Origin of the sequence: Dechloromonas denitrificans, from assembly GCF_020510665.1 — a bacterium.
In the GTDB taxonomy this organism is placed as follows: Bacteria; Pseudomonadota; Gammaproteobacteria; order Burkholderiales; family Rhodocyclaceae; genus Azonexus; species Azonexus denitrificans_B.
In genome coordinates this window covers 3301590-3357598 of sequence record NZ_CP075187.1, presented here as the reverse complement: position 1 = coordinate 3357598, position 56009 = coordinate 3301590, and the positions used below count along the sequence as shown (strand labels likewise).

The following is a 56009-nucleotide window of genomic DNA, read 5'->3' as shown; positions in this document are numbered from 1 at the left end:
AGCAGGACCAGACCGACGGCAACGATGGCGTACAGCCCGATGTAATTGAGCAGCGTGACATGAAACTCGGGCAGCAGCAGCGGACTGATGCCGAGCAGCGCGACGAAAAGGGCGATCGGCAGATGGCGCATCATTCTTCCTCCTCCTCGACGTGGGTTGAGGTCAGCGAGCGCCAGAGCAGCACCGGGATGATCAGCGTAAATACGATGACTTCCTTGAAGGCGCTGGCGTAGAAGGAGGAATACGATTCAAGCAGGCCGACCAGAATGGCACCGAGCGCGGCAATCGGGTACGAAGCCAGGCCGCCGATGATCGCCCCGACAAAGCCCTTGAGGCCGATCAGGAAGCCGGAGTCGTAATAAATGGTCGTGATCGGCGCGATCAGGATGCCGGAGAAGACACCGATTGCAGCGGCCAACGTGAAACATAGCTTGCCGGCGAGGATGGGCGGAATACCCATCAGGCGGGCGCCGGTCCGGTTCATCGCCGTGGCGCGCAGCGCCTTGCCGTAAATCGTCCGTTCGAAGAAGAAATAGAGGCCGATGATCAATACGGCGGAGGCGACGACAACAAGGATGGTCTGGCCTTGCAGCGGCGCGCCGGCCAGCTCGAAGCTGAGGTCGGTGAAGGCCGGCGTGCGCGAACCTTCTGCGCCGAAGAAGAGCAGGCCCAGGCCGATCATGGCGACGTGCACGGCAACCGACACAATCAGCAGGACCAGCACCGAGGCACCCGCCAGCGGCTGATAGGCGACGCGGTAGATCATCGGGCCGAGCGGCACGACCAGCAGCATCGAAACGACCACCTGAATCCAGAGCGGCAGTTCGGTCGGTGGTATGGCGAACAATCCCGCCGCGCACAACAAGGGCACGCCGATGTTGGCAATCAGCAGCGGTGGCAGTTTGCGGTAGCGGCCTTCACGAACCAGTGCGATGCCATCCAGCAAGGCGACAAGGCAGCCAAGAACGAGCAGCAGCCAGACGGTGCCCGGCACCTTGCCAGCCTGCAGGCTGGCCAGCGTCAGTGCGCCGTAGGCAACGAACTCGCCCTGTGGAATGAAGATGATGCGGGTGACCGTGAAGACCAGCACCAGGGCCAGAGCCAGCAGCGCATAGATGGCACCATTGGTGATGCCATCCTGGCCGAGAAGAAGGAGGATTTGAAGGTCCATGCTACCGGAGAGTGTGAGACCGCAGCGCCGACCAGTGGCTCGTACCCGGCTGGCGGGTGAGCCCTGGTGGCGGCAGATTGTTACTTACTTGATGAGTTTCCAGGCGTTGTTTTCAATCGTGACCATGACGCGGGCGCGCTGGTCAAAACCCTGGTGATCGTTTGCGGACGTGTTGAAGATGCCGTGGGCGCCGGCCAGGTTCTTGCTGTTTTCCAGTGCATCGCGCAGTGCCTTGCGGAATTCCTTGGTGCCCGGCTGTGCTTTCTTCAATGCAAGCGGAATGGCGCTTTGCAGCAGCACGCCGGCATCCCAGGCGTGGCCGCCGAAGGAACTGACGCTGCCTTTGCCATGCACGGCTTCGTACTTGGCAACGTATTCCATGGCCGATTTTTTGACCGGATTGTCATTCGGCAACTGGGCGGCCACAACCATCGGGCCGACCGGCAGGAAGGCGCCTTCGACATCCTTGCCACCGACGCGCAGGAAGTCGTTGTTGGCGACGCCGTGGGTCTGGTAGATCAGGCCCTTGTAGCCTTTTTCCTTGAGCGCCTTCTGGGGCAACGCAGCCGGTGTGCCGGCGCCGCCGACCAGCACGGCATCCGGCTTGGCCGCCATGATCTTGAGGATCTGGCCGGTCACCGAGGTGTCGTTGCGCTGGAAGCGCTCGCTGGCAACGACCTTGAGCTTGCGGGCTTCGGCAATCTTGGCGAATTCCTTGAACCAGCCTTCGCCGTAGGCATCGGCAAAACCGATGAAGGCGACGGTCTGGACATTTTTGTCGGTCATGTGCTGAACCAGCGCGGTGGCCATGTGGGCATCGTTCTGGGCCGTCTTGAACACCCACTGGCGCTTGGCATCCATCGGTTCGACGACGATCGCCGAGCCAGCCATCGAAATCAGCGGCGTTTCGTTGTCGACCGCGACATCCATCATGGCCAGCGAATTTGGCGTGGTGGTCGAGCCGATCACGACATCGACCTTGTTCTCACCGATCAGTTTCTTGATGTTCTTGGTCGCGGCAGTTGGGTCGGTCGCATCGTCGAGCACGATGTAATTGACCTTCTGGCCACCGATGGTCGTCGGCAGCAGCGCGATGGTGTTCTTTTCCGGAATGCCGAGCGAGGCGGCCGGGCCTGTCGCCGAGAGTGAAACACCGACATTGATGTCGGCCAGAGCCATGGTGGACAGTGCGGTCAGAACAGCCAGCGTCAGTTTCTTGTACATCTATGTCTCCCAGGAAAAAGGCGGAAAAAACGGAGTCTACCACGCAGCGCCACCCGATCAGGCAATGCTGCGTACAGCGGAACGGTTGCTTCTTGCGTCAGGTGGAGAAGCCGGCCAGTTTCGGGGCGATCAGCGCGCCAGCTTCCAGTTGCCATCCTGAATGGTGACCATCACGCGGGCTCGCTGGTCCAGACCCAGATGGTCGTTCGGCGTCATGTTGTAAACGCCATGCGAAGCCGCCAGATTCTTTGTCGCTTCGATGGCATCGCGCAGGGCCAGACGAAACTCCCGGTTGCCGGGCTGGGCTTTCTTCAATGCGGCAGGGAGTGCCTCGGCCAGCAACTGCCCGGCATCCCAGGCATAGCCGCCGAAAGCGTTGACGCTGCCTTTGCCGTGAACGGCTTCGTATTTGCCGACATACTCTGCGGCCGATTTTTTGACGGGATTGTCGGCCGGCAGTTGGGCTGCAACCAGGACCGGCCCGGTGGGCAGTGCGGTTCCCTCACAATCCTTGCCGCAAATCCGGAGGAAATCATTATTGGCGACACCGTGGGTCTGGTAGATCAATCCCTTGTAGCCTTTTTCCTTGAGCGATTTTTGCGGCAGGGCTGCAGGCGTGCCGGCGCCGCCGATCAGGATGGCATCCGGTTTGGCAGCCAGCATTTTCAATACCTGCCCGGTTACCGTGGTATCGGTCCGGTTGAAACGTTCATTGGCGACGAGCTTGAGTTTGCGGACGTCGGCAAGTTTCGAGAACTCATTCCACCAGCCTTCGCCATAGGCATCGGAAAATCCGATGTAGGCAACGGTTTTGACGTTGCGATTGGTCATGTGCTCGACAATCGCAGTCGACATCTGGGCGTCGTTTTGCGGTGTCTTGAAGACCCATTTTCGCTTGTCGTCCATGGGTTCAACAATGCGTGCCGAGGCGGCCAGGGCGATCATCGGTGTTTCGTTTTCGGCAACGATGTCAATCATGGCCAATGAATTGGGCGTTGTGGTTGAGCCGATCAGCAGATCAATCTTGCTTTCGCTGATCAGTTTGCGGGCGTTTTTGACCGCAGTGGTCGTATCCGATGCGTCATCGAGCACGATGTAGTTGATTTTCTGGCCGGCAATGGTCCGGGGCAACAGATCGATCGTGTTTTTCTCCGGGATGCCCAGCGAGGCCGCCGGGCCGGTGGCCGAGAGCGTGACACCGACATTGACCTCGGCACAGGATGCAAAGGAAAGAGCCCCGAGCAGGGCGGCAAGCATGGTCTTTTTCATTGTTGTTTCCCCTGGGTGAATCGATTGCCAAATAGTGAAAAGCTATGCCCAAGCCGTCGTTTCTGCAAGCCATCAGGTCAACCTGGCGTGATAAAGTCAGCGTTTTGAGCAAAAACGGGTTCTGCCAATGTTTTCTGGAATCATCGCGGCGGTTGGCCGCATTACTTCCCTGACACCGCGCGAAGCGGGTTTTCGCCTGCACATCGACGCCGGCAGCCTGGGGCTGGATGACGTCGCGCTGGGCGATTCGATTGCCTGCAACGGCGTTTGCCTGACCGTGGTTGCCAACGAAGGCAATACTTTCGCGGTCGACGTCTCGCCGGAGACTTTTTCCTGTACGGTCGGTCTCGATGCGCCTGGTGAAATCAACATGGAGAAGGCGCTGCGCCTGGCTGACCGTCTGGGCGGCCATCTGGTTTCAGGTCACGTCGATGGTGTGGGTGAAGTTCTGCGCTTCGACCCGGTCGGCGACAATCGCCTGCTCGAAATTCGTGCGCCGCATGAACTGGCAAAATATATTGCGCGCAAAGGGTCGATTACGATCAACGGGACGAGCCTGACAACCAATGAAGTAGCGGGTGACGTTTTCACCATCAACCTGATTCCCCACACGCTGGAAAGCACGACACTGAAGCATCTGGTGCCGGGCAGCCGGGTCAATCTGGAAATCGATCTGATCGCCCGTTACGTCGAGCGCATGCTGAGCGGCGCTGCTTAAAAGTCAGACTACGCCATCCAGTCGGTTTGGCTGGATGGTTTGCCTGATCGGTATTGGTTTATCGGTCGTGTCCGACGGATAAACCAATACCGATATTGGTAGAAGCGGTCATCTGTATTTCTTCGACCCATTTCGTCCCATACCCTGCACAATAAAAGAGCGCACGGCTCTGCGGCAATTTGTCGCATCGGCAGGAAGCTTCCTGTCATTTAGAATCCCGGCTCGCCAAGATGTTGTTTTTTATAACATTTTGATCTGGGTCAATATCAGGGAGAACTGTGATTTCTGTTGCGCTACCGCCGCTGGATCGCTTCGAGGCACAGCCCTCGCTGGGCGAGCGCCTGGCAACTGCCGGCCTCGTTATTACCCTGCATTTACTGCTGGTTTACGCAGCTCTTTATCTGTCGGTAAAAAATGAGTTGATCCAGTTGCCGGCGACGATCAGCGCCCGGTTGTTACCGCAACTTGAAGAAAAGAAGATTGAGCCGGCGAAACCCTTGCCGCCCCCGCCCAAGCCGATACCTCAGTTGCGCCGCCCGCCGGAGATCAAACCGCAGCCGGTGCTGGCGGTCGATAACCCGCAGGCTAGCGCGAGCAGTTTCGTCGTGCCGGTACAGCCCCCGGCTCCACCGGCACAGCCGGTCATCGCTCCTCCGGCACCGGTTGCTGCGTTGATTGCCGCTCGCTTCGATGCCGATTACCTGCACAACCCGAAGCCGGTTTACCCCAGCATTTCCCGACGCAATGGCGAGGAGGGCAAGGTCTTGTTGAAAGTTCGGGTCAGCGCCCAGGGAAATGCGCTCGATGTGATGGTTTCCAGGTCGAGCGGCTTTGCCCGCCTCGATGGTGCGGCAACTGATGCCGTGGTGCGCTGGCGTTTCGTGCCGGCGCGGCGCGGCGATGAGGCTGTTGAATCTTCGGTGATCGTCCCGATCACCTTTGCGCTTGATTGAAGAAAGTCGAAGAAAGGTAAAGCATGGAATCGCAAATGGGCATTGCCCACTTTTGGAGCCAGGGCGATCTGGTGACGCATGTTACGGCTGTCATCCTAGCCCTGCTTTCGCTGGCCTCATGGTCGGTTATCCTCAGCAAGCTGATGTCGGCCTGGCGTGCGTCGCGCTCCCAGGAACGGGCACTGAGCAGTTTCTGGAGTGCCAATTCGCTGCCCGAGGCGCTCGAGGCCTTGCGGCGCGATGATCCTTCGGGAATTTTTGCCGGCCTGGCCCTGACCGGTGCGCATTCGGCACAGGCGCACCAGCAGAATGCGGCGCGCGGCATCGGAGCCGGCGTCAATGCCAGTGAGTTTGTGACCCGGTCGATGCGTTCGCACATCGTCAATACGCAGGCACGAATCGAACGCGGCCTGACTTTTCTCGCTTCGGTCGGGTCGACCGCGCCATTCATTGGTCTGTTCGGTACAGTCTGGGGGATTTATCACGCACTGGTCGGTTTGTCCGGGGCAACCCAGGTGGTGCTCGACAAGGTCGCTGGCCCGGTTGGCGAGGCGCTGATCATGACTGCCGCTGGCCTCTTCGTAGCCATCCCGGCCGTGCTCGCCTACAACGCCTTTACGCGCGCCAATCGGCTGATTGCGGTGCAACTGGATGGTTTCGCCCATGATCTGCATGCCTACCTGACGACCGGCGTACGGGTCGGTGGCAACGTCAATCTGGTCGACATCGGCGCCGTGCGTGCCAATCGGCAGGGTTGATCATGGCCTTTGGTAGCTTTGATGAAGGTGGCAGCGGCCAGCCAATGGCCGAAATCAACACGACACCACTGGTCGATGTGATGCTGGTGCTGCTGGTGATTTTCATCATCACCGCGCCGCTTTTTCACCAGGCGGTGCCGATCGACCTGCCGCAGGTTTCAGCCACCAAACTGGATGAAAAGCCGGAGGTTATCCAGTTGGCAATCGATGTCGACGGCAATATTTTCTGGAATGGCGAAGCTATTCACCGTGATGCCCTGGCTGGCCGTTTTGCCGACGTCAGCGTCCGTCAGCCGGAATTGCACCTGCGCGCTGACCGCAAGGTGGCTTACGAAAATGTCGCCGACGTGATGGCGGCGGCGCAACGCGCCAATATCGTGAAGATCGCCTTCCTGACACAGCCGAATCCCTGATTGATTGACGAGAAAAAGATGAAAAAAATGCGTATCAAGCCCCTGGCGTGGGCGATTGCCGCCCTCGCCGCATCTGGCCAGCTAATCGCCGCTGAAGAGGAGAGTGCCAAGGAGCTGTCGGAAATGACGGTACGCCAGAGCCGGCCGAGCGCTGTTGTGCACAATCCCTCTCCGCAGGCCGAGGTGACCGGGGAGCAGGCGCGCAACATGAACGTCGTCAATACTGAAGACGTCGTCAAATACATGCCCAGCCTGCAGATTCGCAAACGTTACATCGGCGACCGCAACGCAATCATCGCAGCGCGTACTACCGGCACCGTGCAGAGCGCCCGCTCGCTGGTCTATGCCGATGGTCTGTTGCTCTCCAACCTGCTCGGCAACAGCTACGCCTACCCGGCACGCTGGAACCTGGTTGGCAGCGAGGAGATTGACACGGTCAACGTGTTGTACGGGCCATTTTCCGCCCTGCTGCCGGGCAATTCGGCGGGGGCGACGATCCTGATGACGACGCGGCGGCCTGAGGATGTCGAAGCGCATGCCCGCGTCCAGTTCTTCTCACAGCCCTACAAGTTGTACGGCACCGACATGACCGCTTACGGCCATCAGGAGCAGGCTAGTGGTGGTTTCCGGGTTGGTGGCTTGAGTGTTTCGCTGATGGCCAACCATCTTGATAGCCGTGGCCAGCCAATGAGTTTTGCAGCGGCAACCAAGGCAACCAGTGGTGCCGGTAGCGTCGCCTATTCTGGCCACACCGTAGACCAGGACCCTTCAGGGGGGCAACGGGTGATCGTCGGGGCGACCAATATCGACCACACCATCCAGGATGTCGGCAAAATCCGGCTTGCTTACGATTTTGCACCGGAAACTCGCTTGGCTTTTACTTTCGGAGAGTGGCATAACAATTCGACGAATAGGGCTGAAAGCTATTTAAAAGATGCCAATGGCCAAACCGCGTATTCTGCAACGGGAACCAGTGCCATCCTGGTCAATGGGCAGCGCTACACCGTGGCTGCCTCGACTTTTGCTCCGAATCGTAGCGAAACGGTCAACCGCCTGTTCGGCCTGACTTTCGATAGTCGGCTAAGTAACGACTGGCGCCTGGAGAGCGCTTTCTCGCTCTACCAGACCCCGACCGACAGCTTGCGGACAGCCGCATCGCCGACCCTGAGCAACGGGACGGTGGCCTTGTCGGATGGTACTGGTTGGAATAACGCCGACCTGCGTCTGATCTGGAAGCCGGATGGCGGCAAGGTAGGCCATACCGTGACGGCTGGTCTGCATCACGATGCCTATACGTACGACTACAAAAAATACAATGCCGGTAACTGGCTGTCCGAAGACAGCAAGACGGCTCTGACCGATCGCAACTACGGGCGGACGCAAACCCAGGCGATTTATCTCCAGGATGAATGGAAATTTGCCCCACGCTTCACATTGACCGCAGGCGTCCGCCAGGAACAATGGCAGGCCAGCAAGGGTGAGATTTACACCAGTGCACTGGGTCAGAACAATTTCCGCGAACGTGAAGAGAGCGGTACTTCGCCCAAGCTTTCGCTGGCTTGGCAGGCAACGCCTGACTGGATGCTGCGTGGCTCGTTTGGCAAGGCTTTCCGTTTCCCGACGGTGACCGAGTTGTACCAGACGGAAAAAACCAGTACGACAACCCGGATCAGCGACCCCAACCTGAAGCCTGAGCAGGTTTTTGCCAAGGATCTGACGGCTGAGGGAGCGCTTGGGCGCGGTACGTTGCGTTTCTCGCTATTCGAAGAAATCGTGCATGACGCGCTGTACAGCTTCACCGACTACGCGTTGACGACGCGCAATCAAAATATCGACAAGTTGCGCGTGCGCGGCGCCGAAGTTGCCTACGTTGCGCCGGAAGTGTTGCGTGGCCTCGATCTGACGGCCAGCATGACTTATGCGCGCTCACGGGTGTTGGAAAACCATCTTTATCCGGCCAGCGTCGGCAAGTGGGTGATCCGGGTACCCGACTGGCGCGCCTCGCTGCTCGCCGTCTATCGGTTCAACGACCAGTGGACAGGCATGCTCGGCTATAAATATAGCGGCAAGCAATACAACAACCCGGATAATTCCGATGAATGGGCGAACACCTATGGCGGCAACAGTACCTTCTCGACCTTCGACACCAAGATTTCCTACCGTTTCGCCAAGGGCATGACGGCCGGCTTTGGTATCGACAACCTGACCAACGAGAAGTATTACGCCTTCCATCCTTATCCACAGCGTACCTTCCATGGCGAGATTCGCATTGATTACTAAGCGTCTGACCTTACTGGCACTCGGCCTGTGGCTGATTGCCTCGACTGCGGTTGCGGCCGATACCATGCCTGGCATGGCCAAGGCTCCCCGGCTCGAGCTTGGCAGCTCGGCCATCTTTGCCCCGGATGGCACGCTGCTGGTTGCCGCCAAGCAGGGCGAGCACATCATGCTTTATCGCAGTCAGGACCAAGGCCAGAGCTGGTCGGCGCCTGCTGCGGTCAACGCCCTGCCGGAGGCGATTTCGGCTGATGGCGAGAACCGGCCCAAGTTGGCATTCAGTGCCGATGGCGGTTTGCTCGTCTCATGGACGCGCCCGCTCGGCAAGCCGTACAGCGGAGCGATTCGCTTGGCTCGTGCCGATGATGGCAGGAATTTCTCGCCGCCGCTGACGGTGCATAAAGATCCGGCTGAAATTACCCATCGCTTCGAATCCTTGCTGACGACACCGGATAACAAGGTCATCCTGGCCTGGATCGACAAGCGCGATCTGGAAGCGGCCAAGACCAGCAAGGCAGCTTATCGTGGTGCGGCCATCTATAGCGCCGTATCGAACGATGGTGGCCGCAGTTTTCAACCTGAGCGCAAGCTGGCCGACCATTCCTGTGAGTGTTGCCGGATTGCTTCGGCCCTGGATCGTGACGGTACGCCACTCTTCATGTGGCGCCATGTCTTTGCCCCGAATGAGCGCGACCACGCATTGCTCCGGTTTACGGCGGAAGGTGCGAGCCAGCGTGTGCAACGCGCCACTTTCGATCGCTGGAAAGTCGATGGTTGTCCGCATCACGGGCCTTCACTGACGGTTGATGCTGCCGGTCTGCGTCATGCTGTCTGGTTCAACCAGAAAGACGGTGCCGGGCGGGTTTTCTACGGTCGACTGCTGCCGGGGGATGAAATTCGCGTTGAAGGTCAGCGTGTCATCGGCGGGCTGCGGGCGGCGCACGCCGATCTCGCGGCGGCTGGCGGCAAGTTGCTGATTGCCTGGAAGGAATTCGATGGCGAACGGACGCAGTTGCGCGGCCTGGTGTCGACCGATGGCGGAGAAAAATTCAGCGAACTGGCTCTGGCCTCGACTGATGGAGCTTCCGATCAGGTTCGTGTCATTCGCCAGCAGGAGAAACTCTATGTTTTCTGGCGTACCGAGAAGGAAGGCTTCCGCCTGTTCCCGCTGCCATGATCCGTCGCCTGATTTCGTTACTGATGCTGGCCCTGGCGGCCGGTACGCTACAGGCCGCCGAGTTCGTGCTGCTTGATCGTGATACGGCGCGCCAGTTGCTTGACCCGGGGCGTTACCGGCAACCTGCCGTGGTGACGCTGTGGTCGTCCGACTGCAGTCACTGCAAAAAGAACCTGCAACTGCTGTCGACGCTGGTCAAGAACAACAAACGTTTGCGTGTCATTACCATCGCCGCCGAGCCGGCCACGGCAGAGCATGCGCCGTTGCTTGATCGTTATGCCTTGCCCGGCCCCCGCTACGCCTACGGCAGCGATAGTCCTGAGGCCATTGCTTATGCCATTGATCCGAACTGGGCCGGCGAATTGCCGCGCACGTTTATGTTCGATGGCAAAGGAGGCAAGGAGAAAAAGTCGGGCGTCGTTTCACAACTGATGCTGGAAAAGGCGACAGGGTTGAGTTTCTAGTTTTTCAAAAGAATTCGACACGATTCCGTCCGGCCTGCTTGGCGCGATACATCGCCTGGTCGGCCAGGCGGATCAGTTGATCGGCATCCGCCGCATCTGGCGGGTAAAGCGCGACACCGATACTGCCGGATACGGTGACTTGGACATCATCCGCCAGTTGGCAGGGCATGCCGATGCTGTCCAGTGTCCGGGCCAGGATTTCACGGGCCATGGTGCTGGTGTGGACCTCGGCCAGCAAAATCACGAACTCGTCGCCACCCAGTCGGCAAACCGTGTCGACATCCCGCAGCGTGGCCTTGATACGTTGCGCAATTTCAATCAGGACGGCATCGCCAGCCTTGTGGCCGTAGGTATCGTTGACCGGTTTGAAGTCGTCAAGATCAAGGTAGCAAACGGCGAGCAACTGGTTGCGCCGGCGCGCCTGTGCCAGCGCCAGGGTCAGGCGGTCGGTCAGCAAGGTCCGGTTGGGTAGCGCGGTCAACGGGTCGTAATAGGCCAATTCCTCTAGCTGACGCTGGTTTTCGCGCAGGCTGGTGATGTCTCGCAAAGAGGTGACGGCGGCCGTGATCTGGCCGTTGTCGGCATCGACGATGGCTGATGCGTTGATCGTCAGCCACTGAATGCTGTCGCGGCCGTGGGGCTGCAGGCCGACGATCTGGTCATGTTGCGATTCGCCGCTCTGCAAGGCGCGCATGACCGGGAAATTGTCCGGCGGCATCAGCGTGCCATCGGGGCGGAGAACATTGCCCCCGGCCCAGGGATGAATCAGGTTGCCGACGAGATGCTCCTTGCTGGCGCCGAGGATAGTTTGCGCTGCCTGATTGCAACTGATGATCCGGTAGTCTAGTCCCACCACAAGAACGCCCTCGGCCAGTACCGAGACGATCGAGCGATTGAATTCGTGGGCTTGCCGCAAAGCCTGTTCGGCATACCAGCGCTCGGTCTGCTCGCGGAAAGTCCAGACCCGGCCGATCGGTCGTCCATCAAGAATCTGCGGATTGGAACTGCGTTCGATGACCCGGCCATCCTTGAGATGAATGACGCTGTGGGAGAAAGCCATTGGCTCACCGGCCAGGCGTGTTACTTCCAGCCCAAAATCGGCCGGTGCCGTCGTTTGTTCGCCGATGAAGGTAAAGAGCGTCGCACTCTGCTTTTCACTAATCAACTCGAAGGGCATGCGCCAGAGATCGACCAATCGGCGGTTGGTGCTGGTGATGCGGCCATTCAGGTCGGCAACCAGAATACCGTCGGCCGATCCCTCCATGGTTGCCTCGAAGCGGGAGAGAGATTCCTGCTGGTTGCGCAGCGCTTGCTGACGTTCGGTGACGTCGGTGATCAGGAAAAGGATTTCGTCGCCCATCCTGGTCGCCAGGACATCGAGCGTCAAAGCCCGGCCATCCCGGCATTGGATACAAAACTCGGAGGGCCCGAGCGGCTCGCTCTGCTCGGGGGGCATATCGATCAGGGCCAGCCAGAGTGCCTGTGCGCGCTGGCGCTGAAACTGGTCGGGTAAAACTACAGCCCACCAATCGTTGATTTGTCGGGTGTCGCTGTCGAGCAAACCAAACATCGCAATCGCGCTGCGATTGATGAACCGGTTCTGGCCATCCACTCCGAAAAGCATGATCCCAGCGGGCTGGTATTTAAGTATTTTGATCCAGTGGGCTTCGCGCAGGCGCAAACTCTCCTGCGCCTGAAGACTCGGTTTGAGCAGCGCTTTTTGCAGAGGGATGCGGAGTACGGCGCCAAGCAGCCCACCGAGCAGCAGGCTGGATAAGAGTCGGAATATGAAGGTACTTTCCGGTCCGGGCTCTTGGGGTGCAAACCATGGGTAGCTGGCCAATCCGCAGGTCAGTGCCGGCAACAAGGCAATCGCCAGCGCCAGCGCATTGCTCAGGCGACCGATCTGGCGTACGAGTTGCATGTCTTGGCTCGAATTCAATTGAAAGTGACCTGGCGTGGATGGTTCGAAGCGGTGAGCATCGGAGCCGACGGCGGAGGAAAAGTTTCTGGAGATCGCTGCTCAGTAGCCGAATTTGTGATTTTAGTGTGTCTTTGGGCGTGTGAGGCACGTTGAAAAGGTGTTAATGCCAAAAGAAAAGGGCCCGGATAACCGGGCCCTGGAATTTGGTGGAGGCGGGGGGGATCGAACCCCCGTCCGCAAGTCCTACACAGGCAGATCTACATACTTATTCCGGTCAATTGGTTTTAACCCTGGTGCGCCGGCCGAACAGGCTCACTTCAGGCGATCCACTTGATTTTCGAGGATGGCTACGCGGCATCGCCAACCCTTATCCGATGTAAGTGACACTGCGTCCAGTTGCCTGGTCCGGCCCATCGGAGAGCCGGTGCAGCGCCAGCCGCGTTAAGCGGCCAGTGCGAATTGTTCGTCGTTGGCGTTTGTAAAGTTTCCAGATGGATTTACGAGGTGACTGGCCCTCGGTATGCACTGTTCTGATTCGCAACCCACGTCGAAGCCAGGTCGCCCCCATTTTTTACGGCAACCATGAGACACTGTTGCCGCTCAACAAGTTCCGGATTTTACGCTATCGCGCCGGTTCCGTCACGAAGTCAGAACTTGATGTTCAGGCCGGTATAGAACGAGCGGCCCATGCCGGGGACGGCAATGCCCAGAGGAATGCTGTTGATACCCATGGTTGTTCCCTGACCGGTGTAAGCACCACCGGTTGGCAGGTAGTAAAACTTGTCAAACAAGTTTTCGACACCAAAGTCGATCCGAACATTCTTCTCGGTGTAGCTGGCTCGCAGGTGAGTCAGGCTGTAGCCGGAGGTTTGTATTTCATTGCGCACGGTGGAAACATCATGCTTGCCTTGGACCGAAACGAATTCGACGGCATTGTTCCAGCCACCGGCTTGTTGGGTCAGTGCCAGCTTCAGGTTGAGCGGCATGATGTTGTACAGATTGTTGCCGGTATCCCGGTTTTCACCCTTGCTGTAGTTGAGCAGTCCTTTCAGCCCGAATTCGCCAACTGCTGTTTTGGCCAGTGGCATGCGACCGGATAGATCGAGACCGTAGAGACGGGCCGATTGGTTGGCGTATTGCAGGCGAACAAAGTTGCTGGTTGATGGATTAGGCGTTGCTGTCGGGCAGCCACCCATGCCGGCACTGCTGCAGCGTACGGCGTCGATGTAGTTATCAACGTAGGTGAAATATGGTGTTGCCTTGAACTCCCAGCTGCGGTCGGCGGCATGCAGGTCGAAGGTGGCGGAGGCAGTGTAGGCGGTTTCCGGCTTCAGATCGGGATTGCCGACATAACCGTTACCGTCGCCGACGAAGTTGTTCATGATCGCCATCATGCTGGCTGTCGACCATGTGTAGCGCTCGTACAGATTGGGCGAGCGAACCTTGCGGGCCAGGCCGAATTCGATATCGGTGAGCTTGCTTGGCGTGTAGCGGGCGAGTGCGGTCAAATCGAGATTGTCGTCGCCTTTGCTGCGGCTGCCGTTATTGAAATTTACGGCGTCAGTGGTCTGGTTCATCATCCCGCCTGTGCCGGAAAGGGGGGCGGTAGCCAGATTGTAGCCGTGGACGGTGTCAGTGCTGGTGCTGACACGTTCGTAACGGGCGCCTAGCTGGGTCGTCCATTGGGTGTTCAGGCGGGATTCCCATTCGCCGAAGATGCCTGTACGGTCGCGCTGGCCGTTGTTGATATTCTGGAAGGCATAGGGCGCCATGCCGCCAGTACCAGAGGCCGGCCACCAATCGTTTAGTGTGTAATGCTGATAGAGAGCACCGATGCGCAGCAGGTCGTTGGCCGTTAGGTCGATGTCGGCTTTGAGATTGATGCCGGTAGTTTTGCCGGTCGAGTACATGGGCATGCCATTGACTGCAGTGCCGTAGGCTAGTTGCTTGTCTGCACCGAAGTTCATGTAGTGGTCGACGTCTTCGTAGTAGGCTCGTGCTTCGAACAGACCCCAGTCGTATTGGCCGAGGTAGCGGAGACTAATGCGCTTTTGCTCATTGCCCAGCATGTCCATGCGTTGGTTGGGATAGAGCTGTTTTGGAACATCCTGGTAACCGATCTTGGTTTCCAGCAAGTGGTTGCCGGTCCGGTAGGCTAGGCCGAGCAGGTGCGTCCAACTCTCGTAGGCCGATGAACCTACTTCATCCAGTCCGAGTGAATGACCCGGCCGGCCGGTCGCGTTGGTGGCAGGAGTCTTGAAATTGGCACCGGCTTTGTAATTGTCTGCCTGTGAGTAAGCGCCGGTATAGCTGACGCTGAAATTTTCGTTAGCCAGCGTGGCACCGATATTGCCACCAAGTGCACTGTTGTTGCTGCGGTAGAAAGCGCCAATTTCACCCTTGGTGAGCAGGCCCTGCCCAGGAGCGGCAAATTGTGGGGCGGCGGTTTCGGCGACGATGCTGCCACCAATACTGTCACCACCAACGCTGACGGGCGTGATTCCCGCATAAACCTTGATCTTGCTGACAGCACTTGGGTCAAGATAGGAAAGTGGGGGATTCATGTGATTGGGGCAGGTGGCGATTAAGTCCATGCCATCAACGCTGATGCGCAAGCGGTCATCGGCCAAGCCGTGAATCGATGGAAGGCTGGAAACACCGCCTGCACCGTATAGGCTGATGCCGGGTACATCCTGTAATAATGCGGCAGTGTCGCGTGTCACGGCATTTTTAGCGGCAATGTCTGCAGCGCCAATCTGGCGTGGGGTGGTTGCTTCAGGCATTCGCCCAGCATTGACGACCACTTCATTCAAGGTGCTTTGTGCATAGACCAGTGGTACGGAAAAAATGACTGCCATGGCGGCAACCAGCGGACGTAAACGTGAAACCATTGTGCTCTCCCTGTTTATCTTGATCTTTGAACGGGGGGAGATTCTCCGCTTTCGTGATGGCATGCGGAATGCGACAAATTGTCGCGCACCAGTGCAGTGCATGCCAAAAAACGGTTTTGGCGGGTTTGCTGCGGTCGACCGCAGCAGGTCAAAGATTCAGCCGGCGGGGCTGTGGGCCTTGAGTACACGAAGCATTTCATCCGCCTTGAAGGGCTTGCTGATGAAATCATCCATGCCGGCCCGCATGCATTGTTCGCGGTCGGCAGCCAGCACGTTGGCGGTCAGGGCAATGATCGGCAGGCGTGGCAGCGACTCGTTGGCTTCCCTGGCACGGATCAGTTGCGTGGCCTCAATGCCATCCATATTCGGCATTTGCAGATCCATCAAGACGAGATCGAAGGTTTGGCTGTTTACGGCGGCAACCGCCTGCAGCCCATCTTCGGCCAGTGTGACGAGACAGCCCTGTTTGCCGAGCAGCATGGTGGCGAGTTTTTGGTTGACCGGCGTATCTTCGACCAGCAGGATGCGTCGCCCGTTCAGGCTGGGGCCGGCCTCTCGCGAAGGGCTGGCGGCTGTGGCCGTTGTCGTGGCCGGCATAGCTGCGCGCAGATAGTCGATGCTGAACCTGAAATGGCTGCCTTGCCCCGGCTGGCTGTCTACCGAGAGCGTGCCATCCATCATTTCAATCAGGCGCATGACGATCGACAGGCCGAGGCCGGTGCCGCCGTACTTCCGGGTCGTCGAGCTTTCGGCTTGCGAAAAGGGCGAGAAGATCATTTCCTGCTTGTCGCTGGGAATGCCGATGCCGGTATCGCTGACGATGAAATTGAGCCGAACTTTCTCGGCCACCGGGCCGGGTGCGGCTGATAACTCGATGTGTACGCCACCCTGCTCGGTGAATTTCAGGGCATTCGAGATCAGATTGGTCAGAATCTGGCGCAGACGGACCGGATCGCCGATGACTTCGCGGGGAACGCTCTCCGCGGCGTGCCAGCTGAGCTTCAGCTTCTTGTCGCTGGCTTGTAACGAGTAAATGCCGAGGACGCTGTCGAGCAAATCCGGCAAGGAGATCGGGATATGTTCCAAGCTGAGCTGGCCGGCATCGATCTTGGAAAAATCGAGTACGTCATTGAGAACGCGCAGCAGGCTTTCACCCGATACCTTGACCCAGGTGAGATATTCGCGTTGTTCCGCGGTCAACTCAGTGGCCAGGGCCAAATCGGTCATGCCGAGAATGCCATTCATCGGTGTCCGGATTTCATGGCTCATGGTGGCCAGGAAACGGGTCTTGGCCTGGGCGCCAGCTTCGGCCGCCTTGGCCAGTTCGGTTTCCTTGTCGCGGGCTTCGGTCAGTTCCCTGATCCGCTCGGCGATGGCGCGCGACATGGCATTGAATGCCCGGCCAAGATGCCCGATGTCGTCATCGCCTTCAGGGACCGGTGGCGGCGTCAGATTGCCGGCAGCAACTGCTTCGCTGGCCTCGGTCAGCGTACTCAGGTGGCGCGTCATCAGGTAGCCGATCAGGCCGATCAGCCCGGCCGAAAATAAGATTTCGAGCAGCGCGATGCCGACGCCTTGCTGGAACAGTTGCGCATGTGCCTGAAGGATCTGCGAAAGATCGAGTCCGACATGCAGCGTTCCCATTTTCTGGCCATAGGCCGTGACCGGCACCTGAATGTCGTAACGTGGATTGCCATCCTTGGCGGCAAAAAGCTGGAAGCTGGGGTCCGGTGCAGGTAATTCCGTATTTTTCGCCCAGCCGCTGCTGGCGATGCGGCGCCCGGTTTTGTCGGTCACGGCCAGATAGCTGATACCGCTGGCCGCCTTGCTTTCCTCCAGTACGGCCTGGACGGTGGCGTAGTCGTGCTGGGCGAGTGGTGCGACGATGGCGGCAATCAGCACCGGAGCAATTTGCTCGGCATGGCGTTGTGCCTGCATCCCCATATTGTCGGCCAGCAGCCGCAGGCTGTTGGCGACGAGCACGGTCAACATCAGCGCTTCGACCAGAATGGCCACGACCAGAAGACGACCACGCACCGAGCGCGGCAGGAATGAACGTCTCATCGGGCCTTGATCAACTGACGGGTCTCGACGGCGTAGGGTTCCATCGCTTCAAGCTCCTTGGGGCGGAGCTTGCGGTAAGCCTCAAGCTTATTCTGGCTGAGGTATCTTTTTCCGGCCGGCGAGTTGGCGAAATTGCTCAGGGCCAGATCGAATTTGCCAAGCTGATGGCTCCAGCGTTTGTTGAGCATGTACACCCGGCCAAGCAGCGAATCGCTTTCGGCCAGGATGCGCAAATCGGCCTGTTGCTCGGCCGGCAGTTTCTGAAAATTGGCCAGCGAGGTGAAGGCCAGGCTGGCATCGCCGGCCAGCACTTGCTGGCTGATGCTGTCGGCCGCTGAGACATAGCGCATGTTGGTTTCCTGGACGCCGTTGATTTTCATCCAGTGCTGTCCCCACAAGGTCACCAGAGAGGACGGTGAGAGTCCGAGGACCGTTGCGCCCTTCAGATCTGCCGGGCTGCGAAAAGGGCTGTCGCGTGCAACCAGCGCAACGGCCTTGAAATCGGCCTTGTAGGTTGCCAGGGGCAGGTAGCCGGCGTCGGTCTGGTAAAGACGGGCCTGGTGGCCTGTCGTGATTGCCAGGTCGTAATCCTGATTCAGGGCGCGCCGGCCGAACTCGGTAAAGTCCGGCGCAGTCTGGACTTCGACGGGCATGCCAAGGTCGCGCTCAAGCTGCTGGCGCAATGGCTGATACATTTCCAGAATGACCCGGGCGCTGGTGTGGGGCGCAACCCCCAGCCTGAAAACCGGCGACTCGGCCGTTGCGCCCCATGCAAAGAACAAGGCCCCAATGGCGAACAAGCGGATGATTGCGGTTTTCAGCATCGCTTTCTCAGGCGTTCAGCTTATCGAGTGCCTCGCGCAGTTTTCCCGGTTCATCGAGGCGCAGCATCCGGCGGACCGTGGGGGCGAGTTCGCTGACATCGGCCTTGAGTACGCGATTCTTCACTTCAAGAATCTGCGATGGGTGCATCGAGAAAATGCGCAGGCCCATGCCGAGCAGCAGGCGGGTGAATTGCGGATCACCGGCGACTTCACCGCAAACGGAGACCGGAATGTTGACCTTTTCCGCCATCGACAGCGTGTGGGCCAGGAGCATCAGCACGGCAGGATGCAGCGGGTCGTAAAGATTGGCGACCTGTTCGTCGGAACGGTCGATGGCCAGTGTGTACTGGATCAGGTCATTGGTGCCGATCGACAGGAAGTCGAGACGACGCAGGAACAGGCCGACGGCCAGCGCGGCGGCTGGAATCTCGATCATCCCGCCAACCTGGATGTTTTCGTCGAAAGCGACCTTTTCGCCACGCAGGCTGGATTTGGCCTGCTCCAGTGCGGCCAGCGTCTGGTCGATTTCATGGGCGTGCGCCAGCATCGGGATGAGCAACTTGATCGGGCCGTATTTCGAGGCGCGCAGGATGGCACGCAGCTGGATCTGGAACATGCGCGGCTCGGCCAGCGACAGGCGGATGGCGCGCCGACCGAGGGCCGGGTTGGTATGAACACGATCGTTGGTGTTGTTGCCGGGGCGCAGATCCTTGTCGTTGCCGAGGTCGAAGGTGCGGATGGTGACCGGCCGACCGGCCATGCCCTTGACCACCTTTTTGTAGGCTTCGTATTGCTCGCGCTCGTCGGGCATGTCGCCGCGGTCGAGGAAGAGGAATTCGGTACGGAACAGGCCGACCCCTTCGGCACCAGCCTCCAGCGCAATCGGCACGTCGCCGGGCAATTCGATATTGGCAAAAAGTTGCACGTCGACCGCGTCAATCGTCTGCGATCTGGCCGTCTTCAGGCGCTTGAGCTTGGAGCGTTCCAGTTCGATCTGGTTCTTGCGGAGCTGGTATTCCTCCAGCACGCGCGGGTCCGGATTGACGATGACGACGCCGCGCGTGCCATCGACGATGATCTGCTCGCCATCGCGGATCAGCGAACGCGCTGTTTCAAGGCCGACAATCGACGGAATCGCCATGCTGCGGGCGAGAATGGCTGTGTGCGAAGTCGAGCCGCCGACATCGGTGATGAAGGAGGCGAAGCGATGGTCCTTGAAGGCGATGACGTCGGCCGGTGACAGGTCGTGGGCGACGACAATCAGCATCTCTTCCTTGACGCCCTTGGCCGTTTTCATCACCGCCCGGCCGGGGTGGCCAAGCAGTTCCTTGATGACGCGCTCAACGACCTGGACGACGTCGAACTTGCGTTCGCGCAGGTAGGGGTCGTCGAATTGCTCGAATTGCCCGACCAGATGCTCCATCTGCTGGACCAGCGCCCATTCGGCATTGCAGCGCCGCTCGCGGATGATCTCGCGCGGCTTGTCGACCAGTTCAGGGTCTTCGAGGAACATGGTGTGGATGTCGATGAAGGCGGCAAGCTCGGCCGGGGCGTGCTCGGTCGTTTCCTTCATCAGTTCGAGCTCGCCCTTGACGGACTTGATGGCCGCCTCGAAGCGGGTGATTTCCTTGTCGACCATGCGCGGAGCTATGGTCAGGTGCGACACTTCCAGCGTCGCATGCGACATCAGCATGGCCCGCCCGATGGCGATGCCGCTGGAGACACCGAGACCGTGCAGGGTGAAGCTCATGGTCGCTTACTCCCCTTCGCCGAAATAATCGGCGATCAGCGCAAGCAGCGCATCCATCGCCTCCGCCTCATCCGGACCGTCGGTTTCGACAGTCACTTTCGAGCCCTTGCCAGCCGCCAGCATCATCACCCCCATGATGCTTTTGGCGTTGATCCGGCGTGTGCCTTTGGCCATCCAGACTTCGCATTTGTATTTGCCGGCCAGTTGGGTCAGCTTGGCCGAGGCGCGGGCGTGCAGGCCCAGCTTGTTGATGATCTCTGTTTCTCTGGTCTGCATGTCTAGTGATCCTGCATATTGAAAACGCCATCGCGGCCGCCGCCGATGGCTCGGGTGAGCAAGGTTTCCATGCCCTTCTCGCGGTAGGTCAAGGCGCGCAGCAGCATCGGCAGATTAACGCCGGCAATGCCTTCGATGCGTCCCGGTTCCAGCAGCTTCAGGGCGAGATTGGCCGGACTGGCGCCAAAAATGTCGGTCAGGACGACCGCACCTTCGCCGGTATCAACCAGGGCGAGCATTTGCCGGGCCAGCGGCAGGAGGTCGAGCGGGTCATCCTGAGCGGCCACGCCCAACTGGTTGAGCTGGATTGGCCGCTTGTTGAGCACGTGGCAGGCGTTCTGGACGAGGGCCTCGCCATAGCTGCCATGGGTGATGAGTAGAATTCCGATCATGCGTCGGATTCTACCGCCCTTTCAGCGTCGGCTGGCGATCAGGATACCGCCGACAACCAGGCCGGCTCCGGCCACCTGGGCGAAGGAAATTTGCTCGTCGAGCAGCCACCAGCCAAAGCCGATGGTGAGCAATGGTCCGATCATCGTGATCAGCGAGGCATGACCGGCGCCGAGTCGCTTGATTGCCGCCGTTTGGGCGAATACCGGGATGATCGTGGCGAACAAGGCCATCGCCAGTCCCCAGCCATACACCGGCAGCGGCTGAATGAAAGCGCTGAGCGGGTGTGACAGGGCGAAGTGTACCAAGGTGACGGCTGACGACATCAGCGTGGCGATGGCGGCAAAGCGCATGGCGCCGATCCGCGTGATCATCGGAGCGCTGCCCGAGAGATAGATGGCGTAGGAAACGCTGGAGCCGAAGACAAGGGCGCCGCCGAGCCAGACATTGCGGGCATCGCCGAAATCGAGATCGTGCATGAAGGCAAAACCGATGCCGCAATAGCAGAAGACGATGGCAATTGCCTCGCGGCGGGTGAAGGGTTTGCCCTGGAAGAAAACGCCGATCAGAATGGTCAGGGTTGGGTAGGTGAACAGGATCAGGCGCTCCAGCCCGGCCGAAATGTACTGCAGTCCCCAGAAATCGAGGATGCTTGCGCCGTAATAGCCGCAACAGCCGAGCAGGAAAAGTCGGCCCCAGTCCTGGCGCGACAACTGGGCGCCGCTGCGTTGCTCGGCCAGGCCGACCCAGAGAAAAACCGGCAGCGCAAAACCCATGCGCAGCGCCAGCAGGGTGACGGCATCGACGCCATACGGGTAGGCCAGTTTGACGAAGATGGCCTTCATCGAAAAACCGAGTGCGGCAAGCAGGGCCAGGGCGGCACCGGTGGCAGGACTATTTCGCCAGGCGTTCGATTTTTTCAAAGTCATGTTCGTCGAGTTGGAGTGGATTGCCCATTGAATACGTCACCAGGCGGCTTGGCAATTGGTAATATTCAAAGCAAGCATTCGTTCTGGACGAAACCATGTATTACGACCTTCCGGATTTGCGGCTGGTTGCCGCGATTGCCGACAGTGGCAGCCTGACCCGGGCAGCCGCCAGGGTTCATCTGGCGCCCTCCTCGGCCAGTCATCGCCTGACCCAGCTTGAAGCGGCGCTCGGCGTGCCGCTTTTTGCCCGTCACCATCGCGGTCTGACCCCGACGTTGGCGGGTGAGTCGCTGTTGCGGCATGCCCGTCAGGTATTCGCCCAGCTGGAACAAATGCATGCCGATCTGGCGCCCTACGCCAGCGGCTTGAACAGCCAGGTCACGGTGTTTGCCAATACCAATGCCATCAACTGTTTTTTACCCGAAGATCTCGGCGATTTCCTGCGTGAACATCCGCGTATCCGGGTCAGCCTCGAAGAGCAGCCCAGTCCGGCGATCATTCAGGCGGTGGCTGCCGGGCAGGTTGAAATCGGGGTGGTGGCCGCCGAGCGTGGGCCGGGCAGCCTTGATTCACAGCCTTACCGGCGTGATCGTCTGGCCTTGGTGGTGCCGGCCGGGCATCCGCTGGCGGCTCGCCAGGTCGTCAATTTTGCCGAAGTGCTCGACCAGCCTTTTGTCTGCCTGCATGCCGGCAGCGCCATTCATACTTTCATGATGAATGCCGCGGCCCAACTGGGCGGTAGCCTCGACGTGCGCATCCAGGTGCGCAGCTTCAATGCCATTTGCCGCATGGTGGCGGCGGGTGTTGGCATCGGTTTGTTGCCGCACTCCTCGATTGTCGCGGTCGACGGCCTGAAAACGGTGAAAATCGCCGACGATTGGGCGCCGCGCGATCTGCAATTGTGCGTGCGTTCGCGCGCCGCACTCAGCCCGGCGGCAGCGGCCCTGTTCGACCATCTGGCCGACAAGGGCAGGCAGGCGCTTACAACGGGCGTTTGACGGTCAGCGCACCGCGTACTTCGCCCTTGGCGTAGCCGGTCGCCTGGTCGTGCGGATAGCTCTCGCCGAGTTTGGTCTTCAGGCCGGCCTCGAATTGTTCAACCGGGCCGTGACACTTGAGGCAAACGTCGCCGACCGGCAGGGCCTTGATGTAGCGGAAGACCGGTTTGCCGTCGATGTTGACGACTTCGCTCTTCTCCAGCGTTTCCGGTTTTTCGCCGTTGGCGGCACGGATGTTGAAGTCGGCCAGTTGCCGGACTTCCCACAAATCCGGTGTGCCGCGCTCGGCATTGCGCGTCTTCAGGCTGACCCGACGAATATCCCAGCCGGTTTCCTGACGTTTTTCCTTGATCAGCGCCGGTGCCTGCTCCTTGCAGACCGGAATCGCCCCGGCGACGCCTTTTTCAGCGACTGCCTCCTGCATCGCACTGACCACCTTGGGGACAACGGGCAGCACAGTTTTTTTGGTATCGGCGGTCAGCGTGGCGATGTCCTGGGCCAGCACCGGCATGGCTGCGAGCAGCAGGGCGAGAGGCATGAAGGTTTTCATCAGGGGCTCCAGAATGAAATAAGTAAACGCTTATTTTATTCCCTCTTCCTGCTGCATGGTGCTCGATTTGTCCGTGCCGCGACTCAGCGCCGACCGCCGAGAATCGAGCCGAGTACGCCGCGCAGGATCTGCTTGCCGATTTCACGGCCAACGGTGCCGGCCATGCCGCGGGCGGCGCTCTTGGCGGCGGCTTCGATCATGCCTTCGCGCTTGCCGCCGCGCGGTCCGGTGCTGCCGCCGAGCATTTCGCCGATGCTGTCGAGAATGCCGCCGCCGGATTCCTGTGCGGCGATTTCGGGTTGGCGAGCTTGGGGCGTCGGGCGTTGCTCGGCTTGCTGGCCACCGTGATTGCCCCAGTCATTGGCGTTAAGGCCGCCCGGCTGGCCGGGGGGCGGGGCTGGAATGGCGCCGGGAGCAGCCTGCTTTGCCGCCGGTTTGCCGCGCAGGATTTCGTAGGCTGATTCGCGGTCGACCGTGGTGCCGTAAGTGGCGAGCATCGGTGATGCCTGGATCATCGCCTTGCGTTCGTCGGCGCTGAGCGGGCCGAGGCGGGAAGCGGGCGGAAAGATGATGCTGCGGTCGACCACTGTCGGGCGGCCTTTTTCGTCGAGGAAGGAAACCAGCGCCTCGCCGACGCCGAGTTCGGTGATGACGGTGGCGGCGTCGAATTTGGGATTGGCGCGCATGGTTTGTGCGGCGGCCTGGACGGCTTTCTGGTCGCGCGGCGTGAAGGCACGCAAGGCGTGCTGGACGCGGTTGCCGAGCTGGCCGAGGATTTTTTCCGGAACGTCGAGCGGGTTCTGCGTCACGAAATAGACGCCGACGCCCTTGGAGCGAATCAGGCGGACGACCTGTTCGACCTTGTCGGTCAGCGCCTGGGGCGCATCGGTGAACAGCAGGTGGGCTTCGTCGAAGAAGAAAACGAGTTTGGGTTTGTCGAGGTCGCCGGCTTCGGGCAGTTGCTCGAACAGTTCGGCGAGCAGCCAGAGCAGGAAGGTCGAGTAGAGCGCCGGGGCCTGGACGAGTTTTTCGGCCGATAGCACGTTGATCACGCCGCGCCCGTTTTCATCGAGCTTCATCAGGTCGTTGATGTCGAGCATTGGCTCGCCGAAGAACTGGTCGCCGCCCTGCTCTTCGAGCGTCAGCAGGCCGCGCTGGATGGCCCCAATCGACGCCGAGGAAACATTGCCGTATTCGGTAGTGAATTCCTTGGCGTTGTCGCCCACGTGCTGGACCATGGCCCGCAAGTCCTTGAGATCGAGCAGCAACAGGCCTTGATCGTCGGCGATCTTGAAAACAAGTTGCAGCACGCCGGTTTGCGTGTCGTTCAGGTTGAGCAGGCGGGCGAGGAGCAGCGGGCCCATGTCGGAAATGGTCGCGCGGACCGGCACGCCGCCCTGGCCGAACACATCCCAGAAAGCGACCGGGTTGGCGTAGGGCTGGAAACCTTCGAGGCCGAGATCCTTGAGCCGGGCTTCCAGCTTCGGCGTAACCACGCCGGGCGCGCCCATGCCGGAAAGGTCGCCCTTGACGTCGGCCATGAAGACGGGAACACCGGCAAAGGACAGGCGTTCGGCGATCGATTGCAGCGTGACGGTCTTGCCGGTGCCGGTGGCGCCGGTGATCAGGCCGTGGCGGTTGGCCATCTGCGGCAGCAATGCCGGGTAGCCGTCTTCGGATTTGGCGAGGTAAAGCGGTTCGGACATGGTGCGATCTTCCACAAGATAGGTATTCGGCATTCTAGCAACGCTTGGCGAGGTGAAATGTGAAAGAGCGTAATCAGCGTCGGCTGGAAATTCGAACATCGACTGACGAGACTGCCGGCTGCGGTTAAAATTGCGGCTTCTTTGTTTTTGCAGTGAGAGAAGACCATGGCAGGTCATTCCAAGTGGGCCAATATTCAGCACCGTAAGGGTCGTCAGGACGAAAAGCGCGGCGCCGCTTTCTCCAAGATCGCCAAGGAAATTACCGTGGCTGCCAAGATGGGCGGCGGCGATGTCGGTTTCAATCCGCGCCTGCGTGTCGCGGTCGACAAGGCCAAGGGCGTCAATATGCCCAAGGACAAGATCGATACGGCGATCAAGAAGGGGACTGGCGAGCTGGAAGGCGTCGATTATGTCGAGATCCGCTACGAAGGCTACGGCATCGGCGGCGCGGCGATCATGGTTGATTGCCTGACCGACAACAAGACCCGCACCGTCGCTGAAGTGCGCCATGCTTTCAACAAGTATGGTGGCAACATGGGCACCGAAGGTTGCGTCGTGTTCCAGTTCAAGCATTGCGGCCAGATGATTTTCGCCCCGGGGACCGACGAAGCGGCCTTGATGGACGCGGCGATCGAAGCCGGTGCCGAGGATGTGGCGACGAACGATGACGGTTCGATCGAAGTGATCACCGCACCGAACGACTACATGACCGTCAAGGATGCGCTTGAAGCGGCCGGCTTCAAGCCGGAATTCGGCGAAGTGACGATGAAGCCGGAAGGCGAAACCGAGCTGGCCGGCGACGACGCCGTGCGCATGCAGAAACTGCTCGACGCGCTGGAAGGTCTGGACGACGTGCAGGAAATCTACAGCACGGCTGTGATGGATGAATAAGCGCTTGCCGCGCAGTCAGGAATTATCGTGAATCAGTTCCGTACCTTGCTTGCTGTACTGCTTGTTTCATCGAGCCTGACTGCGTCGGCCGCGACGCTGGTCTGCCCCGATTTGTCCGGGGCGGCCCAGATCAACGCCTGTCCGATGGAAGAAGAGCTGAAGTACACCTACAACGGCTTTTGCAGCGATGCCGCCAAGGCGTATGCCAACCAGACCGACTCCTGCTTGCGTTATGAAGACTACCGGGCGATGAAAAATGTCGCCTTGTGGGAATCGAAGGACGGTGTTTTCGACGCTTACGTTTCCTGCGACAAGCCGGCCGCCGAAGTCAAAATGCTGCGGTCGACCGGCATGAAAGTCGAAAAACAGGGCAAGCTGACCAAGCTGGTCTGCAGCTATCCGGGCGGGGTGACGTTTACCTACCGGACCAAGGGTGCTTGCCGGGTGGATGGCGTGCAGGCAAGTTGCGATTGAGTGCCACGGGGCGCGGCTGATGCAGCGCCTCTACCCCTTTCTTTTTGTCTTCCTGTGGAGCACCGGCTTCATCGGGGCGAAGTACGGCCTGCCTTACGCCGAGCCGCTTTCCTTTCTGCTCACCCGCTACGCCTTCGTCATTGCCCTGATGACGGCGATTGCCCTGCTGACTCGAGCGCCTTGGCCGAAAGCGCCGATGCAGTGGGTGCATATTGCTGTTTCTGGCTTGCTGGTCCATGCCGTTTATCTCGGCGGGGTTTTCGTCGCCATCCGGCACGGCCTGCCGGCCGGCGTCACGGCGCTGGTCGTTGGCATGCAACCCCTATTGACGGCGCTGGGTGCCGGCTGGTTGCTCGGCGAACAGGTCAATCGCCGGCAGTGGGCCGGTCTGGGCCTCGGTTTTGTCGGCGTCGCGCTGGTTGTCTCGGGCAAATTCGGCGAGGCCGCCGCGCTTGGGCCGATGCTGGTTCCCGCTTTGATTGCCTTGCTCGGCATCACCATCGGCACCTTGTACCAGAAACGCTTTTGCGCCAGCTTCGATCTGCGTACCGGTTCGGTCATCCAGTTCGTGCCGACGGCGCTGGTCACCGCGCTGGCAGTGCTGTCGTTCGAGAATTACCGGATCGAATGGAACGGTGATTTCATCTTCGCGCTTGGCTGGCTGGTGCTGGTGCTCTCGATTGGCGCGATCAGCCTGCTCAATCTGCTGATTCGCAGCGGCAGTGCGGTGAATGTTGCCAGCCTGTTCTATTTGACTCCGCTGAGCACGGCGCTGATCGCCTTCGTGATTTTCGATGAAAAACTGACGTTGACCGCAGCGATCGGCATGCTGATCGCGGTCAGCGGCGTCTATCTCGTCGCACGACCCAAGTGAGTCTGGCGACACCGCGTATTCTCGGGATCGATCCTGGTTTGCGGGTCACGGGGTTCGGCGTCGTCGAGTTGCACGGCAATAAGCTGGTCTATATCGCGAGCGGCTGCATCAAGTCGAACGACAAGCAATCGCTGCCGGAGCGGATCAAAACGCTGTTTGCCGGGATCAGCGAGGTGGTTGCAACGTATCAGCCGGATCAGGCTGCGGTCGAGAAGGTCTTCGTCAACGTCAATCCGCAATCGACCCTGCTGCTCGGCCAGGCGCGCGGTGCGGCAATCAGCGCCCTGGTCCACGCCGGTCTGCCAGTTTCCGAATACACGGCATTGCAAGTCAAGCAGGCCGTCGTCGGCCATGGCAAGGCGGCCAAGGAGCAGGTTCAGGACATGGTGGTCCGGCTGCTCAATCTCTCCGGCTCGCCGACTTCCGATGCGGCCGATGCGCTGGCTTGCGCCATTTGCCATGCGCATGGCGGGCAAGGTTTGGGCGCCATGGCGACCGCCGGGTATCGCATTCGGGGCGGCCGCCTGATAGGATGAGCACCTGTGTGAAATTACAGTACCTTGCCCTGAAAGAAATCGAGCCGACATGATTGGAAGACTGACCGGCATCCTCGCCGAAAAAAATCCCCCGCAGATCGTGCTGGAGGTGAATGGCGTCGGCTACGAGCTCGACGTGCCGATGAGCACCTTCTACAACCTGCCGGCGAATGGCGAGAAAACGCGCTTGCTGACCCATTTTGCCGTGCGTGAGGATGGTCACTATCTTTACGGCTTCCTGACCGAGGCCGAACGTTTCGCCTTCCGTCAGTTGCTCAAGGTGTCCGGGATCGGCGCGCGTACTGCGCTGTCTGTCCTCTCCGGCCTGTCGGTCGGCGATCTGGCCGCTGCCGTGGCGCAGCAGGAACTGGGTCGCCTGATCAAGGTGCCGGGCATCGGCAAGAAGACAGCCGAGCGCCTGTTGCTCGAACTCAAGGGCAAACTGGCTGAAACTACCGGTGTTTCGCTGCTTGCTGCGGTCGACGATGCGAAACAGGATATTTCCAACGCCCTGCTCGCCCTTGGCTACAACGAGAAGGAAGCCGCGGCTGCGATGAAACAACTGCCGGCCGATATCGGCACCTCGGACGGCATCCGGGCGGCACTCAAACTGTTGTCCAAGGTCTGATGTTCAACAGCGAGGAAAATCCCAAGCGCCTGGCGCAGATCGCGCTGGTGATCCTGCTGATTGTCGGCTGCATTGCCGTGCTCTGGCCGATGATCGGTGCCGTGCTGTTCGCTTTCGTCGTCTGGATCTGTACCTGGCCGCTTTACTCCGAACAGTTGCTGCCGCGCCTGGGAGGGCGCAACACGCTGGCCGCCACCTTGATGACGACCCTGCTCGTGCTGGTCATGCTGCTGCCGATGATCTTCCTGGCCGGCAGTCTGGCGAGCAGTGCCGACAAGCTGATCGATTTCGCCCGGCCTTATGTTGAGCAGGGGTTGCCGCTCGATCCGCCCGCCTGGCTCAGCGGGCTGCCATTTTTTGGTGTCGAGATCGATACCTTCTGGCACCAGATTGCCAGCAACCGGGCCGAATTGAATGCCCTTCTCAAGCAACTGGTCGTGCCCTTGCGCCAGTTCGGGCTGGCACTCGGCGGTATTGCCGCCAACGGTTTGTTGCAGGTGGCGCTGGTGATTTTTGTCGTCTTTTTCCTCTATCGCGACGGCGCCAAGGTGGTGCATTCGCTGTATGTCGCCGCCCACAAACTGGGGGGCGAGCTGGGTGAAGAAATGCTCGACAAGGCGCGCGGCACGGTGGTTGGGGTGATGCTGGGCATTGTCGGCACCGCTGCGGCACAAGGCACGGTGGCGATGATCGGTTTCCTGATTGCCGGCGTTCCGGCTGCAGTCTTGCTGGGTTTTGCCACCTTTTTCCTGTCGATGATTCCAATCGGGCCGCCGCTGATCTGGGGGGGCGCTGCTGCCTGGCTTTACAGTCAGGGGCTGACCGGCTGGGCGATTTTCGTGGTCCTTTACGGCCTGTTCATCATCAGCAGTATCGACAACTTTGTAAAACCCGTCCTGATGGCGCGCGGCGCCGGCATTTCGATTTTGCTGATCGCGCTCGGCGTGCTTGGCGGCGTGCTGGTCTTCGGCTTCATCGGCATTTTTCTCGGACCGGTACTGCTGGCGCTCGGCCATATGCTGTTTGGCCGCTGGACGCGTGAGGACATTTCCGCATGATCGAAACCGACCAACTTTTTGCCCCGCAGGCTGATTCTCCCCGTGCCGCGGTCGACCGCATCATTGCCCCGAATTCGAAATCGGCTCAGGAAGAGGCGCTGGAACGGGCACTCCGTCCCAAGCGGCTGGCTGATTACACCGGCCAGGTCAAGATTCGCGAACAACTGGAAATCTTCATCCAGGCGGCCAAGAATCGCAGCGAATCGCTCGACCATGTGTTGCTTTTCGGACCGCCGGGTCTGGGCAAGACGACTTTGGCGCACATTGTCGCGGCCGAAATGGGCGTTAACCTGCGTCAGACTTCTGGCCCGGTACTCGAACGAGCCGGCGATCTGGCCGCCATCCTGACCAATCTTGAACCGCACGATGTGCTGTTTATCGACGAAATTCACCGTCTTTCACCGGTCGTTGAAGAAATTCTCTACCCGGCGCTGGAGGATTTCCAGATCGACATCATGATCGGCGAAGGCCCGGCGGCACGCTCGGTCAAGCTCGATCTGCCACCGTTCACGCTGGTCGGTGCGACGACCCGGGCCGGCATGCTGACCAATCCGCTGCGCGACCGTTTCGGCATCGTCGCCCGGCTTGAGTTCTACAACGCCGATGAGCTGAAAAGCATCGTCAGTCGTTCCGCTTCCCTGCTCAATGCACCGATCGACCCGGAAGGCTCGCTCGAAATCGCCAAACGTTCGCGCGGCACGCCGCGTATTGCCAACCGCCTGTTGCGCCGGGTGCGCGATTACGCCGAGGTCAAGGCCGATGGCAACATCACCCGCCAGGTCGCCGACGCCGCGCTGCACATGCTCGATGTTGACCCCGCCGGGCTCGACCTGATGGACCGCAAGCTGCTCTCGGCGGTGATCGACAAATTCGGCGGCGGGCCGGTCGGTGTCGACAATCTGGCGGCTGCGATTGGCGAAGCACGCGACACGATCGAAGATGTGCTGGAGCCGTACCTGATCCAGCAAGGCTATCTGCAACGCACTCTGCGCGGCCGGATCGCCACGCCGGCCATCTATCGTCATCTCGGCTTGCCGGTGCCGCGTACCGAGGGGGCGCCGGATCTCTCGACCGATCGTTGAGCCCTGTCGCGGTCGACCGCGACAGGCGATAGAAACAGATCGTTACAAAAACTTGTTGCAGCGCAAGGTAAAATCGCGGGATGAAATACGAGCCCAAGCCCAACGCCTTCTCGATCCCCGTTCGCGTTTATTACGAGGATACCGATGCCGGCGGCGTGGTTTACTACGCCAATTACCTCCGCTTCTTCGAGCGCTGCCGCACGGAATGGATGCGTTTTGCCGGCCATGACCAGTCGGCGCTGGCTGCCGAAGCCGGTATCGGCTTCGTGGCGCGCAAGGCGAGTTGCGAATACCTCAAGCCGGCGCGGCTCGATGACGAACTGACCGTTGGCCTGGAAGTTGAAAAACTGACCCGCGTCCGCGTTGTCTTCCGCCAGCATGTCCGTCGTGGCGATGTCGAGTTGGTCACCGGCACCGTCGAAATTGCCTGCGTCAACATGGCCACCATGACGCCGGCTGCCATCCCCGATTTTCTGCATCAAAAACTGGAAGCGCTGAAATGAACGTCACCCAGGATATGTCCATCCTCCACCTGATTCTCCAGGCCAGTGCGGTCGTCCAGGCCGTCATGGCCTTGCTCGCCGGCGTTTCCTTCATGTCCTGGTACTACATCTCGATGAAGTGGTTCACCGTGCGCCTGGCGCGCACCAAGACCGAGACTTTCGAGCGCGATTTCTGGTCCGGTGGCGATCTGAACAACCTCTACAACAGCGCGGTCAACGACCGCCACCATGCCGGTTCGATGGAGCGCATCTTCGAAGCCGGTTTCCGCGAATTCACCAAGCTCAAGGGCCAGAAGAACCTCGACCCGAAGGACATCGTCGATGGTTCGCGCCGCGCCATGCGCGCGACCTACCAGCGCGAAATGGATGCACTTGAATCGCACCTCGCCTTCCTCGCTTCGGTCGGTTCGGTTTCGCCGTATGTCGGTCTGTTCGGTACGGTGTGGGGCATCATGCACGCTTTCCGCGGCCTTTCAAATGTCGGCCAGGCCACGCTGGCCTCGGTTGCACCGGGTATTGCCGAAGCGCTGGTCGCCACCGCCATCGGCCTGTTCGCCGCCATCCCGGCCGTTCTCGCCTACAACCGTTTCTCGCACGATATCGACCGCCTGGCCGTGCGTTACGAATCGTTCATGGAAGAGTTCTCCAACATCCTTCAGCGGCAGATGCGTTAAGCCATGCGCCAGCGTCGCCTGAAAGCTGAAATCAACGTCGTTCCCTACATCGACGTCATGCTGGTGCTGCTCGTCATCTTCATGGTGGCTGCGCCGATGATGACGACGTCGAGTATCGATGTGCCGACTGTCGGCAAGGCCAATACCGCACCGACGGCGCCGCTCGAAGTCGCGATCAAGGCCGACCAGACCCTGACGCTGACCGACCGGTCTGGAAACGGCAAGGAAATCCGCGTCGACCGCAAGGAACTGCCGGGCATGATCCGCGCTGCGCAGGACAAGAATCCGGAGCAGCCGGTGTTGATCGCCGGTGACAAGAACGTCAAGTACGAGGCCGTCCTTTCGGTGATGGATGAATTGCAGCGTGCTCAGGTCAAGCGCGTTGGCCTGGTTGTACAGACAACTGGCAAATGATTCTCGATCGTCCCGAAGAGCCCGGTAAAAAGTACGCACTGGCGTTCACCATCGCGGTGCACGTCGGTCTGGTGCTGGCGCTCTTTCTTGGTGTGCAGTGGAAGCGCAGCCCGCCTGAGGTGATGGAGGTTGAACTGTGGTCGGCCAAACCGGCACCGGCGACTTTTGTCCCGCCGCCGCCTCCACCGGAACCCGAGGTGAAACCGGAACCGAAGCCGTTGCCCAAGGTCGAGCCCAAGCCTGAGCCACCGCCGCCGAAAAAACCGGATATCGCGGTCAAGGAAGAAAAGAAGAAGCCTGAGCCGAAGAAACCGGAACCCAAGCCCGAGCCACCGAAGCCGGAACCGCCGAAAAAGCCTGAGCCGAAACCCGAGCCGCCCAAGAAGCCGGAGCCGAAGAAGCCCGAGGCACCGAAGTTTGACTTCGACAAGGAGCTGGCCAAGGAGACCTCGCAGCTCAAATCTGCGACCCGCAGTGCAACGGACAGTCAGCGGATGTCGAATGCCGCCGCGGCGGAAGCCGAGCAGCGCGCCTCGTCGAACAAGCGCGGGCTGGCTGATTACGCGACCAAGATTCGTGTCAAGGTGCGCGGGAACATCGTTCTGCCACCCGGCTTGCAGGGCAATCCCGAAGCCATTTTCGCCGTCGATCAATTGCCGTCCGGTGAGGTGCTGGCCATCAAGCTCAAGCGTTCGAGCGGCAATCCGGGTCTGGATGCAGCGATCGAGCGAGCCATCCTCAAGTCGTCACCCTTGCCAAAGCCCGATGATGCGGCGCTTTTCCAGCGTACGCTGGAAATAAAATACAAGCCGTTTGAAGAGTAAAATCGCGTAAAACCTATTGAAAATGAACGCAATGTACAAAATTTCACGCCGTTTCTTCCTGGCTCTCGCGCTCTCCGTGGCCGGATTGGCTCAGGCCCAGTTATCGATCGAGATCAGCGGTGCCGGTGCCAATCGTCTGCCGATTGCGATTGCCGATTTTAGCGGTGATGCCACGGCGTCTCGCATCATCACCGCGACGGTTCGTTCTGATCTGGAGCGCAGCGGCCTGTTCAAGCTGATCGATCCGGCCAATGCCGTGCTCGATGAAAATTCCCCGATCAATTACGGCGAATGGAAAGGCCGTGGTGCCGACTCACTGGCTGCCGGGCGTCTGGCACAAAGCCCGGATGGCCGCATGGAAGCCCGTTTCCGGGTTTATGACACACAAAAAGGCGTGACCCTGGGTGGCGCGGTCTACGTCACCAGCAACCAGCAATTGCGTGCCGCCGGTCACCGCATCGCCGATTACATCTATGAAAAACTGACTGGCGAGAAGGGCGTTTTCTCGACCCGGATCGCCTATGTCGTCAAAGCGCGCGGTCAATTCCTGCTGCAGATCGCCGATGCCGACGGCCAGGGGGCCGCGACTGCGCTGACCTCGACCGAGCCGATTATTTCGCCGGCCTGGTCGCCGGATGGTGGGCGTCTGGCTTATGTCTCCTTCGAAAAGAAGAAGCCGGTCATTTACGTTCATTCGCTGGCTTCCGGGCAGCGCCAGATCGTTGCCAATTTCAAGGGCTCCAATTCGGCACCGGCCTGGTCGCCGGATGGTCGCCGGCTGGCAGTCGTGCTTTCCAAGGACGGCAATTCGCAGATTTACGCCGTCAATGCTGATGGCAGTGGCGTCCAGCGTCTGAGCCAGTCGGGTGGCATCGATACCGAACCGCGCTACTCGCCGGATGGCGGCACAATCTATTTCACGTCCGATCGGGGCGGCAGCCCGCAGATTTACCAGATCGGCGCCAATGGCGGTGATGCCCGCCGGGTCAGTTTCGAAGGCAATTACAACGTCTCGCCGCGTCCGTCGCCGGATGGCAAGAGCCTGGCTTTCATTACCCGTCGCGAAGGTCGCTTCCAGCTCGCCGTGATGGATCTGGCCAGCCGTCAGGTGCAGGTGCTGACCGACTCGCACAAGGACGAATCCCCCAGTTTTGCCCCTAATAGCCGCATGATCCTGATCGCCACAGAAGTTGGCGGGCGCGGCGTTCTATCGGCTGTCTCCAGCGATGGCAGGATCAAACAACGCCTCTCGGTGGCTGCAGGTGATGTACGCGAGCCGGCCTGGGGCCCTTTCTTTCAATAATCCTCACCATATTCCCCGGAGAACACCATGAAAAAACTGCTTATTCCCGCCCTGCTGTCCGCCTTGATCGTCGGTTGCAGCTCTACCCCGATTCCTGACGACAATGGCGGTGCGCCGGTCGAGTCCCGTACCGGTGGCAGCAATACCGGTGTTGCTCCGGTGGTTGCCGGTGGCCTCGATTCCCGTGGTCTGCCGCGCGAACTGACCGATCCGAAGAGCACGCTTGCCCAGCGCAGCATCTATTTCGATCTCGACAGCTACGAAGTCAAGGGCGAATACAAGGATCTGGTTGCCGCACATGCCAAGTACCTCGTTGCCAATCGTGGTTTCAAGGTGCTGCTGCAAGGCAATACCGACGAACGCGGCAGCCGCGAATACAACCTGTCGCTTGGCCAGAAGCGGGCCGATGCAGTCAAGCGTTCGCTGACCCTGCTCGGCGCTCGCGAAGATCAGGTGGAGTCGGTCAGCCTCGGTGAAGAAAAGCCGAAGAACGACGGTCACGATGAGTCGGCCTGGGCGGAAAACCGTCGCGCCGATATCCTCTACCGTGCAGCTGACGGTCGCGGCGAGTTCTGATCATGCACCCGGTTCGAATCGCCCTCCTGATTGCCGCACTCGGCACGGCCCAAGCGCAGGCCGGTGTATTTGACGACGATGAAGCACGTCGTCAGATTACCGATCTGAAAATCAAGACGGAGGCGCGCTTCGACCAGCAAGCCAAGGGTCAGCTGGATCTGGCAGGTCAGATCCAGCGCCAGGCCGAAGAAATTGCCCGCTTGCGCGGTCAATTGGAAACACTGAATTACGAGTTGGAAACCGCCAAGAAGCGGCAGCAGGATTTTTATCTCGATCTCGATACTCGTTTGCGCAAGTTCGAGGCTCCGGGTAGCGCCAATGCCGCGGTCGACCCCGCTGCCGGCGGAAATCCGGTGAAAGCCGATCCGGCACGCGAGGGGCAGGAATACGAAGCTGCGTTGAACCAGTTCAAAGCGGCCAAGTACAAGGAGGCCGCTGTGGCCTTCGCCGGATTTGTCCAGAAATACCCGGACAGTTCGTTGGCGCCGAATGCCCAATACTGGCTCGGCAATGCCTGGTACGCCCAGCGCGACTGCAAGCGTGCGATCGAAGCACAAACGCTGGTCACGACCAAGTATGCGGACTCCCCGAAGGCCCCCGATGCCTGGCTGGCGATTGCCACCTGCCAGCAGGAGCTGGGTAATCCGGCCGGCGCCAAGCGCTCGCTGGAAACAGTGCTCGGCAAGTATCCCAACACACCGGCAGCCGAGTCGGCCCAGCAACGTTTGAAGAAGAAATAATTGGCTTTACGTCTGACTGAAATTTTCTTCTCCCTGCAGGGAGAAGCTGCACGCGCCGGCCTGCCGACCGTCTTTGTCCGCCTGACCGGCTGCCCGTTGCGCTGTGTCTGGTGCGACACCGAATACAGCTTTACCGGCGGCGAGCCGGCAACGATCGCCTCGGTGCTGGCCGAGGTCGCCAAATACCCCACCCGCCAGGTTTGCGTGACCGGCGGCGAGCCGCTGTCGCAGAAAGAATGCCTGCCTTTGCTGACGGCCTTGTGCGATGCCGGCTATGACGTTTCCCTGGAAACCTCCGGTGCGCTTGATGTTGCTGCGGTCGACCCGCGTGTGGCGCGGATTATGGATTTGAAGGCGCCGGATTCCGGCGAATCGGCGCGCAATCGTTGGGAAAACCTCGATGTGCTGACGGTCCGTGATGAAATCAAGATCGTCATTGCTTCGCGCGGCGATTACGAGTGGGCGCGCGATGCATTGCGCCTGCGCAACCTGGCGCAATGTTGCCAGGTTCTGCTCTCTCCGGCCCAGGGGCGTGTCGAGCCACGGATGCTGGCTGAATGGATACTCGAAGACGGTCTCGATGTGCGCTTTCAGATGCAGTTGCACAAAGTGCTTTGGGGTAACATGAAGGGCAAATAACGGACGGAGACTTCCATGACCAGCAATCGCCGCCAGTTTTCCCGGATTCATTTCCAGACCGAAGCAAGGCTTTATCTGCCGGCGGGCGAGGCCTCGGTCGAAGTCCTTGATCTGTCGCTGAATGGTGCGCTGATCCAGCCGGAAGCCGACTTCTACGCCAAGGTCGGGACGAAAGGTTCGCTCAAGGTACGGCTCGACGAGATGGGAACGATGATCAGCATGGAAGTAGCCATCGTGCACCATCAAGGCCAGGTCTACGGCCTTGCCTGTCGTGAAATCGACCTCGACAGCGTGACCCATCTGCGTCGGCTGGTGGCGCTCAATATGGGCGACGAAATGTTGCTCGAGCGTGAACTGGCGCTGCTGATCAAACCCTGACCACGGCTTTGTGGGCCACCCGCCCAAGTGTTGCAAAATTTGCAGTCCCCTATTGTCAGACAATAGACCCTGTGAGCATAATGGAATTAATGTCGGGGTGACTGTCGCAGAAGGGTTTGCGGGGGAATGATGAGGGGCTTGGTTTTTACCTGCAGGACTGTGTTGTGCTTGAAGCCCCGTTCTCTCCGGTGGATGAACGGGCATGGTTGCTGAGTCCCCGCCGTTTTTCCCTTGTTGTGCGGGCGACAATCTGATCGATACCGATCAGTGCCTGCCGGAATTATTCGAAATCCAGCACGCCATTCTCGAAAATGCCGGGCATTCGATCATTGCGACGGATGCCGAAGGGACCATTCTCTACTTCAACCGGGCTGCCCAGAAAATGCTCGGTTACAGTTGGGCGGAAGTGGTTGGTCGCGCTACGCCGGGGCTGTTTCATGAGCTGGATGAGGTTGCCTGCCGCGCGCATGCCCTGTCACTTGAATTGCAACGCCCGGTAGCGACTGGCTTCGAGGTTTTTGTCGCACGTCTGGCCATTGTCAATACCGATGAGCAGGATTGGACATATCGTCGCAAGGATGGCTCGACACTGCCCGTCCGCTTGTCGGTTACGGCCTTGCGCAACCCGCACGGGACAATCAACGGCTATCTCGGGATTGCTTCGGATATCAGCGAACGACGCCGGATGGAACAGGAGTTGCGCATTGCTGCCGTCGCCTTCGAGTCCCAGGCGGCGATCATGGTGACCGACCCGGCCCAGCGGATACTGCGGGTCAACCAGGCTTTTGTCCGGCTGACCGGCTATTCGGCCGACGAGGCGATTGGCCGAAAACCGAGCCTGTTGCAGTCCGGCCGGCAGGACAAGGCGTTTTACCAGGCGATGTGGCAATGCCTCCTGTCGCACGGGCATTGGGAAGGTGAAATCTGGAATCGGCGCAAGTCCGGCGAGATTTATCCGGAATGGCTGACGATCAGTGCGGTGAGGGATGATCACGGGGCACTGACCCATTACGTCAGTACCTTTTCGGATATCAGCAATCTCAAGGTCGCCGAGTCGGAAATCCACAATCTCGCCTTCTACGACCCGTTGACCGCGCTGCCCAATCGGCGTCTCTTGCTTAATCGGCTGGCCAAGGCGCAGGCGGCGAGCAATCGCAGTGCGCAATATGGCGCCTTGCTGATGATCGATCTGGATAATTTCAAGACGCTGAACGATACCCTCGGTCACGACATGGGGGACCGGTTGCTGGTCGAAGTCGCCAGTCGTCTGACTTTCCGGATTCGTGAAGGCGATACGGCCGCCAGACTCGGTGGTGACGAGTTTGTCGTGATGCTTGAGGATCTGGGCGAAGATGCCGAGGCGGCCGGGGTTCAGGCCGAAATCATTGCCGAGAAAATTCGCCTGGAACTGGCCAGACCCTACGTCATGCTTGGTGATGGCGAATATTTTCACAGTGCCAGCTTTGGCATCAGCCTGTTCTGTGGTCACGATAAAACCACCGAGGCCATTCTCAAGCAGGCCGATATTGCGCTCTACAAATCGAAAGATGCCGGACGAAATACCATTCGCTTCTTCGATAACGAGATGCAGACGGCGCTCGATATCCGGGCCGGACTTGAGGCTGGTTTGCGTCAAGCCTTGTCGCGCAATGAATTCCGTCTTTTCGTCCAGCCCCAGGTCGATGGCGCTCGGCAAGCGATCGGTGCCGAGACACTGTTGCGTTGGCAACCGCCCGGCAAGCCGATGGTCGCGCCGGGCGACTTCATTCCGCTGGCCGAAGAAACCGGCCTGATTGTCCCGATCGGGCTGTGGGTGCTCGATATGGCTTGCGCCCGTTTGCGGCGCTGGGCCGATAACCCGAAAACAGCGGGGCTTTACCTGGCCGTCAATGTCAGCGCCCGTCAGTTCCGCCAGGCTGATTTTGTCGAACAGGTCAAAGCGGCATTGGCAAGAAACGAGGCCGATCCACAGCGTCTGAAACTGGAGCTGACGGAAAGCCTGCTGCTCGACAACGTCGATGGGGTGGTTGTCAAAATGCAGGCATTGCGTGCCATCGGCGTGCGTTTTTCTCTGGATGACTTTGGAACCGGTTACGCCTCGCTGTCTTACCTCAAGCGTTTTCCTTTCGAACAGCTCAAGGTTGATCGTTCTTTCGTCCGTGACATTACGGTCGACCCCGATGATGCCGCGATTGTCCGGGCGATTATTGCCATGGGCAGTACCTTGCGGCTGAATGTGGTGGCAGAGGGGGTTGAGGCCGATGAGCAGCACGCCTATCTGGTTGAGCACGGTTGCCAGGCTTTTCAGGGCTATCTCTTCGGCCGCCCGATGCCTTTCGAGGACTTTGAAGCCAGTCTTTGAAGCGCCCCGGCGATTGCTGCGGTCGACCGTGAAATTGGCAAAATATTGCGCAGGAACAAGCAGATACGGGTTCAAAGCAGGCGCTGTTTCAGGTATATTCGCGCCCCATGATGAAGCCTGCTGTCGTTCTCCTTTCCGGTGGTCTCGATTCCGCCACCTGCCTCGCCCTCGCCCGTAGCCAGGGTTTTGATTGTTATTGCCTGTCTTTTGACTACGGTCAGCGCCACAATGCCGAACTGGCTGCGGCTGACCGCGTCGTCAAGGCGCTCGGTGCGGCTGAGCATCGGGTGATCAATTTCGGCCTGGCCCAGTTCGGTGGTTCAGCGCTGACCGATACCAACATCGCTGTGCCAACCGGCGGCGTCATGCCGGGCATTCCGGTCACTTATGTACCGGCCCGCAACACGATCATGCTTTCGCTGGCGCTCGCCTGGGCTGAGGTGCTGGGCAGCCGCGACATTTTTGTCGGGGTCAATGCGGTCGACTATTCCGGTTATCCGGATTGCCGACCGGAGTACATCGCGGCATTTGAAACCATGGCCAACCTGGCGACGCGGGCCGGTGTCGAAGGTGCCAAGTTAAGCATTCATGCGCCGCTGATTGCGCTGTCCAAGGCCGAAATCATTCGCACCGGCATGCAGTTGGGGGTCGATTACAGTCTCACCGTTTCCTGCTACCAGGCCGATACGCAAGGTCATGCCTGCGGTCAGTGCGATTCCTGCCGGCTGCGGGCCGAAGGCTTTGCCGCAGCCGGTGTGCCGGATCCAACGCCCTACGCAGCGGCTTGAGCATGGAGGTCAGTAGCGCAGCGGCGACCATTCTCTGGCTTGCATTTGCCGTTGCCTTCGTTTTTGGTGCGATTGGTCAGAAGACGCATTTCTGCACCATGGGTGCGGTATCCGACATCGTCAATATGGGCGACTGGAACCGGATGAGGATGTGGTTGCTGGCCATTGGCGTGGCGATTCTGGGGGCCGGCGCCTTGCATGCCAGCGGCCAGATCGATCTCGGCAAGTCGATCTACCGGACGCCCGTATTTACCTGGCTGTCGTACATCGTCGGTGGCGGCTGTTTTGGCGTCGGCATGGTGCTCGCTTCAGGTTGCGGTTCGAAGACGCTGATCCGGATCGGTAGCGGCAATCTCAAATCGGTAGTTGTCTTCATCGTGCTCGGTCTGGTGGCTTACATGACGATGCGCGGTGTGCTCGGCGTGTTTCGCGTCAATGTGCTGGAAAAAGCGGTCATTACCTTGCCCGGTGGCCAGGATGTGCCGGCACTGTTGGTGGCCGCCGGCATCGAGCCGAAAACGGCGTTCATGCTGGCCGTTTTTGGCATCGGCGGCGGGTTGACCGCGGCAGCGCTGCTCAAGCGTGATTTCTGGACCTTCGACAATCTGATCGGTGGTCTGGGCACCGGCCTGGCCGTGGTCGCCGCCTGGTACGTCAGTGGTCACCTCGGTTATCTGGCAGAACACCCGGAAACGCTGGAAGAGGCTTTCATCGCGACCAACAGCGGGCGCATGGAGTCGCTCAGTTTTGTCGCGCCGGCTGCTTTTTCGCTCGATTTGCTGATGCTCTGGTCGGACACCAGTCGCAAGATGAGTTTTGCCATTGCCTCGGCGCTCGGCGTCATTGGCGGTTCATTCGCCTGGACGCTGCTGACGCGCAATTTCCGTTGGGAAGGCTTTGTCAGTGTTGAAGACACGGCGAACCATCTGGTCGGCGCTGCGTTGATGGGCTTTGGCGGCGTGGTTGCCATGGGGTGCACGGTTGGCCAGGGAATCAGCGGGTTTTCAACGCTGGCGCTGGGTTCCATCGTCACCTTCCTGTCCATTGTGCTGGCTGCGGCCGGGATGCTGAAGTTCCAGTATTGGCGCTTGATGCGCGAGGATTGAGCGCCTGTTTTCCTGCCTCGGGCCGGTTTAGAATGCCGGAATAACCGATAAATGGAGGAGAACCCATGGCCAAGGCCCAATTTTGCTGGCAAGACCCGTTACTGCTCGATACGCAGCTGACGTCCGAAGAGCGCATGATCCGCGATGCGGCGCGCGATTATTGCCAGGAGCGGCTGATGCCGCGCGTTACGGAAGCCTTTCGCCACGAGCAGACCGATCCGGAGATTTTCCGTGAAATGGGCGCCCTTGGCCTGCTCGGCCCGACCATCCCGGCCGAGTACGGCGGCGCCGGCCTGAATTACGTCAGCTACGGCCTGGTCGCGCGTGAAGTCGAGCGTGTCGATTCGGGCTATCGCTCGATGATGAGCGTGCAATCCTCGCTGGTCATGGTGCCGATCCATGAGTTCGGGACGGAAGCCCAGAAACGCAAATATCTGCCCGGCCTGGCCTGTGGCGAGCTAATCGGCTGCTTTGGCCTGACCGAACCGAACCACGGCTCCGACCCCGGCAGCATGGAAACCCGGGCGCGCAAGGTGGATGGCGGTTACTTGCTCAATGGCAGCAAGATGTGGATCACCAACGCGCCCATCGCGGATGTGTTCGTCGTCTGGGCCAAGAACGATGCCGGCATGATCCGCGGCTTCGTGCTCGAAAAAGGCATGCCCGGCCTGAGCGCGCCGGTGATTCATGGCAAGGTGGGTTTGCGTGCCTCTGTCACTGGTGAAATCGTCATGAACGACGTGTTTGTCCCGGATGAAAACGAGTTCCCGGAAGTGCGCGGTCTGAAAGGTCCGTTCACCTGTCTCGATTCGGCCCGTTACGGTATCGCCTGGGGCGCTTTGGGGGCCGCCGAGTTTTGCTGGCATATGGCTAGGCAATACACGCTTGATCGGCAGCAGTTCGGTCGGCCGCTGGCGGCCAATCAACTGGTTCAGAAAAAGCTGGCCGACATGCAGACTGAAATCACGCTCGGCCTGCAAGGCTGTCTGCGCCTTGGCCGGATGAAGGACGAAGGCACGGCATCGGTCGAAATTACGTCGATCATGAAGCGCAACTCCTGCGGCAAATCGCTCGATATTGCCCGCGTTGCGCGCGACATGCTGGGCGGCAACGGCATCAGCGACGAGTTCGGCATCGCCCGCCATCTGGTCAATCTGGAAGTGGTCAATACCTACGAGGGAACGCATGACGTGCATGCGCTGATCCTTGGCCGGGCCCAGACCGGCATCGCGGCTTTCTGATCCGTCGGGGGCGTTTCAGCCGCCCTCGTTTTCCTTCAGCTTTTCGATGACCAGCGGGAAGGCTGCCGAGCCGAACAGCGCAACTGCCGAGACGATGAAGGCCAGGCCGGCCATCGGGTCGTCGAGCACCGGATGGAGCCAGGCGCCGAGGCCAAACAGGCTGAACAGCCCGACCAGGGTACAGAGCAGACCAAGGCTGCCGAGGGCAATGAAGGAGTAAGGGTAGCGGCGCATGGCAGCGATTCTACGGCCTTCAGGATCCGCACGTGAACGGGTGGCCAGCGTTTGAGCGGGCAGGCATGAAAAAGGCCGGCCCGGTTTGCACCGGCCGGCCTTGTTTCAACGCCCGAGGCTCTTACTGGATCTGCTGGATACCGGCCAGCGTCCAGCCACGGCTGCCATCGTGCGGCTTGGTCAGGTGCCACATTTCGTCGAAGGCTTCGGTCGGGCCATTCTTTTCCTCGCGGATCAGGCCGTGGAAGCGGACGCTGACGACGTAACGACCGGCTTCTTCAGCCACGTCGAGGACTTCGGCATTGAGCTGGACGACATCGGTTTCCTGCTTGGCGGTACCGCGCTCGGCCATGGCCAGCTTGATTTCGCCGAACATTTCCGGCGAAGTGAATTCGCGGATATCGTCGAGATTGCCGGCATCGTTAGCGGCTTGCAGGCGGATGAAGTTGACCTTGGCGTTGCGCACAAAACCGTCGACATCGAAGTCAGCCGGGATCGAGCCCGTGGTCGCGGCTGCCGCTGCAGCAACCGGTGCAGCGCTACCGCCGGCCGGGAATTCAGGCTGGATCGATGCATTGCGGCTGAAGTCGGGATTGCCACCGGCGTATTGCATGCCGTTTGACGCACCTTGTTGGGCCGCGGCCTTCTTGCGCATGAAGTAGCCGATCGCCATCACGGCAACCATGACCAGCAGGCCGATCATCATCATGTTGGCCAGGCCTTCACCAAAGCCGAAGTGCGAAGCCAATGCGGCCAGACCAAGACCGGCGGCCAGACCGGCCAGCGGTCCCATCCAGGACCGTTTGGGCTGGGCTTGCGGTGCAGCAGCCGGTGCAGCGTGTTGCTGCTGGGCGGGAGCGGCATTGGTTGCCTTGTTCGGGGCGACCGACTGGCGTTGCATGCCGGACGAACTGCCACCGCCCAGACGCTTGGCTTCGGCATCGCCGATATTCAGCGTGAAGCCGAGTACAACGGCTGCGACCATCAAAGCAAAAGATTTCATGTTTGTCTCCATCGAGGTAAGTATTGCGAGGTGCAGGATAACCGCAAACCAGCCCCGAAAAAATATGATTTATTTGTGATGTCTAATCGAAAAAACCGAAGTGTTTCAGGAGAACAGCGCAGCCGTTGCCTTGGGGTTGGAGGCGAAATAGAAATGAACGTAGGAGGCTGTCAGCCGTTGCTGGCGGTAGATCGCCTCGCCATCCCGGCCATCCTGCGTCTGGGCACGGACGATGGGTGTCAGCGGCGTTTCACTCTTCGAGTAGTGGAAGGTGTGGCCCTGCAAGCGGCCTTCCGGCAGGTCGGCGAATTGCATGCCGAGCGCGGCCAGGCGCTTCTGCATCACCGAGATGCCGGGCAGCAGGCCGGCGAAGGCATGGGTTTCACCGGTCTTGTCGGTGACTTGCTCGAACAGGCTCATCATGCCGCCGCACTCGGCGAGCAAGGGCTTGCCGGCGGCGACGTGGGCGCGAAGCGCGGTCCACAAAGGCTGGTTGGCCGACAGCGCCGGGGCATGCAGTTCCGGATAACCGCCGGGCAGCCAGACGGCATCGCAGGCCGGCAGCGGCTCGCCGGCAACCGGCGAGAAGAAGCGCAGTTCGGCGCCGAGGTCGGCCAGGGTTTCCAGATTGGCTGGATAGATGAAGCCGTAGGCGGCATCGCGGGCGATGGCTAGGCGCTTGCCGGCGAGCAATGGTTCGATAGCCGGGGGCGGAGCGTCCTCGAAATTTACTGCTTTGGGCAGGTCGACCGTGGCACTCGCCGCCAAGGCATCGGCCAGGCGGTCGAGGCGTTCCTCGATATCGTCGATTTCGGCCGCCTGCAGCAGGCCGAGGTGGCGTTCCGGCAGCACCGCGTCCGGGTTGCGTGGCAGGGCGCCAAACCAGCCCATGCCGGCCGGCAGGCTGTCGCGGGCCATCGCGGCGTGGCGTTCGCTGCCCACCCGGTTGGCCAGCACGCCGGCAAAGGGCAGGCCGGGGCGGTAGGTGGCGAGGCCGTGGGCGACGGCGCCGAAGGTCTGGGCCATCGCCCCGGCATCGATCATCGCCATCACCGGAATGTTGAAGCGGCAGGCAATGTCGGCCGCCGACGGCGTTCCGTCGAACAGCCCCATGACGCCTTCGACCAGGATCAGGTCGGAATCCTGCGCCGCCCGGCTCAAGCGCCAGCGCGCATCTTCTTCGCCGCACATGCCGAGATCGAGGTTCTGGCACGGTCGACCGCTGGCCACGGCATGAATCTGCGGGTCGAGAAAATCCGGGCCGCACTTGAAGACGGTGACGCGCCGGCCTTGCCGGGCATGCAGCCGGGCCAGCGCGGCGGTGACGGTGGTCTTGCCCTGGCCGGAGGACGGGGCGGCGATCAGCAGGGCGGGGCAGGCGGTCATTTTTCTTCCTTGGTGGCAGGTTCGATCAGTACCAGTTTGCCGGTTTTCGGGTCGCGGAACACTTCACCGACGCGGTCGTAACCGCTGCCGTTCTGCGTGATGCCACTGACCGGGCGTTCGATCTGCTGGCCTTTTTCGACCGGTTTTGGCGCCTTCAGCGCACTTTGCGTACCAGCCGCCAGCGCGGCGAGCAGGCCGCAGGCGAAGACCAGCATGACGTCGACCAGGTTGACCAGGCTGGCGCGCGGATCTTCGTCGTGATCGTCGAAGCGGGCATCGAGCTTGGAATAGAGGCGCAGCCGTTTGCGCGGTTGAATTTCGCTCATTCCATGCGCTCCAGCACTTCCTCGTACCAGCGCCGACGCAGCTTGCCGATGACCAGGCCGCCGATACCGGCGACCAGGCCGAGCACGGTGGCGTCGAAGGCGACGGTAACGGCGCTGGCCAGCTGGGCCGGATCACCTTTGCCGAGCGCAGCAAGGCCGGGTCCGAGCGGAATGATGGTGGCCATCAGGCCGAGCATGGGCGGAATGCGGGCGAGCAGGTCGGCGCGTTCCAGCCGGTGGCGGGCGATTGCCTGAACACGATCGATATTGCCGCTGGCCTGCAGTTTGGCAAGGCCGGAGAAACGCTCGCCGACGGCAATGCCGGCTTCGATCAGGGCGATGGCGCAAGCCAGCATCAGGGCGGCGAGAGCCGGTGTAAGCAGCCAGGTGACGGCATCGTGCAGCCAGGCGAAGGAAAGCGGATCGGTCATCGAAAACTCCTGGAATTAAGCGCTGCGGCGGCCCAGCCAGAGGCCGGTCGTGAACAGCGCAAGACTGGCGGCAAGCAGGCCGAGCAGGTTGAGGGTGCGGCCAACCAGATCGCTGGCCGGCGGTTCGGATTCGTTCAGTTCGTAGTAGCGCGGGGGGGCTTCGGGGGCGGCGGCTTTGGCTGCCGGTTCGGTTTTTGCCGTTTTTCCGGCGTCGACCGCCGGATTGCCGTTTGCCACCTCGTTAACGGCGCCGGCAGGGACAGCCGTCGCCACCACTTCGCCGCGCGCCTTGGCCAGCGTCACGCCGAGCGCCTGTGCCTCGGCCGCCTCGAGCTGCGGTGCCAGCCATTGCCACATCGGGTGGTTGGGCGCGGTGTGGCCGCTGCCGGGCAGGCCGTTCCTGGCGACCAATCTGGCCAGTTCGCCGCCCATCTGCTTGATGGTGGCGGCATCCGTTTTCCAGAAACCCTTTTCGGCGGCGACCATGAAAATTGCCAGCATCTGTGCCTTGACGTGGGCGTTGTGGCCCTGGCCGAGGAATTTGGGCAGGCCGAGCTTCTGCGCGTCATCGAAATAGACGGCTTTCACTTCGTCCCAAGCCCAGTTCTTGACCAGGTCGGGGCGCGTCACCTGCCAGCCCCACAGGTTTTCGAGAAATTCGGTACCCATTGTCCGCGCCCCGGCGTAGCCGTGCTCCATCAGCGGCTTCAGCCAGGCCGGGTTGAGGAAGCGGCCGCGCAGTTCGCCGAGCAGCGCCGTGGTCAGCGGCTCGACATCGGCCCGGCCGGGTTCGGCGTGTTGCAGGATCAGCGCTTCCGGCGGCTGGCCGGTACGGCCCTCGATGGCCAGCGACAGGCCGCCGAGATAGTCGAAGGCATCGTTGTTGTCGAGCAGGCCGTAGAGGTTGCTGGCTCGGCCGTGGTAGGTCCGCTTGATGCCGTCGAGCGCGCTGTCGAAGGCGGCGTGGGCGGCTTCGCCGCTGTCGTCGAGGCCGTAGGCGTGGCCCATGCGGTTGCGGTAGGCGCGGCCGATTTCGTCGCGTTCGCGCCAGGCGCCGGAGCGTTCGGTCAGTCGATTGACGCCGGTGCCGTAGGCGCCCGGGGCATCGCCGAAAATGCGCTGGGCAGCGGCATGGCCGGCTTCCTTGGTCGGCAGTCCGGCTTGTTCCAGTGCCGCAACGCGGTTCAGCCATTCGCGGGCAACCCGGTTGTTGCTGACCGACTCGCTACCCCAGTGGACGGCGGGGAGCGGAGCGAGTGCGACGGTGAGCGCGTCCTTTAATTCCGGTCGTTGTTCGAGTAGCCGGCTGGCCGAGGCTGCGAGTGCCAGCCGGCCGGCGCGGTCGATCAGGTTGTTGAGGTTGGGGTAGAGGTCGCGGAACAGGCCGGAGGTGGTGACGATAACGTCGCGCCGCACGACGCCCGGCTTGAGGCGAACGTCGGTGACGATGCCGCGGGCGTTCCACACTGGCTCGGCGCCCATCATGGCCAGCGCGAAGGCCACCATGACGCCTTCGTCGCGTACGGCATCGGAGGCCCAGAGGATGATGCCCTCGGAGCCCTGATCGTTCTTTCCGGCGCGGTCGACCGACTTCTGGGCCAGTTTTTCGCCGAGCTGGTAACCGATTTTGGTCGGCAGGATATCGCCATCGACGGCGTGGAAATTGCGCCCGGTTGGCAACGAATCGGGCGAGCGCAGCGGGTCGTTGCCCTTGCCCGGCGGGATGTAGCGACCGTCCAGCCCGGCTAGCAGGCCGAGCATTTCGAGGCGGGGCGAATCGGCCAGCTTGCGGCTGATTTCCGGATCATCGATGCCGCCCTGCTTCATTGAACCGAGCATCAGATCGAGTGCTTGCTGGCTCCAGTTGCGCCCGAAAATGTGCAGGCCGTAGGGCATGAACTTTTCCTGCAGCTTGGTCAGGTAGTGGCCGACTTCGTGCGCCAGCAGGTCATCGTCGGCCGCCTCGAAGCCGATGCCGCGCACCGCCAGCACATCGGCCATCGAGGCTTCCAGCTCGGCCTTGAGGTTGAGTGCGACGACCTGCTGGCGCATGGTGCGGGCGGCTTGTGCCTTGAGCGACTCGGAGGAGGCGGCTTCGTAGCTTTCGACAATCTGGCGCAGGGCCAGCAACTGGTCGTAGAGCGGTGTTGCGGCGAGCGGCGGGGTCAGGTGGTCGACCATCACGGCCAGGCCGCGGCGCTTGGCCTGGGTGCCTTCGCCGACGCCATCGACGATGTAGGGATAGATGCCGGGCAGATCGGCGGCGATCAGGCTCGGGTAGTCGTCGGCGGCCAGGCCGACTGCTTTGCCGGGCAGGAATTCGTAAGTCGAATGGCGCCCGACGTGGACCACGGCATCGGCCTGGAAGCGGTCGCGCAGCCAGTGGTAGAAAGCGAGGTACTGGTGCGGCGGCGTAACGCTGGTGTTGGCGTGCAGCAGTTCCTCATCGACTTCCCAGCCGCGCGGCGGCTGCGGCCCGATGAAGACGTTGCCGAAGGTCATGCCCGGCACCAGCAGGCGGCCGCCTTCGACCATCACCTTGCCCGGCACGGTGCCCCAGCCCTTGAGGCCTTCGATGCCGTAGCCGCTCAGGCGCCGGCTGAGTGGCGCCAGCGTCGCACAACGGCGGGTGGATTTATCGGCCAGGCAGGCGAGATAGCCGGCTTCCAGGGCTTTCAGGTCGCGGATTGCAACGTTGCGTTTCGGATGGTCGGCACCTTCGACCAGATGGTGCAGTTCCTTCAGCACCGCATCGACCCGTTTGCGGCCGACTGCTTTTTCGTTGGCCTGCTCGGCTTCGAGTACTTCGGCCTGCAGGCGGCCGAGCGGGCCGGCGGTCATTTCACCCTGCACCCGGGCCGGTAGCGAGGCAAACCAGCGAGCGTAATCGGCGGTTTTGACCCCGTCGACCGCAGCACTCAATTCCTTCAGTGCCGCGCGGTCTTCCGGCAGGTTGACGCCGTGCGCCATGATCCGGTCGAGCAGGGCTTCGGGCGAGGCCGGCAGCTCGCCGACCGTATAGCCGGCGCGTTTCAGCGCGTGCAGCATGTCGAACAACGAGGCGGGCACGTCGAGATTGTCGGCGCCGATGTTCTGCCGCCCCGGCGGGTGGTTGTAATAGATCACCGCGACCCGCTTGTCGCGGTTGGCCTTGCCCCGCAGCGCCAGCCAGCGGCCGACGCGCGCCGCCAGGCGGTCGACCTCGGCGGCCAGCACAACCGGCGGCCGGCTTTCGATGCCGGTCAGCTTGTCCGGCCGCGCCGCGCCGAGCGCCGAGACGACGATGGGCTGGCCGATGCCCTGCAACTCGGGCAGCGCGACGCGATACTGCACCGAATCGGCCGGCAGGCCATCCGGCGACAAGCGCCATTGGGTGGTCGTACGCTCGTTCAGGCGAATCGCCTTGAAGACCGGCACGTCGAGTTTCTTGAATGCTTCGCCGACGGCTTCGCGCCCTTCGGCGGCACCGACGACGAAATCCTGCAGCACGACCAGCGCCGCCGCCCGGGCCGGGGCGATCAATTCGGGCAGGCGTTCGAGCGCTTCGCGCGAGGCACCGCCCCAGCGTGTCAGCACCTGGACACAGGCTTGGCCGTTGGCTTCGATCTGCCGGCAGAGTGCGGCGGGCGGGCCGCCATCCATGTTGGCCAGGTCGAGGACGACGACGGTTGGCTCGGCTTTGAGTCCGAGCTGGCTGGCCTTGCCCCAGGCCGCAGCATCGCTCAATTCCCGCTGGCCGACACGCAGGCGCAGTGTCGGTTCCGGCTTGATGGCCGGTAAAGGCTGTTGTGGGGCGAGCAGATGGGCGAACAGGGCCTGCGTGTTGTCGCTGCCGCCGGCTTGCCAGATTTGACGGGCGGCCAGCCAGTGGCGTGCGGTCGGCTGCTTGCTTGCTGCGGTCAACGCTGATTCGGGCGGGTTTTCCAAGGCCAGTTGGCGCAGGGTTTCGGCTGGAAAGGCGGCCAAGGAGCCTTCGTTGTCGCGGCTCATCAGGTTCAGGCTGGCTTCGCCGTTCATCGCCAGTACGGGTGTTTGTGGCCTTGCATGACGGCCCAGTGCGTCCTTCAGGCGGCGGGCCGGGTCGCCGAAAACCGAAACGGCCAATACGCTGTCGGCCTTGCTCAGCCATTGGCCAAGCTGTTTCTCGTCGGCAGCCATCAACTGGGCCGGCGTACGCAACATGATGCGGTCACCCGGATGGCTGGCGAGATGCCGGTGAGCAGCATCGATCGCGGTAGGAGCGGCACGCTCGGTGACTACGGCGAACAAGGTTGCGGCCTGCGCCGAAACCATGCCGGCAGCACATAGAAGTGCCAGGGCATGGTGTTGCCAGCGGCAAGAAAAACGTGTCATTGACTGTGTGTTTCCGGACGAAGGTGGCCGGTTTACCAGTCGAGTCCCGGCATCGCCTTGATGCCCGCTTTGAACGCATGTTTTTCGTTACCGATGTCGCTGACCGTATCGGCTGCTTCACGCAGTGCCTCGGGGGCGGCGCGGCCGGTGATGATGACGTGCTGCATCAGCGGTCGGGCAAGCAGTTTGGCGATCACGCTGTCGAGATCGAGCCAGCCGTATTTGAAGGCGTAGGTCATTTCGTCGAGTACGACGAGGCCGATGTCCGGATTGTTCAAATGGCCGCAAGCCACTTCCCAGGCGGCTTGCGCGGCTTTGGCGTCGCGCTCCTTGTCCTGGGTTTCCCAGGTGAAACCTTCGCCGCCGACATGCCAGGCGACATTGGCCTGCTGGCGGAAAAAGGCTTCCTCGCCAGTATCCGAACGTCCCTTGACGAACTGCACGACACCCACTTTCAGGCCGTGGCCGAGAGCGCGGGCGACGACGCCGAAGGCGGCCGACGATTTGCCCTTGCCGTTACCGGTATTGATCAGCAGTACGCCGCGCTCTTCCTGGGCGCCGGCGATCTTTTCATCGATCACGGCCTTCTTTTTCTGCATGCGTTCTTCGTGGGTGACAGCCATGGGTCTTACTCCGGAATGAAACAGCGACGGCCGCGGTCTTCAAGCTGACGCAGGCCATAGCCATAAAGTTGGGACAGCTTTTCTGCCGTCAGGATGGTGTCGACCGTGCCAACCTCGGTGCGGCCGTCGCCATGCACCAGCAAGGCGCGATCACAGAAGCGATGAGCCAGTGCCGGGTCGTGCAGCACCATGATGACGCCCGCCCCGTCGTTGCGCGCGGTCTCCGCAAACAGTTCGAGGACAGCCATCTGGTGATTGAGGTCGAGGTGCGAGAGCGGCTCGTCGAGCAGGTACAGCGGCGCGGCCTGAGTAAGCAGCGTGGCAATCGCCAGGCGCTGGCGTTCGCCACCTGACAAGGTGTGAATCTGCCGGGTTTCCATGCCGTCGAGGCCGACCGATTGCAGCGCAGCACGGGCGATTTCAGCATCCTGCCGGCTTTCCCAGGCCCAGCGGCCAAGGTGCGGGTGGCGGCCGGTCAGCGTTGTTTCCAGGACCGTCGAGCCAAACGGGTCGGACTGGAACTGGCCAAGCCAGGCCCGGCGCAGGGCTGCCTGGTGCGGCGGGGTCAGCGCAAGGTCTTCGGCATCGAGAATCACTACGCCGGCACTGCTTGGACGCAAGCCGGCCAATGTCGACAGCAAGGTTGATTTGCCGGCACCGTTGCGCCCCAGAATGGCCAGCCGTTCGCCGGCATGCAGGCTCAGGTCGAGCCGGTCGATGACCCGTTTGCCACCGACGTCGACGGCCAACTGGCGTGTTTCGAGCAGGGGGCCGCTCATTTCGGCTGCCTCGACAGGATGACCAGGAAGATCGGGACGCCGATCAGTGCGGTGAGTACGCCGACCGGGAGTTGTTGTGGGGCGATGATCGTCCGGGCCAGCGTGTCGGCCAGAACCAGCAGCGAGCCGCCGGCCAGAACCGAAGCCGGTAGCAGCAGTCGCTGGTCGTTGCCGGTGGCGAGGCGGACGAGGTGGGGAACGATCAGGCCGACAAAGCCGATCGAACCCGCTGTCGTCACAGATGCTGCGGTGGCCAGTGAGGCGAGCAGATAAATGGCATAGCGCAAGCGGTCGACCGCGACACCCAGCGCCTGGGCCTGCATCTGGCCGCGTGCCAGCATATTCAGTTCGCGGGCGAAGGGCATGGCCAGTATCAATGCCAGGCCCAGTGCGCTCAGGGCCGGCCACCACTGAGCGCTTTGGCCGAGATCGCCCATCAGCCAGAAAAGCATGCCGCGCAGCTTGTGCTCCGGTGCGATGGCCAGCATCAAGGCGACCAGCGCACCGCAGCCGGCGGCAACGATGACACCGGTGAGCAGCAGGCGTGTCTGCGTCCAGCTGCCGTCGCCGTGCGCCAGACCAAAAACCAGCAGCATGGCGCCGAGCGCACCGGCAAAAGCCAGCCCGTCAATGCCGAGGGCCGGCAAGCCGAGAATGATGGCGAACATTGCCCCGGCACCGGCGCCGCCGGAAATTCCCAGGACGTAAGGATCGGCCAGCGGATTGCGCAGCAATACCTGCATCAGCGCCCCGGCCAGTGCCAGCAGGCCGCCGCAGGCAAAACCGGCAATCGCGCGCGGCAACCGAAGCTGCAGCACGACATCGCCGGCGCCGCCTTCCTGCCCGAGCAGGGCCGCCCACACTTCACCGATCGAAACCTTGAAGCTGCCGACCGTCAGGGCCAGTGCGAAACTGGCCAGGACGAGCAGGCAGAGACAGGCGAGGATCAGCAGGGCGCGGCGGCTGGAGGGCATGGTTCAGTAAGCGTAGTTGACCGCGGCAAACCAGTTGCGCCGGGGTGCGGCATAGTACGAGTAATACTCACGGTCGAGCAGGTTGTCGATCGCCAGCGATGCGGTGATGTGCTTGTCGATGCGGTAGGCAATACGGCTGTCGACGACGGTGTAGGCATCGTAGGACTGGAAAACGTTACCGGCGAAATCGCTGTTGTCATCAGTCGAGTATTGCTTGCTGGCGTAGCGCAGGTTGCTGCCCAGCGTCCATGGGCCGAAGCTGGTGTCAAAGCCGAGTGTTGCCTGATGTTGTGGCAAATAAGCGATTTTCTTGCCCTGGCTGATGCGCGATTGGCTATTCCGCCGTACTTCGGAATCAGTCATCGTATAAGAGGCCATCAGACGGGTCGAGTCGCCGATTTTTTGCGTCATGCCGACGACGAAGCCCTGGCTGGTGGCCTCTTCCGCATTGATCCGGTTACGCGTCGTTCCGCTGCCTTGTGTGTAGATCAGGTCATCCATCCGGTTGCTGAAGGCAGTGAACTTGAGCTCGCCTCCTTGCCAGGGCTTGAAGTCTGCACCGATATCCAGCGTTGTGACGGTTTCTGGCTTGAGCAGCGGATTGGCCGTGTAGGTTGTCGTACCGATCTTGCCGCTACGATAAAGCTCGTAGACGGAGGGCGCGCGGAAGGCAGAACCGTATGACGTGCGCAGGGCAAGGGCCGAATTGACTTCAAAGCGCAGGGCCAGCTTTGGGTTCCAGGCTTCAGCCGTCCGGCTGGCGTAGTTTTTGTAGATATTGCCGCTGGTCCAGCCCGGGGTCTCGATATGACCGTTCGAATTTTTCCAGTAGTCGTAACGCAAGCCGAGATGCGCGAGCAGGCGATCGCTCAGTTGCCATTCATCCTGAGCATACAGGCCGAGAGAATTGGTTTCTCCACTGACGTTGGCGTAGAGATTGCCCCGGCTTGATGCATCGTGCCAGTTACTCAGCGTGTATTCGCTGTTGTTTGCCCGGTCGTGGCGCCATGCGCTCCCCAGCGTGATGCCGTGGCGATCCAGCTGACGTGTCCAGTAAGCATCAAGCAATTCGCTGCGGGCGGGAGAGTCGCTGATCCGGCTGGTGCTGGGGGTGATGAAATAATTGCTGCTGACATCAATATAGGCGGCACTGATCTTGAGCAATCCGCCCAGCGTTTCGATATCGCCGCCTAGCGAGTAGATCTGCCGTTCATAAGCGCCCGGGCTGGCCATCCAGGTCGAACAGATGGCTGTTGTCGGCGTACATCCGTTCCAGTTTGTCGTGCCATTGCTGTTTCTGAGATAGCTTTCCGGGGTGCTGTTCGAGTATTCATAAGCTTGGCGCTGCCAGCCGGCGCGCCATTTATTCAGGCCGCCCAGGCGCTGTTCGAGTTTGATGTACTCGCCATTTTCTTCCCAGGCCGTTGCTCCTTTATTGCCAACGAGATAAGCATTGACCCCCTTGTTGCTGCTGGTCTGGGTCCAACCGCTGACGGTGGCGCCAGGACTGCTTGTTGCCGTGACATTTTCATTGCGATAGCCGGCGGTTGCCATCCAGTTGCCGCCAATCAGGACCGACAGGCCATTATCGAACAGCGTGCCGCCCATCAAGCTGATCCGGCGCGTGTCTTCCGGTGCCGTCCCACGTGAAAAAGGTGCGCCGTAACCAAAACTGGCGTTGAACATCGGTGCTTTCGGCATCAAGGTGGTGAAATTCACCACGCCGCTCATCGCCGTCCCGCCATAGAGTGAAGACATCGGGCCGACCATGACTTCTGCCTGGCGGAGTATTTCGGTCGGCATGCCGGATAAATTGACGCTCCCGGCGTAACCGTCGTTGACCGGTACGCCGTCGACCATGACCAGCATCCGTCGTTCGTCCGGGATACCGCGCAATGACATGGCCTGGGTCGATTGGGTCGTGCCTCGCCCGGGTTGGATGGTCAGGCTCGGAATGTATTTGACGACATCGCTCAATCGGTCGTTTTTGCGGCTGTTCAATTCATCCTGGCGGACAATCTCGATCTGCCCCGGTGCCTTTTCCAGCGGCGTCATGAAACGACTGGCCGAAACAACGACCGATTCCAGTTCGGTCGGCTGGTCGCTGCGCAGTGGTTCGGCAATGGCGTGATGCGCGAAAAGCGAGCTGATGACAGCCGCAGTGTGGGTCAATCGAAAATTCATGGTCTTCCTTCTTCCGGCAGGCGTCCCCGCGAACCAGAATGGCATTGAAAAGGAAAAGCAAGGGATGACAGGTCGGCCGAATAAAGCTGGCGCCACAACCCCGTGGCAATTCCGTGATTTGTTTCAGGCCGGTATCCGGGCTCGCAAGTCTTGACGTACCGCCTTCCCAGGTTTTACCCAGTGGCCTTGAGGTACATCCGCACTCACTTACCGTTGCGGGGGCAGCAGCGGATTGATCTCATCGGAGACGCACCGCTTTCCCGTTTAACTGCACTTGGAGAATCCGCGCGCAGCACCTGACACGGTGCGCATTCTACATGCGCGCTTGCTGCATCGCACTATAAAAGTCGTGCTCATTTCGTATAAACCACTTTGAGAATAAAGGCTTAGTCCTTGACCACGCATCGTTTTTCCCTCTATAGTTCGCGCCATGAATACCGAACTCGAAGCGCTTGAAGCCAAGATTGAACAGGTGGTTGCCCTGGTGCACCAGTTGCGTGCCGAGAACGAGGTGCTGAAAAACCAGATGGCTGCTGCCGAGGCAGAGCGTCTCCACTTGCGTCAGACAATGACGGTGGCGCGAGAGCGCCTTGAAGGCCTGGTCGACAAGCTGCCCGAGGATGTCTGAGATGAGCACCGAAACGAATTTCCTCGATGTCAAAATCATGGGGCGCGAATATCGCGTGGCCTGCAGTGCCGAAGAGCGCGATGCGCTGCTTGCTGCGGTCGACCTGGTTGACAACAAAATGCGCGAAATCGCCCAGCGCACCAAAAGCACCATTGCTGAGCGCGTGGCGGTCATGGCTGCGCTCAACATCGCGCACGAACTGCTGGCCGGTCAGGCTGCCGGTGGTGTCGAAGGCGATGCGGAATCTGTTGATACTTCCGAGACAAAGCGTAGAATCGATCACATGGGAGCACGAATTGATTCCGTGCTTGCGCCCCAGCAGCAACTGGACATCTAGGTCATTTGCTGTTGACCCCGGCGCCGCCCGCCGAGCGTCCCCTGCGGTGTTTGTTAAGACCATATATTCCTTGAACCAATGCTAATTGGCATCGGTTGCGGACCATACCGCTGCTGTTGTGAGTGCCTCTCAGTCAGGCGTTCCTGATGCAGCTGGAAAGCGACCATTCTGGACCCCGGTTCAGGATGCCGGTCTGACGGCACTTGCGGGGGCCTTTTTTTGGCCTGGCGATGACTATTTCTCGTGATTTTTCGATGGCAGTCCCCGATCAAGCGGCTGTGCAGTTCTGGTTGATGAAATCGGAACCCGACGAGGTTTCGATTGATCATCTTGCCGCCGAGCCGAATATTCCCTTTCCGTGGTTTGGCGTCAGAAACTATCAGGCGCGCAACTTCATGCGCGATGCGATGCGGGTCGGTGATCTGGCGTTTTTCTATCATTCGGGCTGTGCCGAACCAGGGATCGCCGGGGTTTGCCGGATCGCTTCGGCGCCTTATCCCGATGCAACCCAGTTTGACGCGGTCAACCCGTATTTCGACCCAAAATCCAAAGCCGATTCGCCGCGCTGGTTATTGCGTGATGTCATCTTTGTGCAAAAGACGCGCTATTTGCCGCTGACCGAACTGCGGGCTTGTCCGGAACTTGCTAACATGCGCCTTCTTGCCCGCGGCAACCGCTTGTCGATTACACCGGTAACCGCTGAGGAATGGGCTTTTATCAATCGGCGTCTGGTAGAAAACTGATGACACTCTGGTGGTTGACCTATCCCCTGCTGGGGATTTTTGGCGGCTTTGTGGCCGGCCTGTTTGGTGTCGGTGGCGGTCTGACCCTGGTTCCCTTCATGTACATGTTGTACGTCGCCCAAGGCTTTCCGCCCGAGCATGTGATGCACCTGGCGCTAGGTACTTCGATGGCGACCATCGTGTTTACGTCG

Annotated in this window: 56 protein-coding genes, 2 other RNA genes and 1 riboswitch (2 of these 59 cut by a window edge); of the genes, 33 read left to right on the top strand and 25 right to left on the bottom strand. The window is 60.6% G+C overall.

The annotated features are described in order from the left end of the window. The 4 genes from KI614_RS15860 to KI614_RS15845 all read right to left on the bottom strand — a co-directional run. Positions 1-134, bottom strand: the beginning of a protein-coding gene (locus tag KI614_RS15860) for an ABC transporter permease subunit (protein WP_226406879.1). Its footprint begins 1627 nt before the window's first position; the window shows 134 of its 1761 coding nt (coding positions 1-134); the start codon lies at positions 132-134; the stop codon falls past the left edge of the window. Beyond that, on the bottom strand, positions 131-1171 hold the full coding sequence (locus tag KI614_RS15855) for a branched-chain amino acid ABC transporter permease (RefSeq protein WP_203467982.1): 1041 nt from the start codon (positions 1169-1171) through the stop codon (positions 131-133). The genes KI614_RS15860 and KI614_RS15855 overlap by 4 nt, the downstream gene beginning before the upstream one ends. A gap of 84 nt (positions 1172-1255) precedes the next feature. Continuing rightward, positions 1256-2395: an ABC transporter substrate-binding protein gene (locus tag KI614_RS15850; RefSeq protein ID WP_226406878.1), complete on the bottom strand. Its 1140-nt coding sequence runs from the start codon at positions 2393-2395 to the stop codon at positions 1256-1258. A gap of 129 nt (positions 2396-2524) precedes the next feature. After that, positions 2525-3664 carry an ABC transporter substrate-binding protein gene (locus KI614_RS15845; protein WP_226406877.1) on the bottom strand — a complete coding sequence of 380 codons (1140 nt, stop codon included), beginning with the start codon at positions 3662-3664 and terminating at the stop codon, positions 2525-2527. A gap of 127 nt (positions 3665-3791) precedes the next feature. On the opposite strand from KI614_RS15845, the gene KI614_RS15840 reads away from it, so the two are divergent. The 7 genes from KI614_RS15840 to KI614_RS15810 all read left to right on the top strand — a co-directional run bounded on the left by KI614_RS15840 (position 3792) and on the right by KI614_RS15810 (position 10424). Then, a complete protein-coding gene (locus KI614_RS15840; RefSeq protein ID WP_226406876.1) occupies positions 3792-4382 on the top strand; it encodes a riboflavin synthase in 591 nt (196 codons plus the stop codon). 278 nt (positions 4383-4660) lie between these two features. After that, positions 4661-5335: an energy transducer TonB gene (locus tag KI614_RS15835; protein ID WP_226406875.1), complete on the top strand. Its 675-nt coding sequence runs from the start codon at positions 4661-4663 to the stop codon at positions 5333-5335. 23 nt (positions 5336-5358) lie between these two features. Beyond that, positions 5359-6093 (top strand): MotA/TolQ/ExbB proton channel family protein, encoded by a 735-nt coding sequence (locus tag KI614_RS16385; RefSeq protein WP_319002671.1) that lies wholly within the window; start codon positions 5359-5361, stop codon positions 6091-6093. 2 nt (positions 6094-6095) lie between these two features. Continuing rightward, a complete protein-coding gene (locus tag KI614_RS15825) occupies positions 6096-6506 on the top strand; it encodes an ExbD/TolR family protein (protein ID WP_226406874.1) in 411 nt (136 codons plus the stop codon). Positions 6507-6524: 18 nt separating this feature from the next. Continuing rightward, positions 6525-8786 carry a TonB-dependent receptor gene (locus tag KI614_RS15820; RefSeq protein ID WP_226406873.1) on the top strand — a complete coding sequence of 754 codons (2262 nt, stop codon included), beginning with the start codon at positions 6525-6527 and terminating at the stop codon, positions 8784-8786. Continuing rightward, positions 8776-9960 (top strand): exo-alpha-sialidase, encoded by a 1185-nt coding sequence (locus KI614_RS15815; RefSeq protein ID WP_226406872.1) that lies wholly within the window; start codon positions 8776-8778, stop codon positions 9958-9960. Before KI614_RS15820 ends, KI614_RS15815 begins: the two co-directional genes overlap by 11 nt. Further along, positions 9957-10424, top strand: a complete 468-nt coding sequence (locus tag KI614_RS15810; protein WP_226406871.1) for a TlpA family protein disulfide reductase — start codon at positions 9957-9959, stop codon at positions 10422-10424. The genes KI614_RS15815 and KI614_RS15810 overlap by 4 nt, the downstream gene beginning before the upstream one ends. A 4-nt stretch (positions 10425-10428) precedes the next feature. Here the strand turns inward: KI614_RS15810 and KI614_RS15805 are convergent, their stop codons facing one another. The 9 genes from KI614_RS15805 to KI614_RS15765 all read right to left on the bottom strand — a co-directional run bounded on the left by KI614_RS15805 (position 10429) and on the right by KI614_RS15765 (position 21472). Then, complete coding sequence (locus KI614_RS15805) at positions 10429-12348, bottom strand: bifunctional diguanylate cyclase/phosphodiesterase (protein ID WP_226406870.1); 1920 nt, start codon at positions 12346-12348, stop codon at positions 10429-10431. 204 nt (positions 12349-12552) lie between these two features. After that, positions 12553-12914, bottom strand: a transfer-messenger RNA (tmRNA) gene (ssrA, locus tag KI614_RS15800). A gap of 81 nt (positions 12915-12995) precedes the next feature. Next, on the bottom strand, positions 12996-15239 hold the full coding sequence (locus KI614_RS15795; protein WP_226406868.1) for a TonB-dependent receptor: 2244 nt from the start codon (positions 15237-15239) through the stop codon (positions 12996-12998). Positions 15240-15395: 156 nt separating this feature from the next. Then, complete coding sequence (locus tag KI614_RS15790; RefSeq protein WP_226406866.1) at positions 15396-17303, bottom strand: ATP-binding protein; 1908 nt, start codon at positions 17301-17303, stop codon at positions 15396-15398. Then, positions 17300-18127 carry a phosphate/phosphite/phosphonate ABC transporter substrate-binding protein gene (locus KI614_RS15785; RefSeq protein WP_226406864.1) on the bottom strand — a complete coding sequence of 276 codons (828 nt, stop codon included), beginning with the start codon at positions 18125-18127 and terminating at the stop codon, positions 17300-17302. The genes KI614_RS15790 and KI614_RS15785 overlap by 4 nt, the downstream gene beginning before the upstream one ends. 7 nt (positions 18128-18134) lie before the next feature. Continuing rightward, entirely contained in the window at positions 18135-19877 is a 1743-nt protein-coding gene (ptsP, locus tag KI614_RS15780; RefSeq protein ID WP_226406862.1) for a phosphoenolpyruvate--protein phosphotransferase, read from the bottom strand. A gap of 6 nt (positions 19878-19883) precedes the next feature. Beyond that, positions 19884-20153: an HPr family phosphocarrier protein gene (locus KI614_RS15775; protein ID WP_226406860.1), complete on the bottom strand. Its 270-nt coding sequence runs from the start codon at positions 20151-20153 to the stop codon at positions 19884-19886. 2 nt (positions 20154-20155) lie between these two features. Then, positions 20156-20545, bottom strand: a complete 390-nt coding sequence (locus KI614_RS15770) for a PTS sugar transporter subunit IIA (protein ID WP_226406858.1) — start codon at positions 20543-20545, stop codon at positions 20156-20158. A 21-nt stretch (positions 20546-20566) separates the two neighbouring features. After that, the gene (locus tag KI614_RS15765) at positions 20567-21472 is read right to left on the bottom strand and encodes a DMT family transporter (RefSeq protein ID WP_226406856.1); all 906 of its coding nucleotides are present in this window, start codon (positions 21470-21472) and stop codon (positions 20567-20569) included. A 95-nt stretch (positions 21473-21567) separates the two neighbouring features. On the opposite strand from KI614_RS15765, the gene KI614_RS15760 reads away from it, so the two are divergent. Beyond that, positions 21568-22470, top strand: coding sequence for a LysR family transcriptional regulator (locus KI614_RS15760; RefSeq protein ID WP_226406854.1), 903 nt, complete (start codon positions 21568-21570; stop codon positions 22468-22470). Here KI614_RS15760 and KI614_RS15755 read toward each other — a convergent pair. Beyond that, positions 22454-23020, bottom strand: a complete 567-nt coding sequence (locus tag KI614_RS15755; RefSeq protein WP_226406852.1) for a DUF3365 domain-containing protein — start codon at positions 23018-23020, stop codon at positions 22454-22456. The two genes, KI614_RS15760 and KI614_RS15755, sit on opposite strands and share 17 nt — an antisense overlap. Positions 23021-23103: 83 nt before the next feature. After that, positions 23104-24726, bottom strand: a complete 1623-nt coding sequence (locus KI614_RS15750; protein WP_226406850.1) for a helicase HerA-like domain-containing protein — start codon at positions 24724-24726, stop codon at positions 23104-23106. 165 nt (positions 24727-24891) lie between these two features. Between KI614_RS15750 and KI614_RS15745 the strand changes: the two genes are divergently transcribed. The 20 genes from KI614_RS15745 to KI614_RS15650 all read left to right on the top strand — a co-directional run bounded on the left by KI614_RS15745 (position 24892) and on the right by KI614_RS15650 (position 41817). Then, positions 24892-25617: a YebC/PmpR family DNA-binding transcriptional regulator gene (locus KI614_RS15745; RefSeq protein WP_226406848.1), complete on the top strand. Its 726-nt coding sequence runs from the start codon at positions 24892-24894 to the stop codon at positions 25615-25617. A 27-nt stretch (positions 25618-25644) separates the two neighbouring features. Further along, positions 25645-26091 (top strand): hypothetical protein, encoded by a 447-nt coding sequence (locus KI614_RS15740; RefSeq protein ID WP_226406846.1) that lies wholly within the window; start codon positions 25645-25647, stop codon positions 26089-26091. Between the two features lie 19 nt (positions 26092-26110). Beyond that, the gene (locus KI614_RS15735) at positions 26111-26965 is read left to right on the top strand and encodes a DMT family transporter (RefSeq protein WP_203467961.1); all 855 of its coding nucleotides are present in this window, start codon (positions 26111-26113) and stop codon (positions 26963-26965) included. Then, positions 26962-27501 (top strand): crossover junction endodeoxyribonuclease RuvC, encoded by a 540-nt coding sequence (gene ruvC / locus KI614_RS15730; protein WP_203467960.1) that lies wholly within the window; start codon positions 26962-26964, stop codon positions 27499-27501. Before KI614_RS15735 ends, ruvC begins: the two co-directional genes overlap by 4 nt. A 49-nt stretch (positions 27502-27550) precedes the next feature. Then, the gene (gene ruvA, locus KI614_RS15725; RefSeq protein WP_226406844.1) at positions 27551-28129 is read left to right on the top strand and encodes a Holliday junction branch migration protein RuvA; all 579 of its coding nucleotides are present in this window, start codon (positions 27551-27553) and stop codon (positions 28127-28129) included. After that, complete coding sequence (locus tag KI614_RS15720) at positions 28129-29187, top strand: AI-2E family transporter (RefSeq protein WP_226406842.1); 1059 nt, start codon at positions 28129-28131, stop codon at positions 29185-29187. Before ruvA ends, KI614_RS15720 begins: the two co-directional genes overlap by 1 nt. Continuing rightward, positions 29184-30269, top strand: a complete 1086-nt coding sequence (gene ruvB / locus KI614_RS15715; RefSeq protein WP_226406840.1) for a Holliday junction branch migration DNA helicase RuvB — start codon at positions 29184-29186, stop codon at positions 30267-30269. Before KI614_RS15720 ends, ruvB begins: the two co-directional genes overlap by 4 nt. An 80-nt stretch (positions 30270-30349) precedes the next feature. Next, entirely contained in the window at positions 30350-30772 is a 423-nt protein-coding gene (gene ybgC, locus KI614_RS15710) for a tol-pal system-associated acyl-CoA thioesterase (protein WP_203467956.1), read from the top strand. A 14-nt stretch (positions 30773-30786) separates the two neighbouring features. Continuing rightward, complete coding sequence (gene tolQ / locus KI614_RS15705; protein WP_371810512.1) at positions 30787-31446, top strand: protein TolQ; 660 nt, start codon at positions 30787-30789, stop codon at positions 31444-31446. Between the two features lie 3 nt (positions 31447-31449). Beyond that, a complete protein-coding gene (gene tolR, locus KI614_RS15700; protein WP_226406838.1) occupies positions 31450-31860 on the top strand; it encodes a protein TolR in 411 nt (136 codons plus the stop codon). After that, positions 31857-32684 (top strand): energy transducer TonB, encoded by an 828-nt coding sequence (locus KI614_RS15695; RefSeq protein WP_226406836.1) that lies wholly within the window; start codon positions 31857-31859, stop codon positions 32682-32684. Before tolR ends, KI614_RS15695 begins: the two co-directional genes overlap by 4 nt. 31 nt (positions 32685-32715) lie before the next feature. After that, on the top strand, positions 32716-33987 hold the full coding sequence (tolB, locus tag KI614_RS15690) for a Tol-Pal system beta propeller repeat protein TolB (RefSeq protein WP_226406834.1): 1272 nt from the start codon (positions 32716-32718) through the stop codon (positions 33985-33987). A gap of 27 nt (positions 33988-34014) precedes the next feature. Next, on the top strand, positions 34015-34563 hold the full coding sequence (gene pal / locus KI614_RS15685; RefSeq protein ID WP_226406832.1) for a peptidoglycan-associated lipoprotein Pal: 549 nt from the start codon (positions 34015-34017) through the stop codon (positions 34561-34563). A 2-nt stretch (positions 34564-34565) separates the two neighbouring features. Then, positions 34566-35303, top strand: coding sequence for a tol-pal system protein YbgF (ybgF, locus tag KI614_RS15680; RefSeq protein WP_226406830.1), 738 nt, complete (start codon positions 34566-34568; stop codon positions 35301-35303). Then, positions 35304-35942 (top strand): 7-carboxy-7-deazaguanine synthase QueE, encoded by a 639-nt coding sequence (gene queE / locus KI614_RS15675; protein WP_226406828.1) that lies wholly within the window; start codon positions 35304-35306, stop codon positions 35940-35942. A gap of 15 nt (positions 35943-35957) precedes the next feature. After that, positions 35958-36320, top strand: coding sequence for a PilZ domain-containing protein (locus tag KI614_RS15670; protein WP_226406826.1), 363 nt, complete (start codon positions 35958-35960; stop codon positions 36318-36320). 202 nt (positions 36321-36522) lie between these two features. Further along, positions 36523-38682 (top strand): putative bifunctional diguanylate cyclase/phosphodiesterase, encoded by a 2160-nt coding sequence (locus KI614_RS15665; protein ID WP_226406824.1) that lies wholly within the window; start codon positions 36523-36525, stop codon positions 38680-38682. 107 nt (positions 38683-38789) lie between these two features. Continuing rightward, entirely contained in the window at positions 38790-39470 is a 681-nt protein-coding gene (gene queC / locus KI614_RS15660; protein ID WP_226406822.1) for a 7-cyano-7-deazaguanine synthase QueC, read from the top strand. A 2-nt stretch (positions 39471-39472) separates the two neighbouring features. Continuing rightward, the gene (locus KI614_RS15655; protein ID WP_226406820.1) at positions 39473-40576 is read left to right on the top strand and encodes a YeeE/YedE family protein; all 1104 of its coding nucleotides are present in this window, start codon (positions 39473-39475) and stop codon (positions 40574-40576) included. 65 nt (positions 40577-40641) lie between these two features. Further along, entirely contained in the window at positions 40642-41817 is a 1176-nt protein-coding gene (locus KI614_RS15650) for an acyl-CoA dehydrogenase (protein WP_226406818.1), read from the top strand. A gap of 15 nt (positions 41818-41832) precedes the next feature. On the opposite strand, the gene KI614_RS15645 is transcribed toward KI614_RS15650, so the two are convergent. The 10 genes from KI614_RS15645 to KI614_RS15600 all read right to left on the bottom strand — a co-directional run bounded on the left by KI614_RS15645 (position 41833) and on the right by KI614_RS15600 (position 54110). Further along, positions 41833-42051: a hypothetical protein gene (locus KI614_RS15645; protein WP_226406816.1), complete on the bottom strand. Its 219-nt coding sequence runs from the start codon at positions 42049-42051 to the stop codon at positions 41833-41835. A 121-nt stretch (positions 42052-42172) separates the two neighbouring features. Continuing rightward, positions 42173-43054: a Tim44 domain-containing protein gene (locus KI614_RS15640; RefSeq protein WP_226406814.1), complete on the bottom strand. Its 882-nt coding sequence runs from the start codon at positions 43052-43054 to the stop codon at positions 42173-42175. A 105-nt stretch (positions 43055-43159) separates the two neighbouring features. Beyond that, positions 43160-44440, bottom strand: a complete 1281-nt coding sequence (locus KI614_RS15635; protein ID WP_226406813.1) for a cobyrinate a,c-diamide synthase — start codon at positions 44438-44440, stop codon at positions 43160-43162. Further along, complete coding sequence (locus KI614_RS15630) at positions 44437-44766, bottom strand: DUF2149 domain-containing protein (RefSeq protein ID WP_226406812.1); 330 nt, start codon at positions 44764-44766, stop codon at positions 44437-44439. Before KI614_RS15630 ends, KI614_RS15635 begins: the two co-directional genes overlap by 4 nt. Next, complete coding sequence (locus KI614_RS15625) at positions 44763-45197, bottom strand: MotA/TolQ/ExbB proton channel family protein (protein WP_226406811.1); 435 nt, start codon at positions 45195-45197, stop codon at positions 44763-44765. The genes KI614_RS15630 and KI614_RS15625 overlap by 4 nt, the downstream gene beginning before the upstream one ends. A gap of 15 nt (positions 45198-45212) precedes the next feature. Beyond that, a complete protein-coding gene (locus KI614_RS15620) occupies positions 45213-49550 on the bottom strand; it encodes a cobaltochelatase subunit CobN (protein WP_226406810.1) in 4338 nt (1445 codons plus the stop codon). Between the two features lie 32 nt (positions 49551-49582). After that, positions 49583-50173: a cob(I)yrinic acid a,c-diamide adenosyltransferase gene (cobO, locus tag KI614_RS15615; protein ID WP_226406809.1), complete on the bottom strand. Its 591-nt coding sequence runs from the start codon at positions 50171-50173 to the stop codon at positions 49583-49585. A gap of 5 nt (positions 50174-50178) precedes the next feature. Next, complete coding sequence (locus KI614_RS15610) at positions 50179-50952, bottom strand: ABC transporter ATP-binding protein (protein ID WP_226406808.1); 774 nt, start codon at positions 50950-50952, stop codon at positions 50179-50181. Then, on the bottom strand, positions 50949-51926 hold the full coding sequence (locus KI614_RS15605; protein WP_203467935.1) for a FecCD family ABC transporter permease: 978 nt from the start codon (positions 51924-51926) through the stop codon (positions 50949-50951). The genes KI614_RS15610 and KI614_RS15605 overlap by 4 nt, the downstream gene beginning before the upstream one ends. Positions 51927-51929: 3 nt before the next feature. After that, positions 51930-54110, bottom strand: a complete 2181-nt coding sequence (locus KI614_RS15600) for a TonB-dependent receptor (protein WP_226406807.1) — start codon at positions 54108-54110, stop codon at positions 51930-51932. 108 nt (positions 54111-54218) lie between these two features. Then, a riboswitch (cobalamin riboswitch) is annotated at positions 54219-54425 on the bottom strand. A gap of 115 nt (positions 54426-54540) precedes the next feature. Between KI614_RS15600 and KI614_RS15595 the strand changes: the two genes are divergently transcribed. From KI614_RS15595 to KI614_RS15575, 5 genes are all read left to right on the top strand, one after another. Further along, a complete protein-coding gene (locus KI614_RS15595) occupies positions 54541-54738 on the top strand; it encodes a hypothetical protein (protein ID WP_203467933.1) in 198 nt (65 codons plus the stop codon). 1 nt (position 54739) lies between these two features. Beyond that, a complete protein-coding gene (locus KI614_RS15590; RefSeq protein ID WP_226406806.1) occupies positions 54740-55075 on the top strand; it encodes a cell division protein ZapA in 336 nt (111 codons plus the stop codon). A 35-nt stretch (positions 55076-55110) separates the two neighbouring features. After that, positions 55111-55291, top strand: a non-coding RNA gene (ssrS, locus tag KI614_RS15585) — 6S RNA. A gap of 77 nt (positions 55292-55368) precedes the next feature. Then, complete coding sequence (locus KI614_RS15580) at positions 55369-55818, top strand: EVE domain-containing protein (protein ID WP_264178077.1); 450 nt, start codon at positions 55369-55371, stop codon at positions 55816-55818. Then, positions 55818-56009, top strand: partial view of a sulfite exporter TauE/SafE family protein gene (locus tag KI614_RS15575; RefSeq protein ID WP_226406803.1) — the beginning only. The gene runs 609 nt beyond the window's last position; the window shows 192 of its 801 coding nt (coding positions 1-192); its start codon is at positions 55818-55820; the stop codon falls past the right edge of the window. Before KI614_RS15580 ends, KI614_RS15575 begins: the two co-directional genes overlap by 1 nt.

Bases quoted from the DNA above. Each gene is read 5' to 3' on its own strand.
- KI614_RS15855 (WP_203467982.1), bottom strand. From the start codon at position 1,171: ATGGACCTTCAAATCCTCCTTCTTCTCGGCCAGGATGGCATCACCAAT.
- KI614_RS15850 (WP_226406878.1), bottom strand. From the start codon at position 2,395: ATGTACAAGAAACTGACGCTGGCTGTTCTGACCGCACTGTCCACCATG.
- KI614_RS15845 (WP_226406877.1), bottom strand. From the start codon at position 3,664: ATGAAAAAGACCATGCTTGCCGCCCTGCTCGGGGCTCTTTCCTTTGCA.
- KI614_RS15840 (WP_226406876.1), top strand. From the start codon at position 3,792: ATGTTTTCTGGAATCATCGCGGCGGTTGGCCGCATTACTTCCCTGACA.
- KI614_RS16385 (WP_319002671.1), top strand. From the start codon at position 5,359: ATGGAATCGCAAATGGGCATTGCCCACTTTTGGAGCCAGGGCGATCTG.
- KI614_RS15825 (WP_226406874.1), top strand. From the start codon at position 6,096: ATGGCCTTTGGTAGCTTTGATGAAGGTGGCAGCGGCCAGCCAATGGCC.
- KI614_RS15820 (WP_226406873.1), top strand. From the start codon at position 6,525: ATGAAAAAAATGCGTATCAAGCCCCTGGCGTGGGCGATTGCCGCCCTC.
- KI614_RS15810 (WP_226406871.1), top strand. From the start codon at position 9,957: ATGATCCGTCGCCTGATTTCGTTACTGATGCTGGCCCTGGCGGCCGGT.
- KI614_RS15805 (WP_226406870.1), bottom strand. From the start codon at position 12,348: ATGCAACTCGTACGCCAGATCGGTCGCCTGAGCAATGCGCTGGCGCTG.
- KI614_RS15795 (WP_226406868.1), bottom strand. From the start codon at position 15,239: ATGGTTTCACGTTTACGTCCGCTGGTTGCCGCCATGGCAGTCATTTTT.
- KI614_RS15790 (WP_226406866.1), bottom strand. From the start codon at position 17,303: ATGAGACGTTCATTCCTGCCGCGCTCGGTGCGTGGTCGTCTTCTGGTC.
- KI614_RS15785 (WP_226406864.1), bottom strand. From the start codon at position 18,127: ATGCTGAAAACCGCAATCATCCGCTTGTTCGCCATTGGGGCCTTGTTC.
- ptsP (WP_226406862.1), bottom strand. From the start codon at position 19,877: ATGAGCTTCACCCTGCACGGTCTCGGTGTCTCCAGCGGCATCGCCATC.
- KI614_RS15775 (WP_226406860.1), bottom strand. From the start codon at position 20,153: ATGCAGACCAGAGAAACAGAGATCATCAACAAGCTGGGCCTGCACGCC.
- KI614_RS15770 (WP_226406858.1), bottom strand. From the start codon at position 20,545: ATGATCGGAATTCTACTCATCACCCATGGCAGCTATGGCGAGGCCCTC.
- KI614_RS15765 (WP_226406856.1), bottom strand. From the start codon at position 21,472: ATGACTTTGAAAAAATCGAACGCCTGGCGAAATAGTCCTGCCACCGGT.
- KI614_RS15760 (WP_226406854.1), top strand. From the start codon at position 21,568: ATGTATTACGACCTTCCGGATTTGCGGCTGGTTGCCGCGATTGCCGAC.
- KI614_RS15755 (WP_226406852.1), bottom strand. From the start codon at position 23,020: ATGAAAACCTTCATGCCTCTCGCCCTGCTGCTCGCAGCCATGCCGGTG.
- KI614_RS15750 (WP_226406850.1), bottom strand. From the start codon at position 24,726: ATGTCCGAACCGCTTTACCTCGCCAAATCCGAAGACGGCTACCCGGCA.
- KI614_RS15745 (WP_226406848.1), top strand. From the start codon at position 24,892: ATGGCAGGTCATTCCAAGTGGGCCAATATTCAGCACCGTAAGGGTCGT.
- KI614_RS15735 (WP_203467961.1), top strand. From the start codon at position 26,111: ATGCAGCGCCTCTACCCCTTTCTTTTTGTCTTCCTGTGGAGCACCGGC.
- ruvA (WP_226406844.1), top strand. From the start codon at position 27,551: ATGATTGGAAGACTGACCGGCATCCTCGCCGAAAAAAATCCCCCGCAG.
- KI614_RS15720 (WP_226406842.1), top strand. From the start codon at position 28,129: ATGTTCAACAGCGAGGAAAATCCCAAGCGCCTGGCGCAGATCGCGCTG.
- ruvB (WP_226406840.1), top strand. From the start codon at position 29,184: ATGATCGAAACCGACCAACTTTTTGCCCCGCAGGCTGATTCTCCCCGT.
- ybgC (WP_203467956.1), top strand. From the start codon at position 30,350: ATGAAATACGAGCCCAAGCCCAACGCCTTCTCGATCCCCGTTCGCGTT.
- tolQ (WP_371810512.1), top strand. From the start codon at position 30,787: ATGTCCATCCTCCACCTGATTCTCCAGGCCAGTGCGGTCGTCCAGGCC.
- tolR (WP_226406838.1), top strand. From the start codon at position 31,450: ATGCGCCAGCGTCGCCTGAAAGCTGAAATCAACGTCGTTCCCTACATC.
- KI614_RS15695 (WP_226406836.1), top strand. From the start codon at position 31,857: ATGATTCTCGATCGTCCCGAAGAGCCCGGTAAAAAGTACGCACTGGCG.
- tolB (WP_226406834.1), top strand. From the start codon at position 32,716: ATGTACAAAATTTCACGCCGTTTCTTCCTGGCTCTCGCGCTCTCCGTG.
- pal (WP_226406832.1), top strand. From the start codon at position 34,015: ATGAAAAAACTGCTTATTCCCGCCCTGCTGTCCGCCTTGATCGTCGGT.
- ybgF (WP_226406830.1), top strand. From the start codon at position 34,566: ATGCACCCGGTTCGAATCGCCCTCCTGATTGCCGCACTCGGCACGGCC.
- KI614_RS15670 (WP_226406826.1), top strand. From the start codon at position 35,958: ATGACCAGCAATCGCCGCCAGTTTTCCCGGATTCATTTCCAGACCGAA.
- KI614_RS15665 (WP_226406824.1), top strand. From the start codon at position 36,523: ATGGTTGCTGAGTCCCCGCCGTTTTTCCCTTGTTGTGCGGGCGACAAT.
- queC (WP_226406822.1), top strand. From the start codon at position 38,790: ATGATGAAGCCTGCTGTCGTTCTCCTTTCCGGTGGTCTCGATTCCGCC.
- KI614_RS15655 (WP_226406820.1), top strand. From the start codon at position 39,473: ATGGAGGTCAGTAGCGCAGCGGCGACCATTCTCTGGCTTGCATTTGCC.
- KI614_RS15650 (WP_226406818.1), top strand. From the start codon at position 40,642: ATGGCCAAGGCCCAATTTTGCTGGCAAGACCCGTTACTGCTCGATACG.
- KI614_RS15645 (WP_226406816.1), bottom strand. From the start codon at position 42,051: ATGCGCCGCTACCCTTACTCCTTCATTGCCCTCGGCAGCCTTGGTCTG.
- KI614_RS15640 (WP_226406814.1), bottom strand. From the start codon at position 43,054: ATGAAATCTTTTGCTTTGATGGTCGCAGCCGTTGTACTCGGCTTCACG.
- KI614_RS15635 (WP_226406813.1), bottom strand. From the start codon at position 44,440: ATGACCGCCTGCCCCGCCCTGCTGATCGCCGCCCCGTCCTCCGGCCAG.
- KI614_RS15630 (WP_226406812.1), bottom strand. From the start codon at position 44,766: ATGAGCGAAATTCAACCGCGCAAACGGCTGCGCCTCTATTCCAAGCTC.
- KI614_RS15625 (WP_226406811.1), bottom strand. From the start codon at position 45,197: ATGACCGATCCGCTTTCCTTCGCCTGGCTGCACGATGCCGTCACCTGG.
- KI614_RS15620 (WP_226406810.1), bottom strand. From the start codon at position 49,550: ATGACACGTTTTTCTTGCCGCTGGCAACACCATGCCCTGGCACTTCTA.
- cobO (WP_226406809.1), bottom strand. From the start codon at position 50,173: ATGGCTGTCACCCACGAAGAACGCATGCAGAAAAAGAAGGCCGTGATC.
- KI614_RS15610 (WP_226406808.1), bottom strand. From the start codon at position 50,952: ATGAGCGGCCCCCTGCTCGAAACACGCCAGTTGGCCGTCGACGTCGGT.
- KI614_RS15605 (WP_203467935.1), bottom strand. From the start codon at position 51,926: ATGCCCTCCAGCCGCCGCGCCCTGCTGATCCTCGCCTGTCTCTGCCTG.
- KI614_RS15600 (WP_226406807.1), bottom strand. From the start codon at position 54,110: ATGAATTTTCGATTGACCCACACTGCGGCTGTCATCAGCTCGCTTTTC.
- KI614_RS15595 (WP_203467933.1), top strand. From the start codon at position 54,541: ATGAATACCGAACTCGAAGCGCTTGAAGCCAAGATTGAACAGGTGGTT.
- KI614_RS15590 (WP_226406806.1), top strand. From the start codon at position 54,740: ATGAGCACCGAAACGAATTTCCTCGATGTCAAAATCATGGGGCGCGAA.
- KI614_RS15580 (WP_264178077.1), top strand. From the start codon at position 55,369: ATGAAATCGGAACCCGACGAGGTTTCGATTGATCATCTTGCCGCCGAG.